Source organism: Stenotrophomonas sp. Steno-C15 (assembly GCF_056393265.1).
This window is the reverse complement of record NZ_JBWJPF010000015.1, coordinates 55428-103309: the sequence shown is the minus strand read 5'-3', so window position 1 is coordinate 103309 and position 47882 is coordinate 55428. Positions and strand designations below refer to the sequence as shown.

The following is a 47882-nucleotide window of genomic DNA, read 5'->3' as shown; positions in this document are numbered from 1 at the left end:
TCTGCAAGCGTGAGTACCACGCGGTGTCAGCGCAGCACCTGCTCCACCAGCTGCACGTCCGCGCTCTGCAGCGGTTCGGCGGCATTGCGCGACAGCTGCACCTGGTAGGTGCCACCTTCAATCTTCCACTGGCGGGCCTGCGCATCGTAGTGGGCCAGGGTCTTCGGCTCGGCTTCGATACGGATGCGGCGCTGCTCACCCGGCTGCAACTGCACCTTGTCGTAGCCGATCAGCCGGATCGGCGTGCTGCTGCCCGCCGGCAGCTTCAGGTACAGCTGGGCCACGTCGGCACCGGCGCGCTTGCCGGTGTTGCGGATGTCCACGCTGGCGACCAGGCGCGAACCTTCCACGCTCACCTTCAGGTTGTCGTAGGCAAAGGAGGTGTAGGACAGGCCATGGCCGAAGGCGAAGGTCGGAGTCAGGCCCTTGGCGGCCATCCACTTGTAGCCGACGTTGGCGCCTTCGATATCGAAATCGAACACATCACCGAACGGTTTGGCCGGCTTGAAGCCCAGGCCATCGATATGCGGGCGCGGCAGCTGCGACTCGTCCGTCACCCAGGTCACCGGCAGGCGGCCGGACGGATTGGCCTGGCCGGTCAGCAGTGCGGCGATGCCCTCGCCACCGCGGATGCCGGGATACCAGGCCTGCAGCATCGCCGGCACCTGCGCCAGCCACGGCGTGCGCACCGGGCCGTTGGTTTCCAGCACCAGCACGGTCTTCGGGTTGGCCTTGGCCACCGCCGAAATCAGCGCATCCTGATTGTCCGGCAGCTGCATGTCCGGCAGATCCACCGATTCGGCGGCCCACTGCGTGGCGAACACGATGGCGACATCCGCCTGTGCGGCGGCCTTGGCTGCAGCCGCGGCATTGTTGCCGTCCACATACGCGATGGTGGCGTCCGGGCGCGCTGCACGCAGCGCCTCCAGCGGCGAGGACGGATGGAACATCACCGGGCCCGGCCAGGTGGTCGGCATCACGCCCGGCACCGCGTTGGTGCCCTTGGCGGTCACGCCCACCATCGACGAACCGCCACCACCGATCACGCCCTTGTCGGCATGGCCGCCGATGATGACGATGCGCTTCACGCTGTCGGCCAGCGGCAACAGGTTGCCTTCATTGCGCAGCAGCACGCTGCCCTCTTCCACCGTGCGCTGTGCCACGGCAAAACCGGCCTCGGCATCAACCTTCTGGTGCTGCGGCGGGTTGTCGAAGTTGCCGTGCAGGAACATCGTGCGCAGGATGCGCGCCACCATGTCGTTCAGGCGCGCCTGCGGCACCACGCCGCCGTGCACGGCCAGGCGCAGCGGCTCGTCGAAGAACACCGCCGCGTCGAACACTTCACCGGCCGACTGCTGGTCCAGGCCGGCCAGCGCCGCCTTTGAGCCACTGTGCACGCCACCCCAGTCGGACATCACGAAACCAGGGAACTTCCATTCCTGCTTCAGCACCTGGTTCATCAGGTAGCCGTTCTCGCAGCCGTAGGTGCCGTTGATCTTGTTGTACGAGCACATCGCCACGCCCGGGCGGCCGGTCTCCAGCGCGATCTCGAAGGCCAGCAGGTCGGACTCGTGCATGGCCTGTTCGCCGATGCGTACGTCATGGAAGTTGCGGCGGGTCTCCATGTCGTTCAGCGCGAAGTGCTTCATCGAGGAGATCACGTGCTGGCTCTGCACGCCCTGGATCAACGCGCCGACCATCGAGCCTGCCAGCAGCGGATCTTCGCCGGCGTACTCGAAGTTGCGGCCGTTGCGCGGATCGCGCTGCAGGTTGACGCTGCCGGAAAGCAGGATGTTGAAACGCTGCTGCCAGGCCTCGCGGCCCATCGTCGCGCCGCCTGCAAAAGCCACTTCGCGGTTCCAGCTCGATGCGGTGGACGGGCCGGAGGGCATGGCGGTGGCGAAGTCGCCGGGCCGGATGCCGCCGGGGTTGGTCACACCGACGCCGGCGTCGGCCGACTGCTGCGAGGGAATGCCCAGGCGTGGCACGCCCGGCACGAAACCGGCCGAACCGACCGCGCCGTCCGGCAGCGGGCCGCCGTCCTTGCCCAGCCCGAAGTAGCTGTGCAACATCTGGAATTTCTCATCCTCGGTCATCGCCTTCAGCAGCAGCGCAGCGCGGGCGTCGGCGTTGAGGGTGGTGTCCATCCACGGCGCATCGCCCCCCTTGTCGGCGGCATAGGCCAGGGTCAGCAGGGTCGCGCGCAGGGCGCTGCCCTCAACCTTGAACGGCGCACTGCTGGCGGCCTGGAAGCCATCGCTGAAGTAGCTGGCATCGGCTTCCGGGGCCACCCGCGCCGGATCGAAACCGGCAGCCTTGGCGGAATCGCCAGCAACAGCGCCGAGCAGCACCGCCGGCGCACCCAGCCGCGAACGCGACACCAGGGCCGGCAACTGCAGGGCACCCGCGCCGGCATCGGTGTAGACCGCAACGGTGTGGCGACCGTCATCCAGGCGCAGGTAGTTCAGCCCCGGCTGGTCCGGGCCGGATTCCGCCGCGATCGGCAGCCGGGTCAGCACGGCCTGACCGCGCTGGGTCCGGCCATCGTCCTTCCCGGCGGCGATGAAGCGGTATTCGTAGCCCAGGCCATCAGCCAGCAGCTGCAGCGGATCGACCTGGTCGATGCTGCGCTGCACCTGCCGCACACTCACGGCATCCACCTGCAGGGATCCAAGCTGGGTGGCCAGGGCCGGCATCGCTTCGGCCGGCGGCGCCTGCTCCAGGGTCAACACGGTGAACGCGGCGGGATCGGCCCACGCCGGCGCGATGACGGCGGCGGACACGGCGAGGGACAGGGCAAGCGGCTTTGTAAACGTTTTCATCGACGGGCGTAATTCCGTTGCCAAGGCAATCGGTCCAGGGAAAATGCCGCCGAAGGGTGCAGCGTTCATGCCGTACAGGCGTTGCCGGGCAACACCTCAGGCCGGAGGGCGGACCGGTCTGCGCGCGGGACCCTCCTCCCGGCGTGACAACCTGCCTGCCCGGGCCACGCACGTGGCCCAACCTGTGAAGATTGTGCGAGGGCGTTCATGCCTGTCAACAGGACCTAAGGCACAGGCCAGCCCCTGCACGCCGGTTATCAGTCCATCACCGGCGGTCATCAGTAGGGTGCGCGGCGCTGCCGATAATGGAAGCCCCTGGCCACGGATCACGCCCATGAACGTACATCGCGACTTCGACCATCTCTGGCGCGACCGCTGTGACACCTCCAGCCAACGCAGCCCGCGCGTGCTGATCCGCGTATTCGTCGCTCCCGGCGAACTGGAGCGCAGTGTGGCGTTCTACGAGCAGCTGCAGGGTGTGGTCGCCGATGCCGGGTTTCCGTTTCCCGATGCAGGACTGCGCCTGGCCATGGTCGGTGCCTTCCTGCTGATCGAAGGCAGCGAGACCGCACTGGCACCCTTCACCTCGACCACGGGCACCCTGCTGGTCGACGATGTCCGGCCCTATCACGACAAACTGATCGCTGCCGGAGCCGAGATCATCTTCCCGCTGCAGATCGTCCCGACCGGTGCGGCGTTCAATGCAGTCCATCCCGATGGCACCGTGGTCGAGTACGTGCACCACCGCCCGGATCCGCAGGGGCGGTGAGTGCGGGGCACGTTGATCGATGAACCGCGCCCGCTCTTCAGCAACCTGAAACGCGGCGCTCGAATTCATTAGTAATTCTACTCACGAGGCGAGTAGCATGTCCGGTCTCAGCCCTTGATACCGGCCTGTCGATACTCGCTCCATGCCAGCCGTTTCCGACAACTATTGTCGCTCTCAGCCAGCCCCCACGCGTTTCCGGACGGTGGGCTGATGGGTGCGGTCATTGCCCTCGACCGTCTCCTGGACGGTCGCCAGCTATGGCGCGGTCCGGCGCGGCACGGCCCGGCCAGCGACCATCTGGCCAGTGGCCACCCCGCCCTGGATGCACGCCTGCCCGGGGGGGGATGGCCGGCCAGCGGGCTGTGCGAGGTGCTGCAGGGCGCGCCGGGTGTAGGCGAACTGGCGCTGGTCTGGCCGGCATTGGCAAAGCTGAGCCGCCGCGAGCGGCCGATCGTGCTGGTCGCGCCGCCTTACCGGCCGCATGCGCCGGCCTGGGCCGCGGCCGGGCTGGATCTGGCGCAGCTGCAGATCATCCAGGCCGGGCCGAAGCAGGCGCTGTGGGCCACCGAACAATGCCTGCGCTCGGCGGCCTGCGCGGCAGTGCTGTGCTGGCCACAGCAGGTCGACGACCGCGCCCTGCGCCGCCTGCAGGTAGCCGCCGACAGTGGCCAGTGCCTGGGCTTCGTGTTCCGCGAGGCGCGTGCGGCCCGCAACCCGTCCCCGGCCAGCCTGCGCCTGCAGCTCGACCACGGCCAGGTCCGGGTCCTGAAGTGCCGTGGCGGATTGCCGCCGGCACAGCCGCTGCCACTGGCCATCGCCCACTGAGGCGGCCGCATGGACTGGGCCTGCCTGTTGTTGCCGCAGCTGGCGCTGGATTGCGTGCTGCGCCTGCAAGCGGATCCGCAGCGGCCACTGGTGCTGCTGCAGGGGCCGGCGCAGCGTCGCGTGCTGCGCGCCGTCAGCCCTGCTGCGCGTGCAGCCGGCCTGCGTCCGGGCATGCTGTTGTCGGCCGCACAGGTACTGGTGCAGGACCTGCAGCTGCATGACTACGATCCGGCCACCGAGCTGCACACCCGCCAGTTGCTGGCCAGCTGGCTGTACGGCTTTAGTTCGCAGGTCAGCCTCGACTTTCCGCACGCACTGGTCCTGGAGATCGGTGCCAGCCGTGCCCTGTTCGGCGATTGGCTGGCGATCGAACGGCGCCTGCGTGATGGCCTGCATGAACTTGGATTCCGTCACCGCCTGGTCGCGGCGCCCAATCCCCATGCCGCACGGGTGCTGGCCAACGTGCATGATGGCCTCGGTATCGATGCAGGACAGTTGCCAGCCCTGTTGGCGCAGCTGCCCTTGCCGCGCAGCGGATTGCCGGCCGATGCGGTGACCGTGCTTGGCCGCTCCGGGCTGCGTACGCTGGGGGCAGTGTTCGACCTGCCGCGCGAAAGCCTGGCGCGCCGCTTCGCGCCGGACGTGCTGCAGCAGCTGGACGCGCTGCGTGGCCAGCCCACCGCACCCCTGCGCTACTACCAGCCACCAGACCGTTTCGACGCACGCATCGAATTCGAGTACGAGATCGAATCCAGCCAGGCCCTGCTGTTTCCGCTGCGGCGCCTGCTGCTGGATCTGGCGGCCTTCCTGTTCTCGCGCGATGGCGGCGTGCAGCGTTTCGACCTGCATTTCGAACACGACCTGCTGCCCGCCAGCGTGCTGACCATCGGCCTGCTCGCACCCGAGCGCGATGCCGCGCTGCTGTTCGAGATCGCCCGTAACCGCATGGAGGCCTTCCCGCTGCCGGCGGGCAGCCGGGCCCTGCGCCTGCAGGCCGAACACCTGCCGCCCTTCGTGCCCGCCGCACGCGATCTGTTCGACACCCGCCCGGCACAGGCGATGCCGTGGACCCAGCTGCGCGAGCGCCTGCGTGCACGGCTCGGCGATGACGCCGTGCAGCCCCTTGCCGTGCAGGCCGACCATCGCCCCGAACGCGCCAGTGGCACCCAGGCACCCGCCAGGCCACCGGCGTGCTGGCCGCTGCGCCCCGGCTGGTTGCTGGACACACCACAGGTGCTGCGTGACCCGCGGCTGCGCATCGTCACCGGGCCGGAGCGGATCGAATCAGGCTGGTGGGACCAGGCCGATGCGCGCCGTGACTACTACGTGGTGGAAACCGCACACGGCCAGCGCGGCTGGGCCTTCCGTGAGCGCAATGATCCACATGCACCGTGGATGCTGCACGGCTGGTTCGGCTGAACCACCATGCACGATGAGCTGCCCGGCTATGCCGAACTGCACTGCCTGTCGGCCTTCAGCTTCCAGCGCGGTGCCTCCACCGCCGAGGAACTGTTCGCACGTGCCCGCGGCCAGGGCTACCGCGCGCTGGCGATCACTGACGAGTGTTCGCTGGCTGGCATCGTGCGCGCCTGGCAGGCAGCGAAGACACAGGGCGTGGCGCTCATCGTCGGTGCCGAGTTCCAGGTCGAAGAGGGCCCGAAGCTGGTGCTGCTGTGCACCGACCAGGCTGCCTACGCCGGGTTGTGCCAGTTGATCACCACCTGCCGGCGGCGGGCCGGCAAGGGCGAGTACCGCTGCCTGCGCGATGACCTGTCCGGCCTGCCCGACGGCCTGTTGTGCCTGTGGCTGGACCGGCAGCCCGCCGCCACCGATCTGCCACTGCTGCGCGCAGCCTTCAAGGACCGCCTGTGGCTGGCGGTGGAACTGCACCATGAGCACGACGACGCGCGCCGCCTGCAGCAGCTGCAGGCGTTCGGCGAACGCCACGGCCTGCCGCTGGTCGCCAGCGGCGATGTGCACATGCATGTGCGCCGCCGCCGCGCGCTGCAGGACACGCTGACCGCGATCCGTCACCGCTGCAGCGTGGCCGAAGCCGGCTGGCGCCTGTTCCCCAATGGCGAACGCCATCTGCGCCCGCGCACCGCGCTGGCCCGGTTGTACCCCCCTGCACTGCTGGCCGAGACCGTGCGCATCGCCGAGCGCTGCCACTTCACCCTGGACCAGTTGAAGTACACCTACCCGCGTGAACTGGTGCCGGAAGGTCATGACCCGGACAGCTGGTTGCGCGAGCTGGTGGAAGAAAAGATTCCCTGGCGCTGGCCGGAGGGCATCCAGGAACCGCAGCGCAGGCAGATCGAGCACGAGCTGGCATTGATCAGGGAGAAGAACTATGCCTCCTACTTCCTCACCGTGCACGACATCGTGCGCTTCGCCCGCAGCCAGGACATCCTCTGCCAGGGCCGCGGCTCGGCCGCCAATTCAACGGTGTGCTTCGTACTGGGCGTGACCGAGATCGACCCCGCGCGCAGCAACCTGCTGTTCGAGCGCTTCATCTCCGCCGAGCGGAATGAACCACCGGATATCGATATCGATTTCGAGCATGAACGGCGCGAGGAAGTCCTGCAGTACGTGTTCAAGCGCTATGGCCGCGAACGCGCCGCGTTGACGGCGGTGGCGATCAGCTATCGCGGCCGCAGTGCGATCCGTGATGTCGCCCGCGCGCTGGGACTGCCGATGGACCAGGTCAATGAACTGGGCGCAGCGATGGACCATTGGGGTGGCAACATTCCGCTGCCGGAAACCCTGCGCGAGCGCGGCTTCGACCCGGAGACGCCGCTGATGCGGCGACTGCTGTCATTGACCGCCGAGCTGATCGACTTCCCGCGCCACCTGTCGCAGCATCCGGGCGGTTTCGTGATTTCCGAACACCCGCTGTCGACCCTGGTGCCGGTGGAGAACGCAGCGATGGCCGACCGCACCGTCATCCAGTGGGACAAGGACGATCTGGATGCCACCGGCCTGATGAAGGTCGACTGCCTGGCGCTGGGCATGCTCACCGCCATCCGCAAATGCCTGGCGATGCTGAAGCAGCATGGCCTGCACGAAGGACGCATGGATGCGATCCCGCCCAAGGATGCGAAGACGTTCGACATGATCTGCGCCGCCGACACCATCGGCGTGTTCCAGATCGAATCGCGCGCGCAGATGGCGATGCTGCCGCGCATGCAGCCGCGCACGTTCTATGACCTGGTGATCGAAGTCGCGATCGTGCGGCCCGGTCCGATCCAGGGCGACATGGTGCATCCCTATCTGGAGCGGCGGCGGATCCTGCGAGAACACGGCCCTGATGCACTGAACGATCCACACAATCCGCTCTACCCACCGCGGCTGGAACGCGTGTTCGCACGTACGCTGGGCGTGCCATTGTTCCAGGAACAGGTGATGCAGCTGGCGGTGGATGCGGCCGGTTATACCCCGGGCCAGGCCGATGCCCTGCGCCGTTCGATGGCGGCCTGGAAGCGCCGCGGCGGGCTGGAGCCGCATCGCGAGAAGCTGTTGGCCGGCATGCTGGAGAACGGCTTCAGTCGCGAATACGGCGAGCACCTGTTCGAGCAGATCAAGGGCTTCGGCGATTACGGCTTCCCGGAAAGCCACGCCGCCAGCTTCGCCCTGCTGACCTATAACAGCTGCTGGCTGAAGTGCCATCATCCGGCCGCGTTCACCGCCAGCCTGATCAACAGCCAGCCACTGGGGTTCTACAGCCCCGACCAGCTGCTGCAGGATGCGCGCCGGCACGGCATCATCGTGCTGCCGGTGGACGTGCGCCACAGCGACTGGGACTGCACGCTGGATTTCAGCAGGGGTCCCGCGGCGATCCGGCTGGGCCTGCGCCTGGTCGATGGCTGCAACGAACAGGTGGCACAGGCCATCATGCGCGAACGCGCGCGACGGCCATTCGACGATGTCGGCGATCTGTGCCAGCGCACCGTCCTGGACCGGCGCCATCAGGGCCTGCTGGCCGATGCCGGCGCGCTGCGCGGCCTCAGCGGGCATCGTCATCGTGCGCGCTGGGATGTCTCCGGCGTGGAAAACCGCCTGCCGCTGTTCGATCAGGCCCGCACCACCGCTGAAGCACGCGTGCCATTGCCGTTGCCCAGTGCGTGGGAAGACATGCAGGCCGACTACCGCAGCATCGGCACTACCCTGGGTCGCCATCCCATGTCATTCCTGCGCACGCAGCTGCGCAGCCGCGGCTGCCTCGACGCCGCACAACTGGCCCGCCACGGCCATGGCCGCCGCGTACGCATCGCCGGGCTGGTACGCATGCGCCAGCGTCCCCAGACCGCCAGCGGCGTCACCTTCCTTACCCTGGAAGATGAAACCGGCATGGTCAATGCCGTGGTCTGGCGGCACCTGGCCGACCGGCAGCACCGTGTACTGGTCGATACCCAGCTGATGCAGATCGACGGCCGCCTGGAGCGTGTCGATGGCGTGCAGCATGTGATCGTGCAACGCATGCACTGCCTGGATGAACTGCTGCAGGGCCTGCGCAGCCGAAGCCGCGACTTCCACTGAGGACACACCGCGTCACACAGCGAACTGGTCATGAGCGGCCCGCTTCCGTTATCGTCGGCACATCCAAGGAAGGACGATCCGATGCCCCGTGCACTCACGCTGACCACGCTGCTGGTCTCCACCCTCGCCCTGCTCGTTTCCGGCTGGACTGCCTGGAGCCTGCATCGCAGCCAATCGCCGCAGCGGGTGATCGAAGCCCGGGGCCTGGTCATCCACGATGGCGCCGGTCAGGCGCGGGTGATCCTGGGCGCCCCGGTGCCCGACCCGCGCAGTCGCGGCCAGGTGCAGGGAACACGTGCCAGCGCCCTGTCCGGCCTGGTTCTGCTGGGTCCGGACGGCTCCGAACGCGGCGGCTACGGCACGACCGACCACGGTGGCGAAGCCCTGCTGACGCTTGACGATGCAGCCGGCACCACCGAAGTGTTCAAGGTGGTCGCCAACCCCGACCGCGGCGCCAGCCTGATGGTCAAACACCAGAACAACACCGGCGCGATGCTCACCTCCTGGCAGGGCAAGCCGGAGTTGATGTTCGTAGATGACAGCGGACAGTCCTACTACGTGCGCCCCGGCGTCAGTGCCGCGCCCTGAAGGACGCGGGTTCATCATCCCAGCACGGCCGCCAGGTCATCGGCCAGCTGTCGCTGCTGCGGTGTTCCCAGCGCCGCACAGGTGATGCGCAGGCCATGACCGGGGGCGGAAACCGCGAACACTTCGCCGGCACGCACATGCCAGCCGCGGGCGGCCAGCGCCAGTACCTGCGGGCGGCTGTCATCCGGCAGAGGCAACCACAGGTTCAACCCCTCCATCGGCACGGCCTGCTGCACGCCCCGCGCCTGCAGCAGCATCTGCAGCGACTGCAACCGCTGCTGGTAACGCACGCCGGCCGAAGCGATCTTCGCCCGCTGCGTGGCTGATTCCAGCACCGAGACCGCCGCGTCCTGCAGCAGGTGGCTGACCCAGCCGGTTCCCGCTGCCAGCCGCAGGCGCAGCCGTACCGCGGTTTCCTCATCGCAGGCCAGCCACGCCAGGCGCAGATCCGGGCCCAACGGCTTGGACAGCGAGCGCAGCAGTGCCCAGCGCCGGCCATCGACGGGCAGCACCGAGTGGTAGGCCTGCTGCGAGAGCAACGCGTAATGATCGTCGATCAGCACTGCCACCTGCGGGTAGCCGGCCAGCAGCTGGCGCAGTGCCCGCGCCCGCTTCGCATCCAGGCTGGCGCCGGTAGGATTGTGTGCGCGCGGCGTCAGCAGTACCGCGCGTGCGCCAGCCTCCAGCGCCCGCCGCAGCGACGCCACCTGCATCCCATGCGTGTCCACCGCCACGGACAGCGGCGTGTGGCCAGCGGCATTGAGCACGTTGAGGCTGCCAAGGAAGCAGGGATCCTCTACAGCGATGCGGTCGCCGGGCAGTAGCCAGGCAGCCAGCAGGCGTTCGATGCCATCGACCGCACCGTGGCTCAGCTCCAGGGCATAGCCCTGCGGACAATCGGCATCCAGCGACGCACGTGCCAGCCGCTGCATGCGCGGGTCGACCGTACCCACGCCATACAGCCGAGGTGGCGCCGGTGCCAGGCGCAGGCTCGGCAACAGCCGTGGGTCCGGATTGCCACCTGCCAGATCGTGCAGCGCCAGCCCCGGCGGACTGCCTTCGCGCGCGACGGGGGCCGGCACGCCACGCACCGTGGTACCGCGCCGCCCCCCCGTACTGGCCAGGCCCGCGGCGTCCAGCCGCTTGTACGCGGCCGCCACCGTGTTGCGGTTGACGCCCAGCCGCTCGGCCAGTTCGCGTACCGGCGGCAGCACGCTGCCCGCGGTCAGCCGCCCGTCGCCGATGCCCTCGCGGATGCTGTCGAAGATCGATTCGGCACTGTGCCCGGTGATTTTCATTTTGTCCTATGCCAAAATAAATCTTGTCCTGTGCCAGTCTATCCCACCCTGGCCACCCTGCATTGGAGGTGCACGCATGCCCCTTGCCGCCGCCGACTGGCCTGTCGCCCAGTCCGTCGAACAGATCGCCCGCAACCTGCTCACGGTGCGCCAGCGCATCGCGCGGGCCTGTGCCCGCGCGGGCCGCGACCCGCAGAGCGTGCGCCTGCTGCCGGTCAGCAAGACCGTGGATGAGGCGCGCATCCGCATGGCCGTGGCTGCCGGCTGCCATGAGCTGGGTGAGAACAAGGTGCAGGAGGCACAGCGCAAGGCCGAGTCGATGGCCGACCTTGGCGTGCACTGGTCGGTGATCGGCCACCTGCAGACCAACAAGGCCCGCCATGTGGCGCGCTTCGCCAGTGAATTCCAGGCGCTGGACAGCCTGCGCGTGGCCGAAGCGCTGCAGCAGCGCCTGCTGCTGGAGGACCGCACTCTGGACGTGTTCGTGCAGGTCAACACCTCCGCCGAACCCAGCAAGTACGGCCTGGAGCCCGGCGCCGTCGACGCTTTCGTGCAGCAGCTGCCCATGTTCGACCGCCTGCGCGTACGCGGACTGATGACCCTGGCCATCTTCACTCCGGAGGTGGAACGCGTACGCGCCTGCTTCGTCCGCCTGCGCACGCTGCGCGACCAGCTGCAGCGCAGCGCGCCGACCGGCATCGACCTGTCGCAGCTGTCGATGGGCATGTCCGGCGACTTCGAGGTCGCCATCGAGGAGGGCGCCACCGTGGTCCGCGTCGGCCAGGCCATCTTCGGAGCACGCGCGACACCGGACAGCGCCTACTGGCCCACCCGTGGAGGGGCCGCATGAAGCACGCGGTCGTCCTGCAACACGTCGCCTTCGAAGACCTCGGCACGCTGCAGCCGCTGCTGTTGGCCCGGGGCTGGCAGCTGCACGTTCTGCAGGCTGGCATCGATGCGCTTGACGCGGCCGAAGCGGCTGATCTGCTGGTCGTACTGGGAGGCCCGGTCAGCGTCAACGATGGCCAGCTCTACCCCTTCCTGGCTGACAGCATCGCGCTGCTGCAACGGCGCCTGCACCTGCAGCGGCCGACCCTCGGCATCTGCCTGGGTGCGCAGCTGATGGCACGTGCACTGGGGGCGGAGGTGGCGCCCAGCGGAGGCAAGGAAATCGGATTCGCGCCACTGCTGCTGACCGACGAGGGCCAGCGTTCTCCCCTGCTGGCATTGCAGGGCATTCCGGTGCTGCATTGGCATGGCGAAGCCTTCGAACTCCCGAACGGTGCGCACCGTCTTGCCAGCACACCCGCCTGCCGCCACCAGGCCTTTTCCATCGGCAAGCATGCACTGGCCCTGCAGTGCCACCCGGAACTGGACGCGCGGCAGTTCGAACGCTGGCTGATCGGCCACGCGCTCGAGCTGGCCCAGGCGGGCATCGACCCGAACGATCTTCGCGCGCAGGCACGCCGCTATGGCGCCCCGCTGGCCGCAGCCGCGACTGCGATGTTCAACCACTGGCTGCAGGAACTACCGGAGAACGCACGATGAACTACCGCCTGCTAGTCCACCGTCACGGCGCCTACTGGGGTCATTTCGACTGCCAAGGGGCCGATGCGCTGCAACGCCTGGAGGCCATCGCCGCGCACCTGCCCAACGCAGCGGGATTCCAGCTGCAACGCCAGAAGGGCATTGGCGAAGAACGCATCCTGTCCAGCAATGCCGAAGGCCTGCGCGTGCTCGCTGCACAGATCCAGTACCGCGACCTCTGACGCAGAGAGCGCTGCCGGCCCGCTCGCCTTCGATGCGCCGGCACCATGGATGCAAATGATTCTCTTTTACTGTAAGGTGCAGGCGCTGCCCTTGCCGCCGCGGGCTGTTCCCTTTCCCAGTTGTAGCCCGCCCCGTGTCCACGCCTGTCGAACCGACGGATGTCGCGCATCTGTGCGCCGCCCATTACCGGCCGCTGCACGCCCACGTCCGCCGCAAACTCCCGCAACGCAGCGATGCCGATGACGTCGTCCAGGAGACCTGGCTGCGTGTCGTCAAGGTCGCCGCCAGTGGCCTGCTCAGCAATGGCCGCGCCTACCTGTACCGCGTCGCCCACAACCTGATCGCCGACCATTACCGGCAACGCCAGCGCCGCCGGGAAGAGCCGCTGGACGAAGCATCTCTGACCACCCTCGCCGATCCGGCGCCCCTGCCGGAACAACGCCTGCTCGATCTCGAACAACTGCGTCACCTGGACGCGATCATCGCCGCCCTGCCGCCGCGCTCGCGGCAGGTGTTCCTGCTGGCCCGGGTGGAACAGATGGCCTTGGCCGAAATCGGTCGCCAGCTCGGCATCAGCCGGCAGACCGTGCATGGACACCTGCTGCGCGCGCTGGTCGCGCTGCAACAGGTGCCCGGCCCATGAGTCAGGACACGATCGCACGCGAAGCCGCACGCTGGTGGCTCGACGGCCATGACGGTACGCGCGACGAGCGCGCGTTCGCCCACTGGTATCAGGCAGACCCGCGCCATGCAGCACAGTACCTGCACCTGCAGCAGCTGTGGCAGGCCGGTGCCGGCCTGCCCAGCCTGCAACGCCAGCAGCAGCGTCACCGCCGGCGTGCCCTGCGCGAGGCGGGCATCGGCGCCCTGCTGCTGTGCGTGCTGGGCCTGTCGCTCCGCCAGGACGCACCGCCGCCAGAACTGGTGCTGCGCACCACCGTCGGCGAGATCCGCGAGACACCCTTGCAGGACGGTTCGCGCGTCGTGCTTTCTCCGGGCAGCGAGGTGCGCGTCCGCATCGACGGGCAGCGCCGGCAGCTGCAGCTCAAGAAGGGACAGGCCTGGTTCCAGGTTGCCGCCGATGCCGACCGGCCGTTCCAGGTGCGCACGCCGCATGGCAGGGTCACCGCGCTGGGCACCGCATTCGATGTCGCCGTGCAGAACGGCAGCAGCGTGGTGACCGTCACCGAACACCAGGTGCGGGTGGACAGCGGCAGCGGCAGCGGAGAGGCAAGCCAGGGCGAACAACTGCGCTTCGATGGCCAGACACCCGGCACCCCGTCGGCCGCACCGGCAGGCGTGCTCGCCTGGCGCGAGCGGCGCCTGCACTGGGTATCGGCCCCATTGGAGGATGTCGCCCGGGGGCTGGACCGCTGGGACGGTGGGCACACCTGGATCATGGGCGCGCACCTGCGCCAGCAGCGGGTCACCGTGCTGGGCAATGCCACCGGCGCCACCGGCACCCGCGACCAGCTCGCCCGGCAATTGCAGGTTCGCGTGCTGCGCATCGGTCCCGGACTGCAGCTGTGGCTGTCATCAACGCACGGCGCCGGCCATGCACCCTGACATCGTCCCTGCCCGTGCGTCTTCCCAGGCTGACGACGCTCTGCGTCACTCCCTGGAGACCTCGATGCTGTCCCACCGCCCCCTTGTCCTGGCCTTGTCGCTGGCCTGCGCCAGCCCGGTTCCATTCCTGTCCGGCCATGCCCAGGCACAGACCGCAACCCGCCACTACGACCTGCCTGCACAGCCGCTGGCCGGCGCACTGGATGCCTACAGCCGGCTCACCGGCATCGATCTGGTGATCGGTGGCGCGCTGCCCCAGCGCCAGATGGCGCCCGCCCTGCGCGGCAACTTCGACGACAGGCAGGCGCTGTCACAATTGTTGGCCGGCACCGGCCTGCGGCCCCGCTTCATCGATGCACGGCGTGCCACCCTCGAGCCGGCGCCTGCCGAGTCCAGCGATGGCAGCCGCCGCACCGGTCCGTTGCGCGTGCAGGGCACTCCTGCACAGGGCCATGCGCCCGGCACCGGCGCCAGCCAGTACGTCCCCGCCACCCGCGATGGCTTCGCGCCAGCCGTTGGCAGTGAACGCGTGGCGATGGCCGAACGCCAGGAGGGCAACAGCCTGCTGCGCTCGATGCCCGGCACGCACAGCTTCCACTCGCGCAGCCAGCCCGGCCTCCAGGTCAACATCCGTGGCATGACCGGCGCCGGCCGCGTCAACACGATGATCGACGGTGTCACCCAGACCTTCCGCAACAACGCCGGGCACGGCTCCGGGGGCCCGTTCGCCTATGTCGATCCATTCCTGCTGGCCGGGGTGGATGTGCAGCGCGGTGCCGTCGCTGGCGGCGATGGCGCTGGCACCCTGGCCGGTACCGCCAACTTCCGCACGCTGGATATCGATGACCTGCTGGGTGAGAGCCGCGACTGGGGCCTGCGCGCCGGCTACCGGCACGGCGACAACGGCTATGGCACTGGCCGCACATTCGCCGGCGCCTGGCGCCACAGCGAGGAAGGCGGTGACCGTCAGTTCGGCCTGCTTGCGGCGGCCAGCAGCAGCCGCAGCAGCGAGTACGCGACCGCCAACGGGCAGAAGAACAGCGCCGACCCGGGCAGCCAGCACCCCAGAAGCTGGCTGCTCAAGGCCCGCCTGCAACCCAGTGAGCTGCACCGGCTGGACCTGAGCCACATGCGCTACGAGAACGACTTCTATCACAACTACCCGTGGCAGATTTCGGCACGCAACCAGCGCGCCAGCTATCACTACACGCCCTACACACCCTGGATCGACCTGCGCGCCAGCTTCGCCGCCAACAAGACGCGGCTGTTCTATCCGCCGGTGGAAGTGTCCAGCTACATCGGCCGGCGTACCCACAGCAGCCTGAGCAGCTGGAACATCGACAACACCAGCCGCTTCGAGATCGGCTCGCTGCAGGCACGCTGGAACACAGGCCTCAAGCACCAGTCGGACATTTTCGTTGCTGATACGCCCACCCTGCGCGGCGCCAACCCGCAGGGGCGCAGCCAGCTTGACAGCGTGTTCAGTACGCTCGAACTGCAGTACGGCATCTACGCACTGACCACCGGGCTGCACCAGGATCGCTACGGCATCCGCGGGCATATCCCGACCTGTTCGGATGTGCCGGGACAGTGCACCCGGATCAACGGCGGGGGCATCGACATCCGCCGCCGCCAACATGCACTCAGTCCCAGCCTCTCGGTTTCGTTGCAGGCAACCGACTGGCTGCAGCTGTACGCCGAGGCTTCGCGGACATCGCGGCCCCCACGCGTGCAGGAGATGTTCTTCGAGAAGATTCCGCTGGAAGGCATGAGCGATGCCGATGGCGTAGGCGCCAATCCATTCCTGCGTCGCGAACGCTCGCGCAACCTGCAGTTCGGCGCCAATCTCAGCACCGACTCGCTGCTGCGCGACGGCGACCTGGCCCAGTTGCGGGTAACCCGCTTCGACAACCGCATTCGCGACTACATCAAGCCGCAGTACCTGCTGATCGTGCATCCACCGGAAATCGAGCCCGTCGTGGTACCGATCGACAGCGACCCGCAGCTTTCGGCCTGGACCGATGCGCTGGATGTGGACGACTTCAGCGTCACCACCCGCTGGATGAACGACCCGGGCGTGGTGCGCATGCGTGGCATCGAGCTGGAGGCCCACTACGCCAGCGAGCACTATCACGCGACGCTGAGCTGGACACGATCACACACCAGCGCGCCCACCATCGAGTTCGTCAACCTGGAAGACATCACCACGCTTCCCGACCGCTACTGGACGCTGGACGTCGGCGGTCGCTGGTGGCAGCAGCGCGTGCAGGCCGGCGTGCGCGCCGAATACTCCGGCCCCACTGAGGAAGGCTACGACTTCTTCCAGACCCGCAAGACCCGCGGCACGGGTGTGCTGCTGGACTTCTACGCCAGCTTCAAGCCACAGGCCAGCACCACCGTATGGCTGAACATCGAAAACCTGCAAAACAAAGCCTATGACAACAATGCCTCGATCGACAGCATCTTCAGCCCGATCCTGGACCGCGGCAACGGCCGCGGCCGCACCGTCTCGATGGGCGTCAACGTGGCGTTCTAGCCGACGCTGGTTGCCGCTGTGCCTGCTTGCCGTGCTGGCGACCGGGCAGGCCCAGTCGATGCCCGGCACGGTGATCGACCTGGCCAGCGGCCGGCCGTTGCAGGAAGCGGCGTTCGTGCAGCGCGTCGCCGCCGCCCGGCACCTGCTGCTGGGGGAACGCCATGACGTCGCCACCGACCATGCCGCCGAACGCTGGCTGTTGCAGGCCCTGCACCAGCAGCGACCACAGGGTGCGCTGGTCCTGGAGATGATCGGCAGTGAACGCCAGCCCCGCCTGCAGCGCGTGCAGCGCTGGCTGGACAAGGGCAACCGTGCCGACGGGCAACACCTGCAGGAACTGCTGGGCTGGGACCCCCGTTGGCCGTGGTCGGCCTATGGCGGACTGGTGCAGGATGCCGCCGCTGCAGGCATCGCCCTGCACGGTGGCAACCTCTCGCGTGCGGAGGTCGACGCGCTGCTCACTTCGTCGGCACCGGCGCGCTTCCCGGTGCCTGGCGCACGCCACCGCCTGTCGAACGTAGTGCTGGCCCAGCACGCCGACGCCGCACCGCTGCTGGAAGGCATGCTGGCCGTTCAGCAGGCCCGCGATTCGCGTATGGCGCAGGTACTGGCGGCCGCACAGACACCCGCGCTGCTGGTTGCCGGCCGCTGGCATGTGCTGCGCGGCACCGGCGTACCGGGCTATCTGCCCGCATCCGCGCCTGCGCTGGTGGTCGCTCTGGCATCGGCGGAAGAAGCCATCGACGCCAGCGACGCCGACCTGCTGTGGGTGATCGCAGATGAGTGAACGCAGGCAACACTGGCAGGCAATGGCGATCACCGTCGGGATCCACCTGCTGCCGCTGCTGCTCGTGCACTGGGTGGCAGCCCCGCCTACGCTGCCGCCGCCAGAGCAGGATGTGCGCATCAGCCTGCGCCTGCTTGCGCCGGCTGCACCGCCACAGCCTGTGGAGGAACGCCAGGCCGAACAGCCCAGCCAGGCGCAACAGGCGCGCGCCGCGCAGCCACGGAAATCGCCGCCGCCACCCGCGCCGACCCACGCGCGTGAAGGCGAACTGGCCGCCAGCGAGATCGCCGGCGCCGGCCGGCAACCCACGCAGGTCGCCCCACCTGCGGCCGCGGCCGATGCCCGTCCCGCACCGGCATCGATCACGGCCGCGCCGCCTGCTCCGGACGCCCCACCCGCGGACGTCCAGGCCGGCGCTGCCAGCGACCAGTGGGAAGCGCGGCTGATGGCACGACTGGAGCGATACCGCTACTACCCCTCCAGCGCTAGATCGCGGCGCCAGCAGGGCACCAGCTGGGTCCGCGCCAGCATCGACCGCGACGGACGCCTTCTGGCGCTGCGCCTGGAGCAGTCCAGCGGCCAGTCCCTGCTCGATGACGCGGCGCTGCAGACCTTCCGCCGCGCACAGCCGCTGCCACGCATTCCCGACGAAATGAAGGCACCGCAGGAACTGGTGGTGCCCGTGGAGTACTACCTGCGCTAGACGGTCCGCGCCTCCGCTACGATCTCGGCCAACCACTGCCAGATGCGGCAACCGGATCAACGCGACGGTGCACCGGGCCCCCTCCTTGGCAGTCCTCCGCACCGCGACGCGTGCGGAGGACCACGGAGTGGCTCAGGCCTTCAGCACTTCCACCTTGTACGAAACGGTCTCGCCGTCGTGCTCGATGATCAGTCCGTGCACGTCCGACTCGAAGCCCGGGAAGCGCGCATTCTGCTCGCGCGCGATGCGCAGCGACTCGATGATGGGCTCATCGCTGGCACCGAAGCGCTCGCCCGGCATGATGGTGGGAATGCCGGGCGGGTACGGCACCAGCATGGTCGCCGCGATGCGGCCACTGAGCTGTTCGATGTCCACCCGTTCGATTTCCCCCTTCACCAGATGGTTGTAGGCATCGGCCGGGGTCATCACCGGCGTCGGCAGGTCCACGTACATCTCGCGCATCACCCGGGCCACTGCGAACTCCTGGTTGAAGGCGTGCAGCGCATCGCAGAGGTCGCGCAGTCCCCAGCCGGCGTAGGCAACGGGATAGTCCGCCGCCAGCGTCGGCAGCGCCTGGCTCAGGGGGGCGTTGCGGTCATACAGCTCCTTGAACGCCATCAGCTCGGTGACCAGCGTGCTCCACTTGCCCTTGGTGATCCCCATCGAGAACAGGAACAGCACCGAGTAGAGGTTGGTCTTCTCCACAGTGATGCCACGACCCCACAGGAACTTGCTCAGCACCGCCGCTGGAATGCCCAGCCGGCCCATTCCGCCATCCATCGACAGGCCGGGGGTCAGCAGGGTCACCTTGATGGGATCGATCAGCACATAGTCGTCCACCAGATTCTCGAAACCATGCCAGTGCCCATCCGGCTGCAGGTACCACTCCTCCCGCTTGGCCACCATCGGCGCCGGCGTGTCGCCCTTGTCAAGGCTGCGCTCGACCTTGGTCGGCTGCCATACGCTGAACCACCAATCATCACGGCCGAGATCGTCGCGCACATGCAGCATGGCGCGCCGGAATGCGATCGCCTCGTCGTGCATCTCCTGCACCAGCGAGCGACCGGCCTCGCCCTCCATCATCTTCGACGCGACATCACAGGCAGCGATCACGCCGTAATGCGGGCTGGTGGAGGTGTGCATCATGAATGATTCGTTGAAACGCTCCGCATCCAGATTGCGCTGTGCCGAGTTGCGCACATGGATCATCGAGGCCTGCGAGAACGCGGCAAGCAGCTTATGGGTGGAGTGCGTGGTGAAGATGATCGCATCCTGCTCGCGCGGCTTGCCCTTGGCCATGCCGTAGTGGTTCTCGTAGAAGGGATGGAATGCCGCGTAGGCATACCAGGCCTCATCGAAGTGCAGAAAGTCCACCGCACTGCCGATCTCGTCGGCGATCTTCTCGGCGTTGTAGCACAGGCCATCGTAGGTGGAGTTGGTGACCACGGCGATACGCGGCTTGGAGCCCGCCGTGTATGCCTTGCTCGCCAGCGGGTTCGCGGCGATGCGCTGCTGCAGCGATTCCGGAGTGAACTGGTCCAGGCTGATCGGGCCGATGATGCCGTGCGCGTTGCGGCTGGGCGTGAAGTACACGGGTACCGCGCCCGTCATGATCAGCGCATGCAGGAGCGACTTGTGGCAGTTGCGGTCGACGAACACCACATCGCCCCGCGCCACCGTGCCGTGCCATACGATCTTGTTGGCCGTGGAGGTGCCATTGGTCACGAAGAACGTATGGTCGGCGCCGAAGTTGCGGGCCGCTTCGTTCTCGGCGTCCTTGATCGGCCCGGTGTGGTCCAGCAGCGATCCCAGCTCCGGCACCGAGATCGAAAGATCGCTGCGCAGCGTGTTCTCGCCATAGAACTGGTGGAATGCACGGCCAACCGGCGATTTGGTGAAGGCCACGCCACCGGCGTGGCCGGGCGTATGCCAGGAGTAGTTCGACTCGGCGGCATGATGGATCAGTGCCTTGAAGAACGGCGGCAGCAGGTGCTGCATGTAGTCTTCAGCGGCCCGCATCACCTGCCGGGAGATGAAGTTCTTGGTGTCCTCGAACAGGAAGATAAAGCCGTGGATGTACTTGAGCAGCTTGCTCGGTACCTTCTCGATGGTGCGGCGTTCGCCGTACAGGAAGACCGGCAGGTTCGCGCGGCGCGCGCTCTGCTCGCGCAGGAACGCGGTCAGGCGCTGGAACTCGCCATCGACTTCCTCGCTTCCATCGATCGATATCAGCACGGCTGACGCCGCAACATAGGTGCGTGCTCCTGCACGGGCATCATCCAGGTTCAACCCGCACAGCACGCGCTGGTCGTTGCTGCGCAGCTCTTCCACCAGAGCGCGGATCAGGATGCCGCCGATGCGTGGTGAGTCGTAATCACCGTCGATGACTATGATCGGATAGTCCAATGACTTGAAATACACGTTGTTTCTCCTTGTCCGAATCAGGAATGCTGCGCGCCGGCAGAAATCGCCGCCGCCTCGCGGGCACGCTGCCGCTGCTGGCGGCGCTCCTCGCTGAAGAAGGGATAGAACACGGTGATGAACAGGACGAACAGGAAGGCGTACTGCACGATCGTTCCCGACGAGCCATAGATCGCCCACAGGCAGTACACGACGGTGAGGCTGGTCAAGGTCCAGAACGCGCCGGTATGCACCAGGGTGTGCGAGCGTTCGACCACGAAGTAGCAGGCCACGCAGGAATAGATGTAGGGCAGCAGGGTCAGCACCACCGCGGCCGAGGTGATCACATCGAACTGCGCGGATGCCGTTTCCGAGGTGGAAGTGACCAGCACGGCCAGCGTCATCAGCACCGCCACGATCAGCACGCCCTTGACCGGCACGTCATCCTTGTTGGTTTTGCTGAAGATGCTCGGGAACAGGCCATCATCCGATGCGGCCTTCGCGCTCTGTGCGGTCAGCAGGATCCAGCCACCGAGCGAGCCGGCCGCACCGATGAACGCGCACAGGCTGACCAGCGCACCGCCCCACCCTCCCACGGCCTTGGCCGCCGCCAAGGCGAACGGCGCGTCCGAAGTCTGCAGTTCACCGTTGGGGACCATGCCCATGATCACCGACGAACTGGCGATGTAGGCGATGGCCGCAAGGAACACGCCGGCCAGCGTAGCGCGCGCGACATTCTTCTCAGGGTTCTCGACCACGCCGGCGGTCACCGACGCTGACTCCACGCCGATGAACGCCCACAGCGTCAGTGCGGCTGCACTGGAGATCGCACCGAAGTTGGATTCACCGGAGACGTTGTAGGCCCCTTTGAAGATGTCGGCATCGAAGAAGAACCAGCCGAAGATGGCGATGCCCAGGATCGGCACCAGCGCGAAGCTGGTGGTGACGGTCTGCACGCGGCTGACGAAGGCCGGACCGATCACATTGGCGAAACTCAGCGCCCACACCAGCACCAGGACCGCGATGCAGCGCACCAGCGGCTCGGACAGGATCGGGAAGAAGTAGCTGAAGTAACCCACCGCCGCGATCGGGATGGCGACATTGCCGATCCAGTTGGCGAACCAGTAGATGGTATTGGTCTGGAAGCCCATGTAGGGGCCGAACCAGTCGCGCGCATAGGCATAGGGGCCGCCGGCCTTCGGGGCCAGCTTGCCCAGTTTGGCGAACACGAACGCCAACAGCAGCGCACCCGCCGTGGTGATCAGCCAGCCCCAGATCGAGGCGGTACCGATCTTGGCCAGGCTGGAGGGCAAGAGGAATACGCCTGAGCCCATCATGTTGCCCGCGACGAGGAAGGTGGCTCCCACCACACCGATCTTCTTTGCTTCTGCCATGACAATCTCCTGTACCGGCATCAGCCCGGTTGCGCCGGGCATGGGGGTTGGCTGCGCTGGCGTGCTGCCGCTGGCGCCTATTTGATGAAGTTGTACTGCAGGCTGCCCTGCACTCTTACTGTGTCGCCGCGTGCACCGTCCTGCTGCTGCAGGCGGCCGTAAAGCAGCTCCATGCCCATCGTCCACGAGGGCGCGGGGCTCCAGATCAGGTTGAAGACGCCGTAACGGCTTTGCCGGAACGCGTCACTGGCAAGAGCGGCGTTCCGCTCCAACGTGAGCTGTCCGAAAATCAGATTCGAGCGCCACAGATCGGACCAGTAATGGGTGTAACCGACGAAGCCGCCGTGCAGATCCAGTGCCTCCAGGCGACCGTCCGCATCCACCACGGCATCCAGGCCGGAGCCGGTCAGATCAGCGGTGTAGCGGCTCAGGCCGCGGCCGCCCAGCACGCCGAACAGCAGCAGGTCGCGCGCGCCCACGGAAGCAGAACCACTGAGCTGCAGGCCGCCGGCGATGCGCCGGTCGCGCTGGTCCTGGCCGTCATAGGCCAGACTGCGGGCCACCGCACCCATCTGCAGGTGGCCCCAATCGCGCTCCATGCGCGCGGTTACCGTGACATCCGGCAGCCGGTTCACCGCCGCCAGCGTCTCGCTGGCCCCGGCCAGTTCCGTCTCCGGGTCTTCGGCGGCGATCGTCAGCGTGCTTCCCTTGCCCAGCGCGAAACTGTGGTGGATGCCGGCCACCAGCAGGTAGCCAGCACCTCCCGGGCCTGCGAAATCCAGCGTATCGGGCAGGCTGTCGGCATCCATGAAGCTGGAGTAGCCATAACCGGCATAGGTATTGCCAAGCTGCCCATAGGCGTGGCGCAGGCGGAACTGGTATCCATCGCTGCTGCCGAAGAAATCATTCTCCAGATAGAAGCGCAGGTTGCCGTGCGTGGTCGGCCGGCGCGCCTCGAAGCTGAACCGCGTCTGCTTGGCGTGGATGTTGAAGTTGGAAACATCGCGATGGCTGTCCCCTACCGGCATCGATGAAGGGATGAACTGGTCCTCGTCCCCCGCCCGGCGCGAGTCGGCGATGGCATCGAGCTTGGCATAGCCGCCGATGCGGATGACCGTGTCGGTTCCGGGGATGGCGAAGAAGCCTTTCAGATCCGCGTCGGTGGGGCTGGCAGCGTTGTCTGGACGCGAGGCGGCCGTCGACGGGTCCGCCACTGATTCGCGCGCCGGCAGCACCGGTTGCGCCACGCCGGGCACGCGGGTGGGCTGCAATGTGGCGGCCGTCGTCGCCGGAGCTGGGGACACGGGCGTAGCCGTAGCAGCAGGCGCGACGCCCGCATCATGCCGCTCGAGCTGGTCCAGGCGTTGCTGCATGCCTTCCAGGGCCTGTCGCATCGCCGCAATCTCACGGCGCAACGCCTGCGCGTCGTCGTCGGCAACCGCCTGCGCCTGCAGCGGCGCAGCGGCCAGCGCGGCCAGGCAGGCAAGACTCAGTACTGCCATGCGCATTGCATCCCCCGTGCACGAACACTCGCCACGCGATGCCGGACCGCACGCGTGCGCCGTCCTGGCTTCGCTCCGCCGTTGCTGGAAATACGGATACTGCGATCAAGACAGACGGTCGCCGGCAGGTTCGCACCGCCGATGAGGCAGCGACCGGAGCAGTCTGGGTAGCAAGCGCAGAGTGAGAGTGTCGTGAATTGCGATGCGGGCATGCTCTGGGGAGAGCCCTGCGTGTGCAGCAGTGCAGAAGCGATATCGCTGTATTTCATGCATCACAGGCTAGTGCGCATGTCGTTTTTGGCCTTGATTGGAATCAAGGCACGATGCTTGATCTCAGTCACGATTCAGACGTGACGGCGAACAAGCACTGCGCAGCAGTTCACGCCGTCATGGCCATGCAAACGCAGCAGGCCCGCACGTTTCCGTACGGGCCTGTCGATGACAGCCTGCATGCAGGATCACTTTTCAGCGTGGACCCAGCACCGTCTGCAGATCAGCACCCTGTGGAAGACCGGAGCGACGCTGCACCTGGCCCTGCGCATCCTGGAACAGGATCCCCGGCGTACCCTGGAAGCCCATCTCGATCATCAGGACCTGGTTGGCATCCAGCTTCCCCGCGATCTCGCGGCTGATGTTCGGCAGCGGCTTGATGCCACCGCGGTCGAACTGGCGCTCGTTCTCCAGCAGCGCCGCGCTGGGGTCGCGTGCGGCCAGAATCGCGGCCGCCTTGGCCGGGCTGTCCTCGCGGATCACACCGACCATCACATGACGCAGCTGCACCTTGCCGGCATCCACCCATGGGCGTGCCGCCTCCCAGAACTTGTGGCAGTACGGGCAGTTGGCATCACTGAATGTGTAGACCACGCGCGGTGCGTCGGCCTTGCCATCCCGCACCCACGCACTGGCGTCCAGCTTGCTCCACATCTTGGCCGACATCGGCGCGGCCACCAGCTTTTCCACTGCATCAGCGGCGACATCGTTACCCTCGGCATCGAACAGACTGCCTACCACCACGTGCTTGCCGTCCGCGGTCACGTAAGCGGCGGCAGGCTGCTGGCCACCGACCACGCCGGCGAAGCCGCGCAGCCCACCCGGTGCGTCGAACTCGGCGACGACCTCGAAACCATGCTTCTCGATGCCCTTCAGGACCGCCGGGCGATCCCCCTTGGCAGCGGAGGCCGGCGCACCGGCTGCCGGCGCAGCTCCTGCCTTGCCCGGTGGCGTCTGCGCCTGGCTGCAGGCGGCCAAGGCCAGCAGGGCCGGCAGCAACAGCACCGCAGGAACGGTGCGCAGGGAAATCAACGACATGGGAACTCCATAGTGGGATGCCAGCGCAGGCTACCGCAGCCGGCGCAGTTTGTGTTCAAGCCCTGCCATGGTCAGTTCACCCAGATGCAGCTCCTGCAGGCGTCCGTCAGCATCGAAGAACAGGGTGGAAGGATACGCCTGCACCCCGAGCGCCGCAGATGCGGCAGCATCGTCATCCAGCAGCACGTTGCGCAGCTGCAGGCGTTCGCCGGCAATGAAACCCTGGACCTCGTCCAGACTTTCTCCCTGATTGAGGAACACGAACCGCACATCGTCATGTGCGTCCTGCGCGGCTGCCAGCACGGGCATTTCACGTCGGCACGGACCACACCACGTTGCCCATAGATTCACGACCACGGGTTTCCCGCGGAACTGCTGCAGATCGATGACACGGCCCTGCAGGTCCATCACCTCCAGCCTGGGCAGCGGCATATGCCGCGCCTGCCACCCGGACACGCCGTGAGTGGCTGCGCCCCACAGCAGCGTACCTGCCAGCGCTGCTGCCAGTACCGGCCGGCGCAGCGCGGGATGTCCACGCAGCCGCCACAATCCCCACGCCAACGCAGCCATCAGCACGACGACCAGGTGGTATCCGCCATCGGTGATCTGCAGAACGCTCCATGGCGAGTCGCGATACAGCGCCGCATTGACGGCGACGAAGCTGATGCGGCCACACAGCAGCCCCACCAGCAGCATATCCAGCACCATGCCGGGCGCCGAAGGCTGCGGTCCCTGCGCACGGCGACCGGGCCAGAGCCGGGCGATCGTCATCGCAATCAGTACACAGATCAGAATCAGAACGACCGGCATCGGCACCGGCCCAACGCTGGACATCACTACACCCACTCAACGATCGACTGACCGCATGGTCGAAGCGTCGCGCCTGCGATGCAAGCGCGACGACCGACCGTCAATCGTCAAGCCGCGCTGCGCCCCATCTGAATGCCCGGCGTCGGCGCCGGCGCCAGTCCGCGCAGGCTCCCAGCCACGGAGGGCAGCAGCGGGCGTTCGCGGCGCTTGTTGCTGACGTGACGTCGATAGTTCGCCGGCGTCATGCCGACGATGCGCAGGAACAGACGCCGGAACGCACTCTGATCGGCATAGCCGACCCCCCAGGCCACCTCATCGATACCCGCCCCCTGCTGCAGCAATGTCTGCGCCTTGGCCACCCGCAGTCGCTGGCAGTATTCGATCGGACGCAGCCCGGTCGCTCTCAGGAAGCGGCGCTGCAGAGTGCGCGGCTCCAGCCCGGCCACTTCGCAGATCGAAGCAAGCGTGGCGCCGCGCGCCGCCGTGGTGTGCAGCCAGCGCTGGGCCTTCAGCACGTCGCGGTCCCCATGGGCGAAGTTGGCGCTGAAGCGCTCCAGATCCTGCTGGATCGGTTCCGGAACGGTGATCGCGAGCTGCGTGGCCACCGCGCTGGCCACGCCCTGACCAAACAGCCGGTGCAGCAGTCGCAGGCCGAGAAAGCGCCATGCCTGCACACCTGCGACGGTCAGCAGATCACCATCGTCCACCAGTGCGCGTTCGCTGGGTACCCAGCTGACAGCCTGCGCCACCAGTCCGGGATGGCGGCTGAGATCCGGACCCGACACGGTCCGGCCCGCCAGCAGGCCGGCCCGGGCCAATACGCTCACCCCATCCGCCGCGGCCGCCAGCAGACTGCCGCCGTCGTAGTGCGCACGGAGCCAGTCGAGCAGGATTTCATCGGTACGAAGAGAGGCCGTCGAACTGACCTGGCCCGGAACCGCGATCACCGCGGGAATGGCCGCGTCCAGCATGTCCGCGCCCGCGATGCGATGTACCCCGCTGCGGCTGGCCGGCACGATCCAGCGGGTCACCAGCACCCGCTTGAACGGGCGCCGCTGCTGCTGCGCCACGCGGTTGGCCACATGTGCCATTTCAGCCAGTACCGATGCTGCCGACGGGTCGCCACCGGGGTACTCGACCACCCCCACTTCAACGAACCCCTCGCTCCTGATTCCCTCCACAGTGCACCTCCTCGGTTCTGGCCAGCGAATGACCGGTTCAGGTGCAGGGTAGAAAGTGCTCCATCGGCGAGGCTATGAAGAAAGTTGCAAAGTGCACTGGATGCGTATCTCACACATCGCATTGACCCTGGACCAGACTCAAGGGTTCAGAATGGCGACCGGAAACCCGAGGAATTCCGCCATGAACATTGGTCAGCTGGCGCGCCGGGCCGGCGTCCCGATCGATACGGTCCGCTACTACGAGCGCCAGCAGCTGTTGCCCACCGCGGCACGTTCGGCCGGTGGCTACCGCATCTTCGGCGAGCAGGACCTGCGTCGCCTGCGCTTCATCCGCCGTGCGAAGGCGCTGGGTTTCAGCCTGGAGGAGATCGCTGAACTGCTCGCACTGAGCGACCAGCACCAGCACGACATGGGCAGCGTGCGTGACACCGCACGGACGCGCCTGCGCGACATCGAGCAGCGCATGAACGAACTGCAGCGCATGCATGCGGCACTGTCGCAACTGGTCGAGGCCTGCCCTGGCCACGGTGCGCTGGTGCACTGCCCGATCCTGGCGGCGCTGACCGAAGACGGCGAGTGACCAGGCACCCGGCGGAACGATGGCGCACCCGGCCGCGGACGTGAAGAAAAGTGCAACAAATGCTTGCCAACCCCAGGGGGCATCGCTATTATTTCGCTCCTCAGCGACGTGGGGCCATAGCTCAGCTGGGAGAGCGCCTGCATGGCATGCAGGAGGTCAGCGGTTCGATCCCGCTTGGCTCCACCAATCTTTCGGCATTAGGCCGTCGAAAGGTCGCTAAAGAACATTGATGAGAATTGCGTCCCCATCGTCTAGAGGCCTAGGACATCACCCTTTCACGGTGGCGACCGGGGTTCGAATCCCCGTGGGGACGCCACTCATCACGAACAACGAGGACCCGGCCGATAAGCGGGTCTTTTTTGTTCACCGCCAACCGGCATTCAGGTTGTGGCGTCACGGTAGTCTCCCGGATCGTATGCGGGGCGCCGGAACGAAAAAGCTCAAAAGGCTTCCACAAACGTGAACACGCAGGTATGATAGGCGGCTCGGTAACACGGGGCCATAGCTCAGCTGGGAGAGCGCCTGCATGGCATGCAGGAGGTCAGCGGTTCGATCCCGCTTGGCTCCACCACTTTCGACATTAGGCCGTCGAAAGTTCTACAACTTGAAGTTTTTCGTGCGTCCCCATCGTCTAGAGGCCTAGGACATCACCCTTTCACGGTGGCGACCGGGGTTCGAATCCCCGTGGGGACGCCAGTTTCAAAAGGACCCTGCTCCCGGCAGGCATCCTGGTTTCATGGGGCCATAGCTCAGCTGGGAGAGCGCCTGCATGGCATGCAGGAGGTCAGCGGTTCGATCCCGCTTGGCTCCACCACTTTCGACATCAGGCCGTCGAAGGTTCTACAACTTGAAGTTTTCGTGCGTCCCCATCGTCTAGAGGCCTAGGACATCACCCTTTCACGGTGGCGACCGGGGTTCGAATCCCCGTGGGGACGCCAATTTCTGAAAACCCCGGCTTCGGCCGGGGTTTTTCTTTTCAGAAGCGTCGATACATTCCGATCGAGGCTGGCGCCGTCGGCGCGAATCCGTACTGCGCATACAACCGATGTGCCTCGCCATCGGCGAGCAGGCTCACATAGGCCGAAGGCGGAAGGTTGGCCTGCATCCATTCGTCCAGACGCCGCATCACCTCCTTGCCCAGTCCCTGCCCCTGCAACGGCGGCAGCACGGCGATATCGCAGACCTGCAGGTGGCAGCCGCCATCGCCGACGATCCGGCCCATCGCCACCAGCTCACTGCCCTGATAGGCGCAGACACCGAACAGGGTATTGGGCAGCGCACGTGCAGCCGCTTCGGCGGTCTTGGCGCTGAGCCCGGCCAGCGCCCGGAGCTGGCAATAGGCCTCGACCGTGGGCACGCCTTCACGGAAATGGCAATGGGCCGGATCGTTCATGCGGAATCTCCCTGAGTGTCAGGCTATCCTGCCGCATCCGCGTCGCAGCCGCCGCGACCCACCCCGACAGATATCGCATGTGCTACTCCGCTTTGATCCGGGCCGACTACGCCAAGCTGGTGCGCGAGTTCGGTGCCGTGCTGTCGCTGGAGGAGTTCGCCGCGCTGTACGCGTACGACCCCGGCAAAAAGCAGCCCAGGACGCCCAAGGCCATGGATGACGGCTTCGCTGGCGCGCGCACGGAGCTCGGCCGCGACATCGTGGCCCGCATCCAGCGGTGGCATGCACAGGAGCAGGCCACGCTGGAAGCCGAGCTGGCCCAGCAGCGCGAACGCCGCGACATCGCAATCGCAGCCCTGGCCACCCGTCCCACACTGAAGGCGCGCAACGAGCTGCGCATCGCCGGCAACCGCATCGATCGCGCGCAGACCCGGCTCGACGACCTGCATCGCGTGCAGCTGCTGCCCCGCGACAACCGCATTTTCCCCGGCACCTACGCGCCGGTGATGGTGAGCGAGAACGGGCAACGGGTGATCAAACCGATGCGCTACCGGTGCCGTCTGCCGGATGCGCCCGCGCGCAACGACGTGCTCTATCCGGGCAGTTACAACGCCCGCCGTGACAGCCTGGAAGGCTACTGGCGCGGCGCTTTCGGGCAGCGTCATGGCGTGGTCGTCATCCAGGCCTTCTACGAACACGTGTCCCGGCACGCGGTTGGCGGACGCGCACCGGCCCCTGATGACAGGACGGGAGATGTGGTCCTTGAGTTCCGCCCCGACCCGCCCCGCGACCTCTTGGTAGCCTGCCTCTGGTCCGAGTGGGACGGCCCCGAAGGACGCCTCCTCTCATTTGCGACCATCACCGATACGCCGCCGGCCGATATCTCCGCCGCCGGCCATGATCGCGGCATCGTGCCGATCCGGCCCGAGCACCTCGATGCATGGCTCAATCCGGAACCTGGCGATCTGGCCAACCAATACCGCATCCTCGACGATCGCGAGGAGATCCGTTACGTCTTCGAGGAGTCCGCCTGAGCACGCACTGCGGCCGGATCGTCCGGCCACCGCGCCTGGATCAGGCGCGGGCGCTGGAATGCCCGACCGCGCGGGCCAGCGCCTGCGACAGCTCCGCGGACAGGTAGGGCTTGACCAGCAGCACACCCGACTGCATGGCCTGTGGCAGCTGCTCCGCCGACATGCCGGTCGCGAGCACGAAGGGCACGCCGCGGGCGGCCAGCGCCGCCGCGACCGGCTCACTGGTTTCCTGGTGGGCCAGGCGATAGTCCAGCAGCGCCACGTCCGGCGTGGTTTCTTCCAGCAGCCTCAGCGCTTCGCCGACGCTCGCAGCCAGCCCCACCACCTGTGCACCGGCCTGCACCAGTTGCATCTGCAGCAGGGCCGCGCTCATCTCGTCGTTCTCGACCACCAGTACCCGCAGGTCCTGCAACGCCGCCATCGATTCCCGCTCCTGTGCATATCACGCCGGCGCAGTATAGCGATCACGGGGGCAATGCCGGCAGATTCGGCCGCAATCGTCCCGCGCCGGGCAGCCTCTATGAAAGTGCGCTCGACCTCGGGTAAAATCACCCGCTGCCTGCCGGTGTGGCGGAATGGTATACGCAGCTGACTCAAAATCAGCCGGGGGCAACCCCATGAAGGTTCGAGTCCTTTCACCGGCACCATGCATCAAAGGCCAGGTCCACGACCTGGCCTTCTGCATTTCCGGCCCGTCACCTGCGTCGCCCCTCCCGCGCGGCGACCGCCCAGCGCCGCCGCCGTGCGCGCCGCAGCTGACAACGTTGCCAGCAGGCCAACGCTGCGGAATTCTTGCAAGGCGCATGCGCATCTGCCTATCGTGACTGGCCGTACCTGGGGGCGGGGGAATGCATGACGTTGCCGGCTGCACTGTTTTTTCTGGTCACGCATGCATTCGTCGTCGGCCTGGCAGGCCCTGGAGATCCGGTGGGTTCGTTCCTGATGTCGAGCGCCGCGCCGCTGCTGGCGGCCATGGCATGCGTGCGCCGTGCGCGTGACAGCCACGCCGCCTGCAAATGGAGGACCTTCGCTTTCGCCGTCAGCCTGTTTCCGGTCGCACTGCTGCCACTGCTGTTTCCAGGCATCACCAATGCCTGGCCGGCGCAGGTCGCACTGACATCGTTGATCCTCTACGTGTTCTATCGCATCCCGCTGACCTACGTGGCCGCCAGCGCCGACAGCCGGAACCGCCATGTCCGCAGCGTCGACCTGTCGATCATCGGCCTGCTCTGGCTGCTGTACTACACGCATGCGCAATCGACTGCGCAGCTGGATACCGCGCTGTGGACGCATGGCCTGAACGCCATCAGCACCACGCAGAACAGCCTGCTGTTCAGCTTCGCGCTGATCCGCTACCTGGCCGAGGACAACGCAGATCGCCGCGACTTCTTCCGCACCCTCACCCTGTTCCTGCTCGGCTACTTCCTGATCGAGCAGTACGTCAGCCGGTATCGGCCGCAGACCCCGGACGGCGGATGGGCAGATCTGCTCATCAGCGGCCTGTTCCTGCTGCTGGCGGTGATCGCCGGCAGTCCGCGGCGCAGGACCGCGCCGCCTGTCCCGCGCAACCTGCGGCGTTTCGTCGAGGCCAGCGTGCCGTTGATGCTGCCGCTTCTGCTGATGCTGGTCGCATTGCTGATGGCGCGCACGAACCAGACGATGGCAACGGTGGGCTTCATCGGCGCCATGCTGGGCTATGCACTGCGCAGCGTGCTGAGCCAGGTGGACATCCAGCGCCAGCGCGACGAGCTGGCAGCGCTGGCCCGGCGTGACCCGCTGACCGGGCTGGGCAACCGCCGCAGTTTCGATGAATCGCTGCCGGGCGCCCAACGGCGCGCGCGGCGCCAGGGCCTGGGCCTGGCGGTGCTGATGATCGACATCGACCACTTCAAGCGCCTCAACGATACCTACGGACACCCGGAGGGCGATCGCCGCCTGCAGGCGGTGGCCGCGATCATCGATGGCTGCCTGCAGCGCGGTGACGACCTGCTCGCCCGCTACGGCGGCGAGGAATTCATCGCTGCGCTGCCTTCCTCCGACGTGGCCCATGCGATGGCCATGGGCGAGCGCATCCGCGTGGCGGTCGAAGACGCCGCGCTGCCGTCCGGCCCGTCCAGCGTAACCGTCAGCATCGGCGTGGCATGGTTGGCTGCCGATGCTCGGCAGGAACCGGACAGCGTGGTCGAACGTGCGGACCAGGCCCTGTACCGGGCCAAGCGCGCGGGCCGAAACTGCGTCCGCGGCGAGGCTTTGCCGGAACGTACAGCGGCCCCTGCCCTGCGCGCCTAGACCACGCGCAGGGTCGGCACGCCATGCTGCAGGGTACCGCCGCCCGCCGCCCCCTGCACACGGAATCCGGCGACGGTCTGCAGCAGGTGGGCCGACTGTTCTTCCATGCTGCGCGCCGCGGCGGACGCTTCCTCGACCAGCGCCGCGTTCTGCTGGGTTCCCTGGTCGATCAGGTCCACCGCGTGGTTCATCTGCTGGATGTCATCGCTCTGCTGCTGCGAGGCGCTGCTGATCTCGGTGACCAGGTCACTGACCCTGCGCACGTTGAGTACGATCTCGTCCATCGTGCGGCCAGCACTTTCCACCTGCGCCGTGCCCGCACCGACATTGGCCACCGATGTGTCGATCAGCTGCTTGATCTCCTTGGCGGCGCTGGCCGAGCGCTGCGAAAGTTCGCGGATCTCGGTGGCGACGACCGCGAACCCACGGCCGTGCTCGCCGGCACGGGCCGCCTCCACTGCAGCGTTCAGCGCCAGGATGTTGGTCTGGAATGCGATGCCGTCAATCACCCCGATGATGTCGACGATGCGACGCGAGGAGGCGTTGATCAAGGCCATCGTCGCCACCACCTCGTGCACCACGCTGCCGCCGCGCGCAGCCACCTCCGCTGCGCCGCCGGCCAGCTGGCTTGCCTGGCGCGCATTGGCCGCCGTGCGCTGCACCGTATCGGCCAGGCCCTTCATGGACACGGCGGTTTCTTCCAGCGAGGCCGCCTGCTGTTCGGTGCGCTGCGACAGGTCGCTGTTGCCCTGCGCGATTTCGGTCGCGCCGACCGCGATGGTATCGGCAGCGAACTTGATCTGGCCGATGATGCCCGCCATGGCTTCGACCAGCGCGTTGACGCCATCGCACAGCTCGGCGATGGGGCCACTCTTGTCGGCAATGGCGACGGTGCGGGTCAGGTCGCCCTGCTTGGCCGCCGCCACGACCTCCCGGGTCTGCGCCACCGCACGCTGCATGGCCTGGTTCTCATGCACCTGCGCGGTGATGTCGGTAGCGTATTTGACGACCTTGAACGGCCTGCCGTTGCCATCCAGGATGGGGTTGTAGGAGGCCTGGATCCAGATCTCGCGGCCGCCCTTGCCGAGCCGCCGATACTGCCCGGCGTCGTACTCGCCGCGCCCGAGCTTTTCCCAGAACCGGCGGTACTCGGCGCTGTCGCGAAGCTCGGGCTCCACGAACAGCGCATGGTGTTGGCCGCGCACCTCTTCCAGGCTGTAGCCGGTGGCGGCGAGGAAGTTGGCGTTCGCCGAGAGAATGTGCCCGTCCAGGCTGAACTCGATCACCGCCTGCGACTTGTCGATGGCGGCAAGCTGCCCCGCCGAGTCGGCGGCCTGCAGCTTCTGCGCGGTGATGTCGGTCGCGAACTTGACGACCTTGAAGGGCCGGCCCTGCGGGTCCAGCACCGGGTTGTAGGAGGCCTGGATCCAGATTTCGCGCCCGCCCTTGCCCAGCCGTCGGTACTGTCCGGCGTCGAACTCGCCACGTCCCAGCCGGGCCCAGAAGTCCCGATACTCGGCGCTGGACGCCTGATCGGGATCGACGAACAGCGAATGATGCCTGCCCTGGATTTCGTCCAGACGATAACCCACCGCCTGCAGGAAGTTGTCGTTGGCCTGCAGGATGGTGCCATCCAGATCGAATTCGATCACCGCCTGCACGCGATGCAGTGCGGCCACCTGGGCGGCCAGCTCGGCATGACCGCGATCGCTGTCGACCCTGCCGGGCCGAGGCTGTCCCGCCAGCGCCCCCAGCAGGGAACGCCACGGCGACCAACGGGTGTGCAGCTCGGCTGGCGCCTGTGCGCCTGCCGTAAGGCCTGGAATGAGCATTGTCTGATCCTCGGTGTCCGGTAAGCGGTTGCGATCCGCCAGGCGGGATGCCCGACGGCGACATCAATTGCTTGGACTACAGGTGCCGGCAGGCACCTCTCGAGCAACGGGCAAGAACATCTGGGGGCGGGTGCGATCGACATCCGGGAGCGGCGGAACACACTGCGCGGGCCGCCCGACAGGGCAGCCTGGGGTCCTGCAGCGGGTGACGGGAGCGGGATCCAGTGAGGTTATCGGCACCTCCGTTCCGGGCTTTAGGCCCCTCCGCAGCGGGCCCTGTCCAGCCCCCTCCCCCCTGCAGCGCCTGACGGCGCCCTCGATGCAGCCTGCAACGAAAAGGTTGCCATGACCATCGGGGCTGTCGGCAAGGGGGTGGACAGGCAAGGATGCGCCCACCACGGACCGTCCATCGACACGGAGATCGCATGTTTTCACGCCTGGCTGCTCTTTTCGCCCTCGGCCTGTGCAGCAGCGGCGCGCTGGCCGCCGATGCAGGCTATCGGCCAAGTTTCAACCCCGCACAGCTCAAGGGCCCGCCCGCCGGCCGCGTCAACGAAGTGCTGGTGCTGGGCTCACCGCACCTGTCCGGCCTGCCCCCGACCTTCCAGCCGGCAATGCTGGAGCCGCTGCTGCAGCGCCTGCAGGCATGGCGGCCGACGGCGATCGCGGTGGAGAACCTGTCCGGACTGCAATGCGATTTCATGCGCCGCAATCCCGCCCGCTATGCCGAGAGCGTGGGAAGTTACTGCGTCGATCCTGCACCTGCCCAGGCCGCCACCGGTCTGGATGTTCCAGCGGCCAATGCCGAAGTCGATCGCGTGCTGGCGGCATGGCCCGCCACACCGACGCACGCACAGCGTCGCCGGCTGGCCGCACTGTTCCTGGCCGCAGGTGAGAACGGCTCTGCGCTGGTGCAGTGGCTGCGCCTGCCGCGGCAGGAGCGTCGCGCCGCAGACAGCCTGTCACCGCAACTGGTGCAGTTCCTCGACAAACGCGCCGTGCGACGCAACGAAGTCAGCCTGATCGCGGCCGAGCTTGCCGCACGCCTGGGCCTGGAACGCCTGTGGGCAGTCGATGACCACACCGCTGATTCGCCCACCCCTGCGGCACTGGAGAAGGCGGCTGGCGAAGCCATCATGAACGCCTGGAACAATCCCGCCAGCAAGGCACGACGGGCCGCCGATACGGCCCTGCACGCCGAACTCGGCAGCACGGATGGCCTGCTGGCGCTCTATCGGAACTACAACGCGCCCGACACTATCGCCCAAGTCTACAACAGCGATTTCGGCGCGGCCCTGGTCGAACCATCGCCAGAAGGCTTCGGCCGCAACTACGTCGGCTACTGGGAAACCCGCAACCTGCGCATGGTCGCCAACATGCGCGAGGTGCTGGGCCAGCACCCGGGCACCCGCATGCTGACCCTCGTCGGCGCCTCGCACAAGGGCTACTACGAGGCCTACCTCAACCAGATGCACGACGTGCGGCTGGTTGATGCCAACAGCGTGCTGGACTGAGCGCCAGGGCTAGCAGCGTGCCGGCGCATCCCCGCGCCGCGACCGCCACAGCAGCACGCAGGCGGCCACGATGGCACCCAGGGTCAGCATCAGCAGCACCACCACGCCGCCCTGCAGAGTGGGCAGCAGCGCCTGCGCCCGGGCATCGCCGTGCAGTTGCTCCAAACGCAGGCAGGCGGCTACCGCCAGCCACCAGCCGACCATTGCCGGCGCGAAGGCACGCAGGGCATCCGGGGTCCAGAAACGCATGTCGCTCTCCAACGGGGTGGGTGTGCGCGCAGTATTCGCGGCCGCCCTCTCACAGACTGAGATCAGCCGCCACCGGCGTCGCTGTCCACGCCCTCAGCCGGCCATTCGCCGGCTTCCCCCTGCACCTGCACGTTGTTGCGTCCCATTGCCTTGGCCCTGTAGCACTGCGCATCGGCCGCAGCCACGGCCTGGTCCACCCCCATGCCGCCCAGCAGCGGTGCGATACCGATGCTGGCGCCCACCCGCAGGCGGTGCTGGTCCCAGGGAATGGAGAGACTGGCCAGGGTCTGCAGCAGTTCGCCGCCGATCCGCGCCGCGCGGCGCGGCGTGCAGCCGGACAGGATCACCGCGAACTCGTCCCCGCCCAGCCGGGCCACCACGTCCGAATCGCGCACGCCGTGGCGCAGCACGCTGGCCACCGCCCACAGCACCGCATCGCCGGCCAGGTGGCCCCAGGTGTCGTTGACCGGCTTGAAGCGGTCCAGGTCGATGTACATCAGCGATGCCGCCTGGCCTGTCCGCTCGACCCGGGTGATGGCCTGCTGCAGATGGACTTCGAACCCCCGCCGGTTGCTCAGTTCGGTCAGCGGATCGATCTCCGCCAGCTGGCGCGCTTCGCGCTGCCGTGCACGCTGCTGGGTATCGTCGCGCAGCACCCACACCGCACCGCGCACATGGCCCTCATCGTCGCGCAGCCAGGCGCGGGTCAGGTCCACCGGCACCGTCGCCGTGCCCAGCCGCAGCAGCAGGTCGGCATGCAGGTCGACCGCGTTGCTTTCCGGGTCCAGCAGTACGGCCACGTCCAGCATCGAGCCGGGGGCGTACTCGGTGGTCAGTTCCAGCACGTCCTGCACCCTGTAGCCGGCCAGCGCCTGTGCGCCGTCGCCGGCCAGCATGCGCACGGCAGCGGCATTGGCATATTCGATGCGGCCCTCCAGGCTGACGCTCAGCACCAGGTCGGCGACGGCGTCGAGGGTGATGCGGCTGCGCTGCTCGCTTTCAAACAGGCGCTGTTCACTGCTGCGTTGTGCGCTGATGTCCTGGATCTGCGAGACGAAATGCACCGGCTCACCGCGTTCGTTGCGCACCAGCGATACCGACAGCCGCGTCCAGATCACCCTGCCGTTGCGATCGAGAAAGCGCTTCTCCAGGTGGTAATGGCTGCACCGGCCTGCCAGCAGGTCCTGCACCAGGGCCAGATCGGCCTGCAGATCGTCCGGATGGGTCAGCCGCTGGAAATCGACCTGCAGCAGCTCCTCGCGCGCATAGCCCAGGATGCGGCACAGCGCGTCATTGACATCCAGCCAGCGCCCTTCCAGCGAAACCAGCGCCATGCCGAGCGCAGCCGAGGTGAAGGCGCCTGCGAACTTCTCCGCCGCCATGCGTGCTTCCGCACGTGCCTGCAGGATCTCGGTGATATCGATGGCCATGCCGACATAGCCGATGCGCGTGCCATCGGCGCCGTCCATGCGGCTGATCGAAAGCCGCACCTGGCGTTGCCGGCCATCCTTGCGCAGCAGCGTCCATCGCCGCGAATAGGTCTGCCCTTCGGCATGCGCACTGAGGGCCTCGAACACATCCGGCAGGCGACCCTGCGGGTCGGCCAGCGGTTGCAGCCAGGCCTTCAGCTCATCCGGCTCATGGAAGGCATCCAGCCGCCGCAGGCCGACCACCTCGGCGGCGCTGTAACCCAGCAGGCGCTGCGCCCCCGTGTTGAACAGGGTGATGGTGCCATCGGTATCGGTCGCGATCACCGCGACGTCGTCGGAGGCGTCCACCACCGACTGCAGGCGCTGGCGGCTCTCGGCCGCGTCCTGTCGTGCCTGCTGCAGCTCGGTGACGTCGGCGTGGGCACCCGCCATCCACAGCGGCCGCCCCTGACCGTCCCATTCGAACACGCGACCGCGGTCATGGACCCAGATCCACTGGCCGTTCTTGTGGCGCATGCGCACCAGGCAGGCGTAGTTATCGCTGCGCCCGTCGAAATGCTCCTGCAGCGCGGTGTCCGACAGCGCAATGTCGTCCGGATGCACCAGTGCAGCGAAGGTCTTCTGGCAGATCGGCTCCAGCTCTTCCAGCCGGTAGCCGACGATTTCGGCCCAGCGCGCGTTGACCCGCATTTCGCCGGTCTGCACGTTCCACTCCCAGGTGCCGGCAGCGGTGCCTTCGATGATCATCGCAAGCCGCCGACGCTCTTCGGCCAGCGCATGCAGACGGCGTTCGAGCAGATCGTTGCTGTTGTTGCCCTGACCCGCCATCAAGCCCTTCTCCGTCCCGCGCAGGCGTGCACGGGCCGCAGCAATCCGCTGCAGCTGTCACGGAATCGGACGGGGCGTGCTGGCGTCATGGTCCTCCCCAGCGACAGCGGGTCGGCCACACGCCTCCCCAGATGCGCAAGTGTGCGCAATCACGGGGAAAATCGACAAGTCCCCCGCCCCGGTTCAACCGTGACGGGGAACACGCTCCTCAACTGCGCTTGGCGCGGGCGAAGGCTTCAGCCAGTGCGTTGTTGGCCGGGGCTGCCGAGGGGGCGGGCCGACCGCCGTTGCCCTGGCCCCGCCCCGGGCTCCGGCCCGGCCCGCCTGCGTCACGCCGCGGCCCTTGTCCCTGACCACGCTCGTCACGGCTGCCGGGGCGGCTGGTGGCCTGGCCGGGGGTATCGTCCAGGCGCCGGGTCAGCGCGATGCGCTTGCGCGGCACATCCACCTCAAGCACCTTCACCTTGACGATATCGCCAGCCTTGACCACGTCGCGCGGGTCCTTCACGAAGGTGTCGGAGAGCGCCGAAATGTGGATCAGGCCGTCCTGGTGCACGCCGATATCGACAAAGGCGCCAAACGCGGCGACGTTGCTGACCACGCCTTCCAGCACCATGCCCTCGCGCAGGTCCTTGATGTCTTCCACGCCCTCGGCGAAACGTGCGGCCTTGAACTCCGGGCGCGGGTCACGGCCGGGCTTTTCCAGCTCCCTGAGGATGTCGCGCACCGTCGGCACGCCGAAGGTCGCATCGGTGAACTGCTCGGCCTTCAGCCCACGCAGGAAGCTGCCATCGCCGATCAACGCCTTGATCGGGCGCTGGGTACTGGCGACGATGCGTTCGACCACCGGATAGGCTTCCGGATGCACGGCGGACGCGTCCAGCGGCTCGTCGCCGTCGGCAATGCGCAGGAAGCCGGCACACTGCTCGAAGGTCTTCTCACCCAGCCGGGCGACTTTCAGCAGGTCCTTGCGGCGCTTGAACGGACCATTGTCATCGCGATGGCGCACGATGTTCTCGGCCACCGTCGCCGACAGGCCGGACACGCGCGACAACAGCGCGGCCGAGGCGGTGTTCACGTACACCCCGACCGCGTTCACGCAGTCCTCCACGCGGGCGTCCAGCGCGCGCGCCAGGCGGTACTGATCGACGTCATGCTGATACTGGCCCACGCCGATGGCCTTCGGTTCGATCTTGACCAGCTCGGCCAACGGATCCTGCAGGCGGCGCGCGATCGACACCGCGCCGCGCAGCGACACGTCCAGGTCCGGGAACTCCCTGGCTGCGAGCTCGGAAGCCGAGTACACCGAAGCACCGGCCTCACTGACCACCACCTTCTGCAGCTTCGGGTTGCCGACCGCCTTGATCGCTTCGCCGGCCAGCTTGTCGGTCTCGCGGCTTGCGGTGCCGTTGCCGATCGCGATCAGTTCCACGTTGTGCCGGGTACACAGCTGCCTGATCGTCTGCAGCGACTGCTCCCACTGGCGCCGGGGCTCGTGCGGATAGATCGTCTCGGTGGCGACCAGCTTGCCGGTGGCATCGACCACTGCGATCTTGCAGCCGGTGCGGATGCCTGGATCCAGCCCAAGCACGGTCTTCGGGCCCGCCGGCGCAGCCAGCAGCAGATCCTTCAGGTTGTCACCGAACACGGTGATCGCGTCCGCTTCGGCCTTTTCGCGGGCCTGGTTGAACAGATCCAGCAGCAGGTGCATGTGCAGCTTGGCACGCCAGGTCAGGCGGCAGGCATCGAGCAGCCAGCGGTCGGCGGCACGGCCCTGGTCGGCGATGCCGGCCTTGCGGGCCACGCGCCCCTCTGCGTACTGATGGCCTGCCTCGGCATCGCTGCCCGGGTCCAGCTCCAGGTACAGGATCTCCTCGCGACGCGCGCGGAACAGCGCCAGCAGGCGATGCGAGGGAATTTTCGCCAAGGCTTCGGCGTGCTCGAAATAGTCGCGGTACTTGGCGCCCTCGGTCTCCTTGCCCTCGGCCACGCGGGCGCGGATCACGCCGTGTTCGCCCAGCCAGGTGCGCAGTTCGCCCACCAGCGCGGCATCTTCCCCCCAGCGTTCCATCAGGATCGCCCGCGCGCCCTCCAGCGCCGCCTTGGTATCGGCCACGCCCTTGTCAGCATCGACAAAGCTGGCCGCGAAGGCCTGAGGGTCCTGCGTCGGATCGGCGAGCAGTCCATCGGCCAGCGGCTCCAGGCCGGCCTCGCGCGCAATCTGCGCGCGGGTACGGCGCTTGGGCTTGTAGGGCAGGTACAGGTCTTCCAGCCGGCTCTTGGTATCGGCGGCGAGGATGTCGTTGCGCAGTTCGTCGGTGAGCTTGCCCTGCTCGTCGATGCTGGCCAACACCGCCGCACGGCGGTCTTCCAGTTCGCGCAGGTAGGTGAGGCGCACTTCGAGATTGCGCAGCTGGGTGTCGTCCAGGCCACCGGTCACTTCCTTGCGGTAGCGGGCGATGAACGGAACGCTGGCACCTTCGTCAAGCAGGCCGACCGCGGCGCGCACCTGGCTGGGCTGGGCACCGATTTCCTCGGCGATGGTCTGGGCGATCTGCTGGGCGAGCGCGCTCTGGGCGTTCTTGGCGTCGTGCATTGCTTCAGGTCTGTGCCGCGTTACGGGAAGACCCCATTCTGGCAATCCGCGACGGAGCCGGACAAGACATTGACAGCAGACGAGGTTCAGCGGCGTGGCCGGTCTGGACGCCGGCATCCTGGCAGGGGGGCTCGGACTGGCCCGGGGCTGGGATGCCGGCGCGGGCGCGCGATGGTGGGCGCGCCCTGCCGCGTGTTGCGAGGGTCAGCGGTAGTGGCGGGCGGCGCGCTGCATGACGATCTCGTCACGCATGCCTTCCAATGCCATCAGCCTGACCTTGCCGACACCCTGCAGTTCCATGAACCGCTCGGTGTAGAACTCCGGCCCCAGCGCGGTGTCGGCGCGCGATTTGCTGAAGCCATAGGGCACCACGCCCTTCTCGCCATCCTTGCTACCACCGACATAGAGAACGATTGCCATGTGATGTATTCCTCCAAATTGCTACTGCGTACTGCACTCGATGAGCGATGCTGCGAGCCCATCGGAGAGGAGCTTACCGCGTCGTACCTGACTGGAACGTCACGCAGGCTAATGACGATCGGTTGCATGCAGATGACGGCGGGATCGCAGCAGAATGCTTACGGATCTTTAACTTCCAGCTAACGAATTCCAAGGGAATTCCCGCCAACGGCGCAGCCCCTCGCGGGCGGTCGTGTAACGCGTTTCATGTGATTGGGCCGGGCGGGGTGGGTTCGCGGGACACGCCGTAAACCCGTCCCTGGGGGCTCGATGGCGCCATCCATGGCGCCAACGGTCCCGCGAACCCACCCCGCCCGGCCCCTGACAGTTCTTCGGGCACGTTCACCCACGGAAAAGAAAAAGAAGATCGAAAGCAAAAGCAGCCTGGCCGGCTGCATTTTGTAGAGCCGAGCCCACGCTCGGCTGCTTTCAGGTCAGTCCACGAAGCCGAGCGCAGGCTCGGCTCTACACGAGCACGTGCAGCGGGCGACCGGCTTCTGCTGTTCTTTCTTCTTTTCCGTGGGTGGTGCAGGCCACAGCCCTCTATCAGAGGGCGGTCGGGTTGGGGTCGCGGGGGTGTCCGCGGCATGGATGCCGCGGCCAAGCCCCCAGGGAACGGTTCACGGCGTCCATTGCCGCCCACGAGGGGCTGTGCCGTTGGCTGCAGACTACGGCCACCAGCCGTGCCCGAACCGGGCGTAATGATCCGCCGCCCGCTCGAACGGGTTGCGCGCACTCACCCCGCCGCACAGCAGGTACACCGGCAGGTACAGCGGCCCCAGCACCAGGTACTGGTAGACGTGCGCGCGCTCATGGTCGTCCAGCCGGATCAGCGGCTCCGCCCCCCACCCCGCCTGATGCGCATAGGTCCGGCACGGCATGGCCAGATCATGGCCGGTATGCAGGATCACGTTGCCCAGCGTGATCGCGCCGCCGGGCCCCCACGGCCAGCGATCGAACACCAGCGCGCACTCCCGACCGCTCCAGCGCACCGTCGCACCGCCCAGCAGCCCGGCCAGGCCTCCGACCAGGCCGATCAGCGAATTGGGGACGGTCCAGGCTGCACCCAGCACCTGCAAGGCACGCAGCCAGATCGGCCGGACCATGGCAGGACGGTTCAATCGGCCTCGTTGGGAATCAGCAGCCACAGGATCAGATAGACCAGGATGCCGGGAAATGCCGCCGATGCCAGCGACACCAGTACGAAGACCACCCGCAGCAGCGTGGAATTCCAGCCGAAGCGATGCGCGATGCCGCCCATCACCCCGGCGATCATCCGGTCGTTCAGCGAGCGCGACAACGTGCGGGGCGTGGTACTCATGGCGGATCCTCCTGGCAGTGCATAAAGCAGTCGAACAGGACTCGACTCTACACCGCCCCCCTGTCTACGGCGTGCGTTGGCGCAGCGCCTGCAGCCGGGCGCTGAACCATGCAGCCGACGCCTGCTCCGGTTGCCCGGGGCACTGGATGCGGTAGGCCTTGCCGCTCATGCTGCTCTGGGTAGCGGCGCGTTCGATGAACTGCTCGGCGCTGTCCACCAGGTCCTTCTTCAGCAGGTAGTCGTACTTGCGCTGCAGGTGCGCGCGCGCACTGCTGCCGTCGTACCAGCGGCCGTTGCGCTGGAAACGGCACTGGGAGCCGTCCAGGCTGGAGATCAGCTGCGCGATTTCGCCGCGCGCTACGGGGCCCGGGGCCGCAGGGGCCCATGCAGGGGTCAGCAGCAGCGCTGCAACCAGCAGTGATTTGTGCGACAGCATCCTTGGCTCCAGCCCGTCCAGAGCGCCTGAGACTAGCCCTTCCCGTCCCGGGCCTTCAACCAGCCATCAATCGTAGCTGGCACTTCGCGCTGCGCCCGTCCGGACACGTAGATTCCAATATGCCCCCCGCGGAAACTGGACTCGGTGTAGTCCTCCGTGCCCAGGCGCCCCCGCATCGCGCGCGACGCATCCGGTGGCACCAGATGGTCTTGCTCGGCATAGATGTTCAGCACGGGCAGGGTCACCTGCGACAGATCCACAGCTTCCTCGCCGATCCGCACCGTACCGTTCACCAGCGCGTTGTCCTGGTAGAACTGCTTGATGAAGTCGCGGAACGCCTCGCCCGCCAGATCCGGCGAATCGAAGATCCATTTCTCCATGCGCAGGAAATCCTCCAGCGCGGCCTTGTCATCGAGGATGTCCAGCAGGCCCACGTACTTCTGCACGTTCAGGCGGAACGGCTTGAGCATCAGGTAACTGGCATTCATCAGGTCGGCCGGGATGTTGCCCAGCGTGTCCACCAGCAGGTCCACGTCCACCTGCCGCGCCCAGTGCGAGAGCATGTTGTCGGCGGTGTGGAAATCAACGGGCGTCACCATGGTGATCAGCTTGCCCAGCTTCTGCCGGCGCAGCGCCGCATAGCACAGCGCGAACACACCGCCCTGGCAGATGCCGAGCAGGTCCACCGGGCCGCCGCTGCGCGCGCGCAGGGCATCCACCGCGCCCTCGATGTAGCGCAGCAGGTAGTCCTCCAGCGTCTGGAACCGTTCGGATCGATCCGGGTAGCCCCAGTCCAGCACGTACACGTCCTGCCCCAGTGCCAGCAGCTTCTGCACCAGCGAGCGATCGGCCTGCAGGTCAACCATGTAGGGGCGGTTGACCAGTGCGTAGACGATCAGCAGCGGCGTCCGCCGGGTCGGTGCCTGTTCGCCGACGAAGCGATAGAGCACCACCTTGCCATCACGCCAGACTTCCTCGCGGGCGGTCACCCCGTAATCGACATCTTCCACCTGCGGCAGCAGCTTCAGCCCTTCCATCAGCTTGCGCTGCATGGCCAGGGTCTCCTGCATCAGGTCATCGGCATTGAAGCCCAGAGGTCCCTTCATCGGTCATGTTTTCCGCGAGGAAGTACGGGATGTCGCCTTCCTGGCTGGCGCACGCTTTGCAGCAGCCTTCTTGACTGCAGCCTTCTTGACTGCAGCCTTCTTGACTGCAGCCTTCTTGACTGCAGCCTTCGGCGCTGGCGCCGCCTTCTTCGCGGCCGCCCTGCGAGTGCCAGGCTTCACCCTGGCCGGGGCCGGCTGTGCGGCCGGATCCACCGTCGCCGTACCCGCCAGCACCGTCACCTGCGCCTGCAGGCGACGCAGGCTGCGCTCCAGCTCGGCAATGCGACGGTGCGCGGCATCCATTTCGGAACGGGTCGGCAGGCCGATCCGCTCGCTTACCTGCTCCACTTCGCGCTGCAGCCCAGCGCGCAGGCGCATCTGTGCGTTGCCGAGGTCGGCATAGACCTGCTGGAACGGCTCGGACAGGGCCACCTTGGCGTAAGCCTCTTCGGCCGCCTCGATCCACAGGTCGAACATCGCCCGCGCGCTGGTCAACTGGCTGCCGGGCTGCTCATGCTGGGCCAGCCGCTGCTCGAACAGCTCGAAGGCCTCGTCCAGCGCCTGCCGGATCTGTTCGACATAGGCGCGTGACTGCTGCTGGTAATCCTCCTGCGCGCGCAGCAGGGCCTGCCAGCGCGCCTGGTGTTCACGGCCGGGACCGAAGGCGGGGCTCTGCAGCCACGGGCCCGCCTGCAGCTGCCATTGCTGCAGCCAGTTGGCGAACTCCGGCAACGAACCGCCGGCCTGGGTGCTGCCGCGCGCGCCCTGCAGCATCCATTGCAGCAGGCCATCCCCCTGGCCCTGCACTGCCTCACGCCAGGCCTGTGCCACTTCTGCGCTGCTGGCATCGCGACCGGCGAAGCGGCTGGCGACCTCCTGCATCGTGCCGTACCAGCTGCCCGCCTGCTCGCGGAACCGGCGCACCGCGTCCTCCGGCGCACCCGGCCCCTGCTCGGGCAGCATCTGGCTCCAGCCGTCAAACAGGCGCTGCCAGCTGCCGGCATCGCCGCTGCCCGGCGCACCGGCGGCGGAGGCATGGCGCAGGGCATCGCCCCAAGCCCCGAAATACTGCCGGGCCAGAGTCTCGAAATCGCTGCTGCCGGCGTCATGGGCCGAACTGGTCATCGCAGGCCTCCGCAGGATGCCGTCATGGCTTGGGAATACGCAGGGTCTTGCTGATCATCAGCGACCCGGACAGGGCGAACAGCAGCACCATCGGATGCAACTGCCACGGACCCAGCTGCCATTGGCCAAGCCAGATGTCCGGGCCGATCGCGTCGGTACCCGCCGCGATCGCCAGCACGATCACCAGCACCAGGCTGGTCGGGATCGGGGTGCCCTCGAAAAACTTCACCTTGCCCTCGTCGCCGGCCAGCGCCTCGGCAGTCACGTTGTAGCGGGCAAGGCGGCTGACGCCACAGCAGACGAAGTAGCTCAGCACCAGCCAGTCCCACCCGCCCTGCATGCCACAGGCATAGGCCAGCGCGGCCGGGGCCACGCCGAAGGAGATCACGTCGGACAGCGAATCCAGCTCGCGGCCCAGCGTCGAACTGGATTTGCGCCAGCGCGCGATGCGGCCGTCCAGCGCGTCGAAGATGAAGGCCAGCGGGATCAACGCCATGCCGAACAGCAGGTAGCCACGCTCGCCATCCTGCAGGAAGCGCATGGCGGCGAACACCGCGCCGGTGCCGCAGAAGGCGTTGGCCAGGGTGAACCAGTCCGCCAGCTGGAACTCGCGCAGCATCGAGAAGTGACGTTTCATGAAGTCTCACGGGGCATCAAGGGCCACAGGTTACCGCGAGCGCAGCCGCTGGCGACAGCACGGCCCGCGTTCCCCCTTCACCGGTCGCTCACGCATCGTCACCAGCGGTGAATTTTTCGCCACCCATCTTGACAGCCTAGGGGGGTGGCGCCTGTCGAGGCTTATCCACAAAGTTGCCCACGCGTAATCCACACCCCCTGTGGACAACCCGTTCTCACCGACTGCGACGGTGGACATTTGCTCATCACTTCTGGCGGGGTTTCCGCCCTTCCCAAGCCGGCTCTCTGGCGCTATGGTCAGCGGCGGACCCGCCGTCGCCACGTCCTGATCCCCTCACCGGACGATGCCGATGCTGGACGCAGCCACCCTGGCCGCTCAACTGCGGATGCCCCATGGCGACCACGCCCTGGACGTGGCCGACGCGATGAACCGCAGCAATGGCGGGCTCAACCAGGCCGCCATCCGCCTGCTCGCGACCGCTGCAGGTGAGAGCGTGCTGGAAATCGGCCCGGGCAATGGCGCGTTCGCGCCCCTGCTGCTGCAAGCGGCCAACAGCCGCTACCTCGGTATCGAACTGTCCACCGCCATGGTTGCGGCCGGCAACCAGCGACTGGCCTCGACCGGCCTGGGTGATCGCGCGGAACTGCGCCATGGCGACGCCCACGCCCTGCCCGTCACCGATGCCTGCGTGGACGCGGCGCTGAGCGTAAACACCCTCTACTTCTGGCCGAACCTGGCGCCGGTGCTGGACGAACTGGCGCGGGTGCTGCGCCCTGGCGGCCGCCTGTGCCTGGCGTTCGGCGATGCCACTTTCATGCGCGGTCTGCCGTTTGCCTCGACCTTCCACCTGCACGAACTGGAGGCGGTGGAACGCGCGCTGCGGATCTCGGGCTTCCGTGTTTCGGCCTGGCGGGCACACCGTGAAACCGCGGAAGGCAACGATGGCCAGCAGCGCGAGAAGCACTTCCATCTGCTGCTGGCGCACCGGCAGTGATCGTTTTCCGTCGGGGATGGCCAGGCGAGCGCAGCCGCCAGGCGCCCAGGCGCTCAGCCGGCAATCCGGCGCCGCCAACCGGCGAAGCAGAACAGCTGCAGCACCAGCATCATCACCAGTCCCAGCGGCCAGGCCCACCACAGTCCCGCCAGGCCATGCCGCGCATGCAGCCAGGCCGCCAGCGGCAGTTCCAGCAGCACGATGGCCGCCATTCCGAGCAGCGCCGGCCACACGACCGTGCCGCTGCCGCGCATCACGCCCACCAGCACCGAGGCGCCGCCCATTGCCAGCACGCCCCAGGCCACCGTGCGCAGCTGCTCTGTCGCCAGCGCGCGTACGTCCGGTGCGTCCAGGATCAGGCCGACCAGCCACGGTGCCGACAGCATCACCAGCCCCACCACCGCAGCCAGCAGCCCGCCCCCCAGCCACGCACCGGTGCGGGCGATCGCAGGCAGCCGCGCCATGCGCCCTGCGCCCATCGCGTGCGCAGCCAGTACAGTGGCGGTGATGCCCAGCGACATCGCCGGCAGCTGCACCCAGCTCATCAGCTGGTTGACCGCGCCATAGGCGGCGGTCGCCAGGTAACCGTGCCGGTTGATCCAGCCCAGCAGTACGATTTCGGCAACGGCCAGGCTGAGCATCTGCAGCGACGACGGCACCCCGATCCGCAACATTGATCGCGCCGTGCCCGCATCCACGCGCACCGCACGCAGCAGATCACGATCGGGTGCCAGCGGATGCCCCTGTCGGCGCCAGCGCCACGACAGCCAGGCCAACGCCAGCGTGGAAGCCAGCACCGCGGAGAATGCGGCGCTGGCTGCTCCCATCCTCGGCAGGCCTGCAGCACCGACGATCAGCAAGGGTGTACACAGCAGGCCGATCAAGGTGGCGATCAGCAACGCGTGCAGCGGCGAAATCGCATCGCCCACCGCGCGGCTGACCGACGTTGCCAGCCAGAGCAGGAAGATCACCGGCACGCCGCTCAGCATGATGCGCGCGTAGGCGATGGCCTCACCCAGGATCGGCGCCGGTGTGCCGAGCGCCTGCAGCAGCTGCGGTGCGAACAGGTTGCCGACCACCATCACCAGCAACGACACCGCCAGCATCAGTGCGATCGCCGTTCCGGCGACCCGCCGCACCCGCACCACATCACCGCACCCCCACGCCTGCCCGATCAGCACCGTGGCGCCCGTAGCCAGGCCCATTGCCAGGGCCAGCAACAGGAAGAACATCGGAAACACCGCTGCCGCTGCGGCCACCGCAT

Annotated in this window: 40 protein-coding genes and 7 tRNA genes (1 of these 47 only partly in view); 25 read left to right on the top strand and 22 right to left on the bottom strand. The window is 67.3% G+C overall.

All coding sequences use genetic code 11. The annotated features are described in order from the left end of the window. Positions 1-26 precede the first annotated feature (26 nt). Positions 27-2822 (bottom strand): beta-glucosidase family protein, encoded by a 2796-nt coding sequence (locus tag AC06FB_RS12870; RefSeq protein ID WP_111185970.1) that lies wholly within the window; start codon positions 2820-2822, stop codon positions 27-29. 334 nt (positions 2823-3156) lie between these two features. On the opposite strand from AC06FB_RS12870, the gene AC06FB_RS12865 reads away from it, so the two are divergent. The 5 genes from AC06FB_RS12865 (at position 3157) to AC06FB_RS12845 (ending at position 9540) form a co-directional block, all read left to right on the top strand. Beyond that, positions 3157-3591 (top strand): VOC family protein, encoded by a 435-nt coding sequence (locus tag AC06FB_RS12865; RefSeq protein ID WP_053517644.1) that lies wholly within the window; start codon positions 3157-3159, stop codon positions 3589-3591. A 210-nt stretch (positions 3592-3801) separates the two neighbouring features. After that, on the top strand, positions 3802-4416 hold the full coding sequence (imuA, locus tag AC06FB_RS12860; RefSeq protein ID WP_193396818.1) for a translesion DNA synthesis-associated protein ImuA: 615 nt from the start codon (positions 3802-3804) through the stop codon (positions 4414-4416). A 9-nt stretch (positions 4417-4425) separates the two neighbouring features. Then, on the top strand, positions 4426-5835 hold the full coding sequence (locus AC06FB_RS12855; RefSeq protein ID WP_478053762.1) for a Y-family DNA polymerase: 1410 nt from the start codon (positions 4426-4428) through the stop codon (positions 5833-5835). 6 nt (positions 5836-5841) lie between these two features. Then, positions 5842-8952 carry an error-prone DNA polymerase gene (locus AC06FB_RS12850; RefSeq protein ID WP_478053761.1) on the top strand — a complete coding sequence of 1037 codons (3111 nt, stop codon included), beginning with the start codon at positions 5842-5844 and terminating at the stop codon, positions 8950-8952. 81 nt (positions 8953-9033) lie between these two features. Then, positions 9034-9540, top strand: a complete 507-nt coding sequence (locus tag AC06FB_RS12845; protein WP_053517653.1) for a hypothetical protein — start codon at positions 9034-9036, stop codon at positions 9538-9540. Between the two features lie 14 nt (positions 9541-9554). On the opposite strand, the gene ptsJ is transcribed toward AC06FB_RS12845, so the two are convergent. Continuing rightward, complete coding sequence (ptsJ, locus tag AC06FB_RS12840; RefSeq protein ID WP_197600991.1) at positions 9555-10838, bottom strand: MocR-like B6 salvage transcription factor PtsJ; 1284 nt, start codon at positions 10836-10838, stop codon at positions 9555-9557. A gap of 76 nt (positions 10839-10914) precedes the next feature. Here ptsJ and AC06FB_RS12835 point away from each other — a divergent pair, with 76 nt between their 5' ends. From AC06FB_RS12835 to AC06FB_RS12800, 8 genes are all read left to right on the top strand, one after another. Then, the gene (locus AC06FB_RS12835) at positions 10915-11688 is read left to right on the top strand and encodes a YggS family pyridoxal phosphate-dependent enzyme (RefSeq protein ID WP_065175300.1); all 774 of its coding nucleotides are present in this window, start codon (positions 10915-10917) and stop codon (positions 11686-11688) included. Then, positions 11685-12386 carry a glutamine amidotransferase gene (locus AC06FB_RS12830; protein WP_478053760.1) on the top strand — a complete coding sequence of 234 codons (702 nt, stop codon included), beginning with the start codon at positions 11685-11687 and terminating at the stop codon, positions 12384-12386. The genes AC06FB_RS12835 and AC06FB_RS12830 overlap by 4 nt, the downstream gene beginning before the upstream one ends. Then, complete coding sequence (locus AC06FB_RS12825) at positions 12383-12607, top strand: hypothetical protein (protein WP_065175302.1); 225 nt, start codon at positions 12383-12385, stop codon at positions 12605-12607. Before AC06FB_RS12830 ends, AC06FB_RS12825 begins: the two co-directional genes overlap by 4 nt. Before the next feature lie 134 nt (positions 12608-12741). Beyond that, complete coding sequence (locus tag AC06FB_RS12820) at positions 12742-13251, top strand: sigma-70 family RNA polymerase sigma factor (protein ID WP_180876974.1); 510 nt, start codon at positions 12742-12744, stop codon at positions 13249-13251. Further along, positions 13248-14174, top strand: a complete 927-nt coding sequence (locus AC06FB_RS12815; protein ID WP_065182741.1) for a FecR family protein — start codon at positions 13248-13250, stop codon at positions 14172-14174. Before AC06FB_RS12820 ends, AC06FB_RS12815 begins: the two co-directional genes overlap by 4 nt. Before the next feature lie 64 nt (positions 14175-14238). Further along, entirely contained in the window at positions 14239-16710 is a 2472-nt protein-coding gene (locus AC06FB_RS12810) for a TonB-dependent receptor (RefSeq protein ID WP_478053759.1), read from the top strand. 10 nt (positions 16711-16720) lie between these two features. Further along, entirely contained in the window at positions 16721-17497 is a 777-nt protein-coding gene (locus AC06FB_RS12805; protein WP_478053758.1) for a ChaN family lipoprotein, read from the top strand. Beyond that, on the top strand, positions 17490-18200 hold the full coding sequence (locus tag AC06FB_RS12800) for an energy transducer TonB family protein (protein WP_478053757.1): 711 nt from the start codon (positions 17490-17492) through the stop codon (positions 18198-18200). The genes AC06FB_RS12805 and AC06FB_RS12800 overlap by 8 nt, the downstream gene beginning before the upstream one ends. Before the next feature lie 132 nt (positions 18201-18332). On the opposite strand, the gene AC06FB_RS12795 is transcribed toward AC06FB_RS12800, so the two are convergent. The 6 genes from AC06FB_RS12795 to AC06FB_RS12770 form a co-directional block, all read right to left on the bottom strand. Beyond that, positions 18333-20621: an Orn/Lys/Arg family decarboxylase gene (locus tag AC06FB_RS12795; protein WP_111185977.1), complete on the bottom strand. Its 2289-nt coding sequence runs from the start codon at positions 20619-20621 to the stop codon at positions 18333-18335. A gap of 20 nt (positions 20622-20641) precedes the next feature. Continuing rightward, complete coding sequence (gene adiC, locus AC06FB_RS12790; protein WP_053517667.1) at positions 20642-21994, bottom strand: arginine/agmatine antiporter; 1353 nt, start codon at positions 21992-21994, stop codon at positions 20642-20644. A gap of 77 nt (positions 21995-22071) precedes the next feature. Next, a complete protein-coding gene (locus tag AC06FB_RS12785; RefSeq protein WP_262100790.1) occupies positions 22072-23502 on the bottom strand; it encodes a DcaP family trimeric outer membrane transporter in 1431 nt (476 codons plus the stop codon). 459 nt (positions 23503-23961) lie between these two features. Next, positions 23962-24804 (bottom strand): thiol:disulfide interchange protein DsbG, encoded by an 843-nt coding sequence (dsbG, locus tag AC06FB_RS12780; RefSeq protein ID WP_053517670.1) that lies wholly within the window; start codon positions 24802-24804, stop codon positions 23962-23964. A 30-nt stretch (positions 24805-24834) separates the two neighbouring features. Beyond that, the gene (locus tag AC06FB_RS12775) at positions 24835-25638 is read right to left on the bottom strand and encodes a TlpA disulfide reductase family protein (protein WP_111185979.1); all 804 of its coding nucleotides are present in this window, start codon (positions 25636-25638) and stop codon (positions 24835-24837) included. A gap of 83 nt (positions 25639-25721) precedes the next feature. Then, positions 25722-26795 (bottom strand): GlxA family transcriptional regulator, encoded by a 1074-nt coding sequence (locus AC06FB_RS12770; protein ID WP_065182735.1) that lies wholly within the window; start codon positions 26793-26795, stop codon positions 25722-25724. 181 nt (positions 26796-26976) lie between these two features. Here AC06FB_RS12770 and AC06FB_RS12765 point away from each other — a divergent pair, with 181 nt between their 5' ends. The 7 genes from AC06FB_RS12765 to AC06FB_RS12735 all read left to right on the top strand — a co-directional run bounded on the left by AC06FB_RS12765 (position 26977) and on the right by AC06FB_RS12735 (position 28313). Further along, a complete protein-coding gene (locus AC06FB_RS12765; RefSeq protein ID WP_065175310.1) occupies positions 26977-27375 on the top strand; it encodes a heavy metal-responsive transcriptional regulator in 399 nt (132 codons plus the stop codon). 110 nt (positions 27376-27485) lie between these two features. Continuing rightward, positions 27486-27561, top strand: a tRNA-Ala gene (locus AC06FB_RS12760). 54 nt (positions 27562-27615) lie between these two features. Beyond that, positions 27616-27691 (top strand) — tRNA-Glu (locus tag AC06FB_RS12755). Positions 27692-27870: 179 nt separating this feature from the next. Then, a tRNA-Ala gene (locus tag AC06FB_RS12750) sits at positions 27871-27946 on the top strand. Between the two features lie 49 nt (positions 27947-27995). Continuing rightward, positions 27996-28071 (top strand) — tRNA-Glu (locus AC06FB_RS12745). A gap of 42 nt (positions 28072-28113) precedes the next feature. Beyond that, positions 28114-28189: transfer RNA gene (locus AC06FB_RS12740), tRNA-Ala, on the top strand. A gap of 48 nt (positions 28190-28237) precedes the next feature. Next, positions 28238-28313: transfer RNA gene (locus AC06FB_RS12735), tRNA-Glu, on the top strand. A gap of 38 nt (positions 28314-28351) precedes the next feature. Here the strand turns inward: AC06FB_RS12735 and AC06FB_RS12730 are convergent. Then, the gene (locus AC06FB_RS12730) at positions 28352-28768 is read right to left on the bottom strand and encodes a GNAT family N-acetyltransferase (RefSeq protein ID WP_065182734.1); all 417 of its coding nucleotides are present in this window, start codon (positions 28766-28768) and stop codon (positions 28352-28354) included. Between the two features lie 77 nt (positions 28769-28845). Here AC06FB_RS12730 and AC06FB_RS12725 point away from each other — a divergent pair, with 77 nt between their 5' ends. Beyond that, positions 28846-29802 carry an SOS response-associated peptidase family protein gene (locus AC06FB_RS12725; RefSeq protein WP_322523163.1) on the top strand — a complete coding sequence of 319 codons (957 nt, stop codon included), beginning with the start codon at positions 28846-28848 and terminating at the stop codon, positions 29800-29802. A gap of 40 nt (positions 29803-29842) precedes the next feature. On the opposite strand, the gene AC06FB_RS12720 is transcribed toward AC06FB_RS12725, so the two are convergent. Continuing rightward, complete coding sequence (locus tag AC06FB_RS12720) at positions 29843-30223, bottom strand: response regulator (RefSeq protein WP_053520434.1); 381 nt, start codon at positions 30221-30223, stop codon at positions 29843-29845. A gap of 140 nt (positions 30224-30363) precedes the next feature. Between AC06FB_RS12720 and AC06FB_RS12715 the strand changes: the two genes are divergently transcribed. Together AC06FB_RS12715 and AC06FB_RS12710 are read left to right on the top strand one after the other, a co-directional pair. Then, a tRNA-Leu gene (locus AC06FB_RS12715) sits at positions 30364-30449 on the top strand. A gap of 205 nt (positions 30450-30654) precedes the next feature. Then, entirely contained in the window at positions 30655-32091 is a 1437-nt protein-coding gene (locus AC06FB_RS12710) for a GGDEF domain-containing protein (protein WP_253120153.1), read from the top strand. Here the strand turns inward: AC06FB_RS12710 and AC06FB_RS12705 are convergent. Continuing rightward, positions 32088-33923: a methyl-accepting chemotaxis protein gene (locus AC06FB_RS12705; protein WP_262100792.1), complete on the bottom strand. Its 1836-nt coding sequence runs from the start codon at positions 33921-33923 to the stop codon at positions 32088-32090. The genes AC06FB_RS12710 and AC06FB_RS12705 overlap by 4 nt on opposite strands. A 425-nt stretch (positions 33924-34348) precedes the next feature. Here AC06FB_RS12705 and AC06FB_RS12700 point away from each other — a divergent pair, with 425 nt between their 5' ends. After that, positions 34349-35437 (top strand): DUF5694 domain-containing protein, encoded by a 1089-nt coding sequence (locus AC06FB_RS12700; RefSeq protein ID WP_478053756.1) that lies wholly within the window; start codon positions 34349-34351, stop codon positions 35435-35437. Between the two features lie 9 nt (positions 35438-35446). Here the strand turns inward: AC06FB_RS12700 and AC06FB_RS12695 are convergent, their stop codons facing one another. The 10 genes from AC06FB_RS12695 to AC06FB_RS12650 all read right to left on the bottom strand — a co-directional run bounded on the left by AC06FB_RS12695 (position 35447) and on the right by AC06FB_RS12650 (position 45624). Then, positions 35447-35686: a hypothetical protein gene (locus tag AC06FB_RS12695; protein ID WP_053517894.1), complete on the bottom strand. Its 240-nt coding sequence runs from the start codon at positions 35684-35686 to the stop codon at positions 35447-35449. A gap of 62 nt (positions 35687-35748) precedes the next feature. Continuing rightward, positions 35749-37944, bottom strand: coding sequence for a PAS domain S-box protein (locus AC06FB_RS12690; protein ID WP_322523160.1), 2196 nt, complete (start codon positions 37942-37944; stop codon positions 35749-35751). Positions 37945-38152: 208 nt separating this feature from the next. Next, positions 38153-40540, bottom strand: coding sequence for a Tex family protein (locus tag AC06FB_RS12685; RefSeq protein WP_346480739.1), 2388 nt, complete (start codon positions 40538-40540; stop codon positions 38153-38155). A 204-nt stretch (positions 40541-40744) separates the two neighbouring features. Continuing rightward, a complete protein-coding gene (locus AC06FB_RS12680) occupies positions 40745-40960 on the bottom strand; it encodes a hypothetical protein (protein WP_005410085.1) in 216 nt (71 codons plus the stop codon). 707 nt (positions 40961-41667) lie between these two features. Beyond that, entirely contained in the window at positions 41668-42105 is a 438-nt protein-coding gene (locus AC06FB_RS12675; RefSeq protein ID WP_053517890.1) for a hypothetical protein, read from the bottom strand. An 11-nt stretch (positions 42106-42116) separates the two neighbouring features. After that, on the bottom strand, positions 42117-42320 hold the full coding sequence (locus AC06FB_RS12670; RefSeq protein ID WP_053517889.1) for a PspC domain-containing protein: 204 nt from the start codon (positions 42318-42320) through the stop codon (positions 42117-42119). A gap of 64 nt (positions 42321-42384) precedes the next feature. Beyond that, complete coding sequence (locus AC06FB_RS12665) at positions 42385-42756, bottom strand: YfeK family protein (RefSeq protein WP_053517888.1); 372 nt, start codon at positions 42754-42756, stop codon at positions 42385-42387. A 32-nt stretch (positions 42757-42788) separates the two neighbouring features. Beyond that, positions 42789-43862, bottom strand: a complete 1074-nt coding sequence (locus tag AC06FB_RS12660; protein WP_053517887.1) for a class III poly(R)-hydroxyalkanoic acid synthase subunit PhaC — start codon at positions 43860-43862, stop codon at positions 42789-42791. Positions 43863-43865: 3 nt separating this feature from the next. Continuing rightward, positions 43866-44987 (bottom strand): class III poly(R)-hydroxyalkanoic acid synthase subunit PhaE, encoded by a 1122-nt coding sequence (phaE, locus tag AC06FB_RS12655; RefSeq protein WP_478053755.1) that lies wholly within the window; start codon positions 44985-44987, stop codon positions 43866-43868. Positions 44988-45009: 22 nt separating this feature from the next. After that, a complete protein-coding gene (locus AC06FB_RS12650; protein ID WP_053517884.1) occupies positions 45010-45624 on the bottom strand; it encodes a CDP-alcohol phosphatidyltransferase family protein in 615 nt (204 codons plus the stop codon). A 343-nt stretch (positions 45625-45967) separates the two neighbouring features. On the opposite strand from AC06FB_RS12650, the gene AC06FB_RS12645 reads away from it, so the two are divergent. Then, on the top strand, positions 45968-46618 hold the full coding sequence (locus tag AC06FB_RS12645; protein WP_065182725.1) for a class I SAM-dependent methyltransferase: 651 nt from the start codon (positions 45968-45970) through the stop codon (positions 46616-46618). A 53-nt stretch (positions 46619-46671) separates the two neighbouring features. On the opposite strand, the gene AC06FB_RS12640 is transcribed toward AC06FB_RS12645, so the two are convergent. Further along, positions 46672-47882, bottom strand: the 3' portion of a protein-coding gene (locus AC06FB_RS12640; protein WP_459040225.1) for an MATE family efflux transporter. 151 nt of this gene lie beyond the right edge of the window; 1211 of the gene's 1362 nt are visible here — the last part of the coding sequence; the start codon falls outside the window, past its right edge; it ends in the stop codon at positions 46672-46674.

What these genes read in the sequence shown, in the direction of transcription:
- AC06FB_RS12730 (WP_065182734.1), bottom strand. Translation starts at nt 28,768, where the DNA reads ATGAACGATCCGGCCCATTGCCATTTCCGTGAAGGCGTGCCCACGGTC.
- AC06FB_RS12775 (WP_111185979.1), bottom strand. Translation starts at nt 25,638, where the DNA reads ATGTCCAGCGTTGGGCCGGTGCCGATGCCGGTCGTTCTGATTCTGATC.
- AC06FB_RS12835 (WP_065175300.1), top strand. Translation starts at nt 10,915, where the DNA reads ATGCCCCTTGCCGCCGCCGACTGGCCTGTCGCCCAGTCCGTCGAACAG.
- AC06FB_RS12785 (WP_262100790.1), bottom strand. Translation starts at nt 23,502, where the DNA reads ATGCGCATGGCAGTACTGAGTCTTGCCTGCCTGGCCGCGCTGGCCGCT.
- AC06FB_RS12815 (WP_065182741.1), top strand. Translation starts at nt 13,248, where the DNA reads ATGAGTCAGGACACGATCGCACGCGAAGCCGCACGCTGGTGGCTCGAC.
- AC06FB_RS12830 (WP_478053760.1), top strand. Translation starts at nt 11,685, where the DNA reads ATGAAGCACGCGGTCGTCCTGCAACACGTCGCCTTCGAAGACCTCGGC.
- AC06FB_RS12680 (WP_005410085.1), bottom strand. Translation starts at nt 40,960, where the DNA reads ATGGCAATCGTTCTCTATGTCGGTGGTAGCAAGGATGGCGAGAAGGGC.
- dsbG (WP_053517670.1), bottom strand. Translation starts at nt 24,804, where the DNA reads ATGTCGTTGATTTCCCTGCGCACCGTTCCTGCGGTGCTGTTGCTGCCG.
- phaE (WP_478053755.1), bottom strand. Translation starts at nt 44,987, where the DNA reads ATGACCAGTTCGGCCCATGACGCCGGCAGCAGCGATTTCGAGACTCTG.
- AC06FB_RS12850 (WP_478053761.1), top strand. Translation starts at nt 5,842, where the DNA reads ATGCACGATGAGCTGCCCGGCTATGCCGAACTGCACTGCCTGTCGGCC.
- AC06FB_RS12665 (WP_053517888.1), bottom strand. Translation starts at nt 42,756, where the DNA reads ATGCTGTCGCACAAATCACTGCTGGTTGCAGCGCTGCTGCTGACCCCT.
- AC06FB_RS12645 (WP_065182725.1), top strand. Translation starts at nt 45,968, where the DNA reads ATGCCGATGCTGGACGCAGCCACCCTGGCCGCTCAACTGCGGATGCCC.
- AC06FB_RS12845 (WP_053517653.1), top strand. Translation starts at nt 9,034, where the DNA reads ATGCCCCGTGCACTCACGCTGACCACGCTGCTGGTCTCCACCCTCGCC.
- AC06FB_RS12825 (WP_065175302.1), top strand. Translation starts at nt 12,383, where the DNA reads ATGAACTACCGCCTGCTAGTCCACCGTCACGGCGCCTACTGGGGTCAT.
- AC06FB_RS12865 (WP_053517644.1), top strand. Translation starts at nt 3,157, where the DNA reads ATGAACGTACATCGCGACTTCGACCATCTCTGGCGCGACCGCTGTGAC.
- adiC (WP_053517667.1), bottom strand. Translation starts at nt 21,994, where the DNA reads ATGGCAGAAGCAAAGAAGATCGGTGTGGTGGGAGCCACCTTCCTCGTC.
- AC06FB_RS12700 (WP_478053756.1), top strand. Translation starts at nt 34,349, where the DNA reads ATGTTTTCACGCCTGGCTGCTCTTTTCGCCCTCGGCCTGTGCAGCAGC.
- AC06FB_RS12710 (WP_253120153.1), top strand. Translation starts at nt 30,655, where the DNA reads ATGACGTTGCCGGCTGCACTGTTTTTTCTGGTCACGCATGCATTCGTC.
- AC06FB_RS12650 (WP_053517884.1), bottom strand. Translation starts at nt 45,624, where the DNA reads ATGAAACGTCACTTCTCGATGCTGCGCGAGTTCCAGCTGGCGGACTGG.
- AC06FB_RS12670 (WP_053517889.1), bottom strand. Translation starts at nt 42,320, where the DNA reads ATGAGTACCACGCCCCGCACGTTGTCGCGCTCGCTGAACGACCGGATG.
- AC06FB_RS12675 (WP_053517890.1), bottom strand. Translation starts at nt 42,105, where the DNA reads ATGGTCCGGCCGATCTGGCTGCGTGCCTTGCAGGTGCTGGGTGCAGCC.
- AC06FB_RS12685 (WP_346480739.1), bottom strand. Translation starts at nt 40,540, where the DNA reads ATGCACGACGCCAAGAACGCCCAGAGCGCGCTCGCCCAGCAGATCGCC.
- ptsJ (WP_197600991.1), bottom strand. Translation starts at nt 10,838, where the DNA reads ATGAAAATCACCGGGCACAGTGCCGAATCGATCTTCGACAGCATCCGC.
- AC06FB_RS12720 (WP_053520434.1), bottom strand. Translation starts at nt 30,223, where the DNA reads ATGGCGGCGTTGCAGGACCTGCGGGTACTGGTGGTCGAGAACGACGAG.
- AC06FB_RS12810 (WP_478053759.1), top strand. Translation starts at nt 14,239, where the DNA reads ATGCTGTCCCACCGCCCCCTTGTCCTGGCCTTGTCGCTGGCCTGCGCC.
- AC06FB_RS12725 (WP_322523163.1), top strand. Translation starts at nt 28,846, where the DNA reads ATGTGCTACTCCGCTTTGATCCGGGCCGACTACGCCAAGCTGGTGCGC.
- AC06FB_RS12855 (WP_478053762.1), top strand. Translation starts at nt 4,426, where the DNA reads ATGGACTGGGCCTGCCTGTTGTTGCCGCAGCTGGCGCTGGATTGCGTG.
- AC06FB_RS12660 (WP_053517887.1), bottom strand. Translation starts at nt 43,862, where the DNA reads ATGAAGGGACCTCTGGGCTTCAATGCCGATGACCTGATGCAGGAGACC.
- AC06FB_RS12690 (WP_322523160.1), bottom strand. Translation starts at nt 37,944, where the DNA reads ATGGCGGGTCAGGGCAACAACAGCAACGATCTGCTCGAACGCCGTCTG.
- AC06FB_RS12870 (WP_111185970.1), bottom strand. Translation starts at nt 2,822, where the DNA reads ATGAAAACGTTTACAAAGCCGCTTGCCCTGTCCCTCGCCGTGTCCGCC.
- AC06FB_RS12800 (WP_478053757.1), top strand. Translation starts at nt 17,490, where the DNA reads ATGAGTGAACGCAGGCAACACTGGCAGGCAATGGCGATCACCGTCGGG.
- AC06FB_RS12705 (WP_262100792.1), bottom strand. Translation starts at nt 33,923, where the DNA reads ATGCTCATTCCAGGCCTTACGGCAGGCGCACAGGCGCCAGCCGAGCTG.
- AC06FB_RS12765 (WP_065175310.1), top strand. Translation starts at nt 26,977, where the DNA reads ATGAACATTGGTCAGCTGGCGCGCCGGGCCGGCGTCCCGATCGATACG.
- imuA (WP_193396818.1), top strand. Translation starts at nt 3,802, where the DNA reads ATGGGTGCGGTCATTGCCCTCGACCGTCTCCTGGACGGTCGCCAGCTA.
- AC06FB_RS12695 (WP_053517894.1), bottom strand. Translation starts at nt 35,686, where the DNA reads ATGCGTTTCTGGACCCCGGATGCCCTGCGTGCCTTCGCGCCGGCAATG.